We start from the raw sequence: 57069 nt of genomic DNA, 5'->3' as shown, positions 1-57069 counted from the left end.
GTCGTATCGTCTCGCATGGTGGTGGCACCTCTTCTGTCGTCTGAAATCAGTGATTGGTCTTACTAATTTCAGCAGGTGGGTGCCGCCTCCTTCAATCGCTCATACACCAGAAATGAGCGTAGCTCCCGTGAAAAACTGCCCAGCCCACGCCAGCTGGCGCCCCAGGCTGGCCAAGCTGGTCGCAATACCGAAAGCAACTTAATTTTGCCCCACACATTGGGTGCCTGATGCCGTGGCCGACGCCCTCGCTTCGCCGGCGAGCGGTAGCGACCAAGACGAGAATTATCAGCAACGCCCACCTCACTTGCCCCTAATTAAGAGCCTGAACAGGGTTGATGTTGTAACGTGCAAGCGCGCACGAAAATCGAATGTTTATAATAGGTGCTATTAGGCTTGCTAAAGCCTCGGGACAAGGCGATGCCACAGAATCTCGAGATTCGTCTTCTGCGCAGCTATGCTGCGGTTGTGAACTACGGCAGTATGGCCAAAGCGGCCCATGCGCTGCATCTGACGCAGGGCGCCGTGAGTCAGCAGGTCAAACGCCTAGAAGCGTTTCTGGGCCAACGTCTGCTGCACCGACATCATCACGGATTAGAACTGACGCCTGACGGCACCCGATTGTTGCGTTACGCCGAAGAAATGATAGAGCGCAATGATCGTTTTCTCGCCGAAACAGCAGGCTATAAGGAAGCCGACCCCGTACGACTGGGCATTCCTTGCGATCTCATTCGCCGCTACATGCCTTCGATTTTGACGTCGCTGTCGACGACCGATCCGAACATCGAGTTGTCGATACACAGCGGCACTTCTTCCGAGCTCGAAGCACTGTTGATTTCGGGCGATATCGATGTGTCGGTTCTGGAGGCCCCCGGGGATGACGCGAATGAAAATCGATTGATCTCAGAACGCCTAGTCTGGGTCGCCGGTCCCGGCGGTCAGGCCTACAAGAGGCGACCGTTGCCGCTGTCGCTTGTCAGTGAGCGATGTGTATTCCGTACCTCGGTTTTCGAGGCACTCCGAAAGAACAACATTCCATGGGTTCACCGATTCGAGCATGGCGATCTCGAAGCCGCCATGGCTTCAGTCGCCGGGGATGTGGCAATAACTGTCTGCCTGGAATCCGTGGTTCCATCAGACTTTCAAGTGCTTGCGTCCGACTCGGGGCTGCCAACCTTGCCTATGTTCTCCATCACTGTATGCCACGCGCCAGGTGTGTGCTCGATGCCTATCAATCGAACGGCTGACTCCATTCGCAGCGCGATTCGGGCTGTCTAAATCCAACCGCCTCCTAACATGGAGTAGCACACCTGTTTGGAGTCCAGCCATTCGTGACCGTCCACAAACAAGTGAATGTGTTGGTACGAACAAATCAGGTTAGTGGTCCGTCTTGGATTCAGCCGCTCATCATCGAGAGCCGAAGACAGCAAACCTGATAAATGTTCTCTATGTCCGATTACGGCCAATAGCTGACCTTGAAGGTTTCTGCCGCGCTACGGCAATGTAGTGTCAAGCATCATGGAACTGACGAAAAATTTTCTTGCTATATGCTGACTGTCCGCAGACAGGCTACGATATTAGACGCGGACGCGATCGCCGAAGTACAGGTGATAAGTTGGAAGCGCGCGTATGCGGGAATCGTCCCGCAGCCCTATCTCGACGGTATGCGCGTCCAGCATCAGCAATCCGAATGGAAGCGCGTTATAAGCAACCTGGCTGCACATGTCATGATTGCCGTCCATGAAGAATCTGTTTGTGGATTCATCGCGTTTGGGCAAGCGCGTGACGCTGAATTGCGCCCTTACGCCGGCGAAATTTACGCGCTCTATGTGGAGCCCGTCTCATGGCGCTCCAGCGTTGGCAAGTCACTGTTCGAGGACGCTTGCGGACTACTTCGTGAGGAAGATTATACCGAGCTAGCTTTGTGGGTTTTGCGTACTAACGTCAGGGCGACTAGTTTTTATGAGGCGCAGGGGATGGCGCGAGATGGGGCCGAGAAATCGCTCGAATTTTCCGGGACCCCGTTGATCGAGCAGCGTTTTAAGCGAAGTCTGATCTAACTCGATGGGTGGACTGGGTGCTAAAAGTCTGAAACCGGGTTGGTGAAAGATGCAAAAGCTTGGTGCATTTGCAGTTGTTCAGGATCGTGCCTCGCGCGTCCTTTTATGCCACCGGACAGATATGGACGCATGGAATCTGCCGGGTGGCGGAGTCGAGTTTGGTGAAGCACCGTGGGAAGCCGTTGTCCGGGAGGTGGAAGAAGAAGCTGGGTTGCAAGTAAGAGTCGAAGAGCTGGTGGGGCTTTATTCTGTACCTGATCAACAAGTGCTTGTGTCCCTTTTTCGTTGCGTGAGAATTGCCGGCAGTCTTCGCCTTGGCGCAGAAGCTGATGCAATCGACTGGTTTCCGCACGATGCGTTACCAGCATCTACACTTCCGCGTCATGTTGAACGAATCACCGATGCAGTCTCCACGACGCGAACGGCAATTATGAAGATTCAGGCGGGGTAAGACGCGGAAAACTGCACGTTTCCGTTGATAGAGGCCATTCCACCCAAGAGCACATGTCAGCCTCCTTCCGACACCGACACCGACACCGACACCGACACAGTGCTTCTTGCCCGTGCTGGGACCAAATCAGCTTTAGGGTCGAGTCCGTTATGGGTCGATAGCTGCCTGAGCGTTGACCCGGTTGGGTTTGTTTCGACATCAGGCACGCATATCGCCAAACTCGGATGGATCGAACCGGGCGGCGATCGCGTTGGCTTTCACGTTCTTGAAGTATTTCCGATCGGAGTCGGCTGGGTCGCCGACTGCCGTTAGGCACTGGTCCAGGTACATAAGGAATATAGCGCTGGGTCGCTGACCGCATGTCACGGGACGTGCTCTTCTATCAGTGTTCCCAATAGCGGTGGTCGAGCGCTGCCTGCCAGGTCTCGATGCCGAGCCATTCCATGTGCTGAACGGATCTGTCGCGGGCGTATGCATCGGCGGGTGCGTGGACCACGAGCGTCGGGGTGATATACCGACGACGGCGCTCGAGTTCGTCTTGGGTGGTGTCTAACCCGAGCACGATGACGACCAACACGGATGCGTCGCCGGTGGGGGTAGCCGCCCGGGCTGCGTATTCGAACGTTGATGCATCGCGAGCGATGCCTGGGCGCACGAGCTCAACGATTCGGGGCTGGACCGTATCGCGTCGCCATTGCGCATCTGTCGCTTCCAGCTTGTTCCTTCCGCGCGCGCGCAGGAAAGGCCAGGGCAGGGCCCGGTGTCTGGCGGCCGTGGGGTGCGTGAGCTCATCACAGATCAGCTGGGCTCGTTGCCGCGTTGCAGCCGTGGGCTGTGTCCGGTCTGCCGGCTCTGGCGCCGATCCGCGGGGTGCCGGTTGTTTCTCGCATGATTGCCACCGGCGGGGTGCCCGGTAAAGAATGGTGTCACGCAGGCTCTGACGGCTTTCGAAAGGCGAAATGCCGCTCAGATCGATTTCGAGTCTCTTCTCAGTCGTTGCTGCATGTTCTCGGGGTTTGCGTCGATTGGACAGGCCGCGCAGAAGCACCTGATGCGCCCGGCCGTTGAGCGTGATCGTGATCGCAGGTGCTGGCCGTTGGGCACGGGGCTGGCTCGAGGGCGTCAGTCCGAGTCGCTTGTCATTGCCCGTGGGTATCGCGAACGTGTGTGTGCCCGCGGCCGCCGCATCTAACAGAATCTCGCGTGCGGCATGCCAGAGTGCCACGCCAGGTTCGCAACCCGTATTCGCGCGATGGGCGAAGTGTGCGACGCGGATGTCGCCCTTACGGGCGACCAGCTGTCGCTGGCATTCGACGCAGAAGCAACCGCACGCCAGGCCGCGTGCCACCTCCTCTATATGTCGCATCAGGCCGTCGCTATCGACCGCCCAGCCGGTCAGATTGGCTCGATGACGGGGTATGGTAAGTCCGCCTTGGCTCAGTTTCCCCTCGGCGCGGTTGATGGCTGCGCAAGGAACGCCGGGTGGGATTTCACTCTACTCGGCAATTCCATCGTTTCGCCGGGTCGCATATATCCAGCGAGGAATGCACGCCTGACATTGTGAGTTTCGTAGGACGTTTTGGCGTAAGCGAGGATGTCCGCGCACACGAGCCGTCGCGCACTCCGCTCCCCCGGTCCTGTGGAAGTCGCAGACGCACCTGTGTTTTTCCGGACCGTTCGAACGGCTCTCGCCGGACGGTTGGGATCTGCGATCGACGCAGATTGCATTGTGTAGCCTGACCGCGCACGGAAGGTGGGTAGGGCGCGTTCGGATCTGCGGTTCTCGCAGATCCCGCTATGTTATCCGACGCGGGTGGCGGCGCGTTCGTTACGCCGCGGGGCCTGCGAAATTCGCAGATGGATTTGTGTTTTCCGCGTCCGGGCCCCGACGCTCGTATTTCGGTAAGTTCAGGTAATCAAAGTAAAAGTGACGTCCAATATGTCGCAGTCCGGCGAGATCGCCGACCGATCACACAGATTCGTGGTCTGCGCGAACGTCTTGCGGTTAGCAGCGGCGGCTAATCGGCAAGTATGTGCGCGATCCAGCGCGAGGCGCTGTCGCAGCCGGCCGCGGTGTTCGGCGATCGTTGCAATGTCGGCCTCGCGTGACCACGAGGTGTAGCCGAGCAGGGTGACGAAGCTCAGATAGGCTGCACGTGACTCGACGATTGCCGGATCGAGCCCGTCGAGGGTGATGATGCGATCGGCAAGCGCCTGCTCGAGCAGCAGTATGTCGGGCGCATCCTTGCGTTGCTGGTCCGTGACCGAACCTAGCGCCATCTCGAGAATCGCGTACTGGGCGATATAGCCTGCGGCAAGCCCGGCGGCAAAGGTCGCGGCAATGCGGCGGGGTCGCGTCGGTCGAAACAGGCGCAGCAGCATGAGGCCCGCCCCGCAACCGGCCAGCAGGCGCCCGATCCGTTCCAGATCCGCGGCGTGATGATCGGAAACGGCGTCGATCAGTGCCGCATTGAAGGCCAGCTCGCAGAGCAGGTAGAGCAGGGTGGCGCCGGTGAGCAGCGTGGTCAGCGCGCCGGGGGCGAGCGCGTACGCCGCGGCGTTTCTCTGGGTCATGGCGTCACCCTGACGCGTGTGGGCGCGACGTGCGGATCAAAACCAGGGTCGGGGCGGCGCCGATCACGGCTGGCCGCTTGCGCTGGACATATCAAGACCGGTTAGAACGCCGAACGCCATCATCAGCCACGCCCGACGCTCGGCATCGGACAGGACACGACCGTTGATGCGTATCAGCTGGGCACTGGCCTGGATGTCCGAGGCGACTTGCTCGTTCTGGATACGGAAATAGCCTTGATCCACCAGATCGTCGAGCATTTTGAGCGTCACTTGGCCGTTCTCGCCGGACGCCGACGCCCACTGGCGCAGGAGGCTGATGTCGATGGCCGTGTTGCCCTCCAGGCGCATTCGGTCCATCAGCGCGGCCACGTTAATGGCCGTGCCCTGTGACGTTGACGAGCTGGGTGCCAGTGCGAGACTCAGCTCAGCCTGCATCTGTCCTCTGGCCGAATCGACACGCGGAATCGCGACCGTGAGCTTCGGATTCCCGGCAAGCGCCTGGCCTATGATCTGCTGCAGTCGCTGGCGCGCCGTCTCGTCAAGCGTGTTGTCCTGATGCTTTGCGATGAAATCAGTCAGTGCATTCAAGGCGCTGGTCTCGAAGCCTTCGAGACGGTAGGCGATGGCGGCACTATTGATCCTGACGACCTCTTCCTGGCCGCCGGGGTCCAGAGTGAGGTCGCTGACGCCCAGCGTGGTGTTCATGCCGTACGTCTGACCATCGGCAGACGGGCTGCTTTCATGGGCGAGGCTGGCTGAAAGGTTGAGGCTGACGTCCTGCGTCGGATCGTCCAGGCTCACGCTCGCCACGCTCACATCGAATTTCTGGTTCCAGAGCGGGGCGTCTGCGCTATCGCGCTCCCCATGGCCGTCGATCGTGATCCCGGCGATCTTGCCGATGCCCTGGCCCTCCGTCAGATTCAGGCCGGGCATGTCGATGTGGAGCTCGCGCTGGTTGCCATGCTGGCTGATCATTCCGGTCAGACCGCGCCAGACCAGTTGGGTCTCCGGGTTGAGCTGTGCGCGACCGGCGGGCGAAAAGAGCTCGATGTCGATGCCACCGGTGAACGGAATGGTCGAGTCGAGCGTCAACGCCGCGACGTCGTCACCATCGAACATGGACATCCAGGCCATGCGCTGCCCGTCGGGCTCCTGGGCGTCGGTGATGCGACCCTCGATGGAGGCCCAATTCAGATTCGGCCAGGGTCCATGCGTGATGTCATAAGTCATGCGAACCCGATGCCCCTCATATGCGCCGGTGACGTCGGCCACGGCGCTGAACCAGCCACGGTCGTAACGCTCGAGTCTGATGTCGAAATCCATCCCCTCGTCGGCGCGTGCGATCTCCGCCTTGAAACTGCTTTCGATGTTCTGGCCCACGACGTAGGGCGTGACCAGCAGGGCGGCAGCGATGACGGTCAGGCCAACGATGGTGATGACTCGAAGTTTCATAGCAGGATTCCTTCACGCGCCGAACGAGGCGGCTGGAGTGGCGAATGATCGCCGTGCGTGTTCCTATATAGAGAGACAGGCACGACCAATGCCGGGGCGTGCGTTCGATCGTCCATGCCGGCGCAGTCGACGCACGGCCGTGTTCTCACAGGTCTAGGCGCGTCGGCACAACGACGCAGAAACGACGGGCTCATGGGGTGTCTTCCTCGGTCTGAAAGGGCTGATAGCGCTCGTCGAGCGCCCTCTGCCAATGATCGATTCGCAGCCAATGCATGTGGGTGACGCGACCGGGGTGTCCCTGGTTGCTCATGGGTGCATGAATCACGAGCGTCGGGGTCTTGTAGCGGGTCTGCCGGTTGTTTTCCGCCTTGAGAGTGTCCTCGCCGAGTTCGATAACCACCAATGCCCGTGCCGTGCCCGTTTTGGTGCCCACACGGGCCGCGTATTCGTATGCGGTCGCGCTGATGGCCGTCCCAGGACGTTGAATATCGTGTATACGCGGCTCAATCGTCGCCCTTCGCCATTGCTCATCGCTGGCTTCGAGCTTGTTGAGTGCGCGTGCGCGCAGGGCCTGCCAGGGCAGTGATTCGGCTCCCGCGTGACCTGGCTGGGTGAGTTGGTCGCAGATGCGTTCAGCGTGGGCGGCGAGTTCGCGCTGGTCGTGGGGCTGCTGCTCGGTTGACTGGGCGCGGCTTGAGGCACACTGGCGTGCCGCCGTCCAGGTGCGCGGCGCACGACGCAGGATGGCGTCCTTGAGTGCGCCGCGTGTGATCTGCGGCGACAGGGTGCGCAGATTGATTACCAGCGCACCGGCACAGTCAGTCGCGTGCCTGTGTGCATCACGGCGATGGCCCAGACCGGTAAATACGACATCATGCACGCGCGCATCGAGTGTGATCGGTATCCGCGTCGTCAGCGTTTGCTGCGCGGATGTCGGATCCACAGCCGCGTTCTTAGGCGCCGGTTCCAGGCGCGCTTGGTCGGCCTTGGGCAGCACCATGGTCTCGGCGTGCGTTGCGGCAGTCTCCAGCAGCACTTCGCGTGCGGCATGCCAGAGCGCCAGGTCGGCAGGACAGTTCGCGCCGGCCTGATGGGCGAAGTGTTCGACACGAACCTCGCCTTTGCGTGCGATCAGCGGCCTTTTGCAGTCGGTACAGCGACAACCACAGGCCAGCCCGCGTGAGACTTCCTCTACGTGACGCATGACGCCCGCGGCATCAAGTGCCCAGCCCGTGAGATTGCTTGAATGTCCCCCATGCCTGAATCATGCCGTGACAGTAGCCGTGATGCGACCCCTGGATCCAGAATGTGGCCGCGTCGCGGGATCTCGCGCCTTGGCCATCCACCGTGACGTCAGAGATATCGAAAATGGCGGTGCTGTCCGTCAGGCGCAGTTCGCGACATTCGAACGCGTTATGAGGCGGGTGACTGCAATGAAAGCGAGTCCAATCGATAATGCGCAATTCAGGCTCATCTCGGCTCCCGACGGCTGTCGATGACGTTAGTCTGATTACCCGATGCAGGCGCGGCGTAGGCTTTAATCTTGAGCGACGAGGACGTCCAATGCTTTATTACGCGCGTTGTGTCGCTGACCGCATGACACGCGCCATGCTCTTCCATCGGTGCTCCCGATAGCGACGGTCGAGCGCTTCAAGCCAGGTCTCGATGCCGAGCCATCCCATGTGCTGAACGGACCTGTCCCGACCGTATGCAGGCGGGTGCGTGGATCACGAGCGTCGAGGTGATATATCGACGACGGCGTTTGACTTCGTCTTGCGTGGTGTCTAACCCGAGTACGACGACCACAAACAGGGACGACCGGCCGGTTGGGGTGGCTGCTCGGGCTGCGTGTTCGAACGTCGATGCATCACGGGCGACGCGCGAGCGCCGGAGCGCTTGTCGCGCCGGCTAAAGCTGCGGAATCCGCAGATGGCTTTGTGTTTTCCGCGTCCGGTGAGCCGGCGCTCGTATTCCGGTAAGTTCAGGTAATCAAAGTAAAAGTAATGTCCGATAAATGGTTGTTATTTCGATTGACGCCATAAGGCGATGTGTTGCCGGACAGGCGACCGATATCAGATAACTCAGTTCGGCAAGGAGACGCCCGGTGTTTCAATTCGGCGCCTGATGGCCGGCTCAGCACGAGGCGTTGGATTATCGGTAGACGCAACGCGGTCGATGAGCTGTGCTTGTACGTTCAGAGGTAGAGCGCATCAGGGAACGCGTTTGCAAGACCTTGTAGCTGGCCCAGATTGGCATCTCCGAGTAAATCGGGCGTTCAAGAATCGAATGCTTGGGCGCTGATACCCAATCCGCCCGATCATTCGAAGGCGGTTCGGCTCGACCGCTCATCGGATGCGTCAACATCGATCTCGATCGCCAGCTGGTGCTGTCTTAATCGACGACCGACGGCGGGAAGGATAGGTCGGCAGGTGCGACCGTAGGACGCTTTATGTAAACGAAAATGTCCTTGTGCGCGAGTGGTAGCGTATTTGGCCCTGGTTCTTCAGAAGTGGTGCACAAATTTGTGTTTTCCGGGCCGCGTTAATACCTCGGTCGCACAGTCGCCATTTGCGATTGACGCAAATCGCACTGTGTTGCGTGACAACTCATGACGGGCCATCGCGATGATTACGAATCTGCTGTGTTCGCAGATTCGATTGTATTATCCAACCCGTGTGCAGGGCTGGTTTTTTTGGGGCGTTATATCTGCGGGACCCGCACATCCCGTTGTGTTCCTCACGCCCCGCGACGCGGCGCTGAGGAAGGTGGGTCCAGGTCTTTCACTGCCACATTTTTCGTTGGCACTTTAGCGTCCGAGCAGGCGGTAGAGCTTGCAAGCTATCGCGGTGACGTGTGACCGCGACGTGGGGCGCTGCTCCTTAATGCGGCGTTGCAAGACCTAGCCCTCGCCGCTTCTCGATAGCGCGCCGTCGGATGCAGCCGCGACACGCCCGGCAAATATCTCGCCGATATCTATGCGCTCGCCCGCGCGCGGCTTCAACGCGCCGGGGTCACGTCGATCCACGGCGGAGGTTTGTGCACCATCGACGACGCCAAACGCTTCTATTCCTATCGCCGCGACGGCGCGCGCACTGGGCGGATGGCGAGCCTGATCTGGTCGGCCTGATCACCTCTCGGGCGTCGAGCGGCGCCTCTGGCACCATAGCGCCCATGGATATGAAAGCAATGGCATCCGAAGCTGGGACGCGCATACCGGCACCGGCGCTCGTGGTTTTTGGCTTGCTAGGGCTGCAGGGCGGCGCAGCCTTGTCGACCGTGTTGTTTCCGCTCGTCGGCGCCTCAGGGGTGGTCACGCTGCGCCTGGCCGGCGCGGCGCTCGTATTGCTCGTTTGGACGCGGTCGTTCGTCTGGCCCGAGGCCCAGGTGGGCTGGTTGATTGCTGCGTGTGGTGCGCTGCTATGTGTCCATCATCTGGCCTACTACACCGCCGTATCACGGCTGCCGCTCGGCATGGCCACGACGCTTGAGTTTATCGGGCCGTTGATGCTTGCACTGTCCGCGTCGCGCGGTGCACGCGATATAGCGGCGGCGGGGCTGGCTGCCCTCGGCGTACTCGCGTTGACCGGCAACGCCTGGGCGGCGGAACCGATCGGCATTACGTGCGGACTGGTCGCCGGAGCCTGCTGGGCCAGCTATATCGTGCTGTCCAAGAAACTGGCTCATGGCGAGCGGGCCGCGTTCCGGCTCGGGTTGGTTATGGTTGTCGGCGCGCTTTTGAGTTTGCCGCTAGGTATCGGCGCGGGCGGTACCGCGTTGCTGCAACCGACGGTTCTAGCAGTCGGTCTGGGCGTAGCGGTGATGTCAAGCGTGATGCCCTACGGACTCCAGTTGATCGCGATCCGGCGTCTGTCTCCCGGCGTCTTCGGCGTGCTCGTCAGCCTGGAGCCGGCCATCGGGGCGTTGGTCGGGCTCGTCGCGCTCGGCCAAGCGCTCGATGTGACGCAATGGGCCGGCGTGATCGCCGTGGCAGCCGCTTCTATTCTGGCGACACGGCGTTAGGCTCGGCTGTAGATACCTGCCATGCCGCCCGGGTTTCATGGTGGTGAGCAAATCACCTAAATAGTGTCTGCCCCGCTTTGGGGCGGATGGTGTCGTTGATCTGGTGCATGTCTTAGGCGGCTGAGCGGCGCCGGTTGTTCTGAGTAATCCACGGATTCCATCGATTACACAGATTCGTGGTCTGCGTGAACGTATTGCGGTTAGCAGAGGCGGCTCGTCTGCAAGTCTCGGCCTCTGAGCGGGGTCTGACCGGTTATTCGCTCTCGATTGGCCCGCACGAAATGCCTTGGCCTGTGACCTGTGTCCGGGCGCGAGTGTTACCGATCCCTCCGGCCTGTCCAGCCGGGTTATCAATCGGGCACAAACACAGCTGGCTCGGTCAGCCGTTTTCAACGGACTCGAAAATCAAGGCCGGCGTATGTCTGTCCTGGATTTTCAAGCGCTTGGCGGCCGACGGCCGCGGCGCGTGCGTTGTCGCACACGCGCCCTATGAACCCGATCATTTATCTATTGATGTGCCGTATTAATGACGACCTGTCTTGAGCGTCCAGGTCACCGGTTCAAGTCGATCGCTGGGCCGAAGCCGCGGCACCATCGCGATCTGCGCGAGCAGGGCGACCACCATCACAAGCCAGGCGATATCAAGCGAGGAGAACATTCCCCGAATCGCACCTGCCAGCAACGGCATGGCGCTGGCAATGATATAGCCGCCGCCTTGAACAAAGCCCATCAGGCTGCTGGCGGCGGCCGCCGTGTCCAGATGGTCCAGCGAAACGATCAGCGACAGCGGAAACAGCGACCCGATTGCGACGCCGATCACCAGGATCGCCGGGATAGCCAGTTGGTTCGGGGCGATTATCAGCATGAGCAATCCAACACAGATCAGCCCAAGGATCACGGCGAGCAACCGGCGGCGATCCGGGAAGCGCGTGATGATCGATGAAAGGATCAGGCCGGATGCCACCTGGCATATCGTCAACCCGCCCAGTAATAGCCCACTGCTGGCAGCGCTCCAGCCATGCTGTACATAGAACGGCGGTAGCCAAGCCAGTACCAGCGTATAGGCTGCGGTCCCGATGCCGAAGAACAGCATCAGGAACCAGGCACGGCCGCACCGCCAGGGAAGGGTGTAAGCCCGTGCACCGGGTTCGGGCGAATGCCGCCGCGTCGCGCCAGACCAGATGGCTATGGCAAGGATGGCCGGCACGGCCCACAATGCAAGCGAAAAAGGCCAATCGGTCGTCTGTGCGATTGGCGCGACGCTCGCCGATGCAAGTGCCGCACCGCCCATGATGCCGGTGGTAAACAGCGCCATACCGCGGCCCGCGTCGCCGGTCGGACTCTGCTTGATATAGGTCGGAGTCAGCGCCTGAATGATCGCGATGCCGGTGCCGCCAAGCGCCGCCGTGATCAGCAATCCGTCGGTGGAATGCCAAGGCCAGCGCAGTCCGTTGCCGACGGCGATGAATAGGCAGGCCAGCAGAATCGCGTGTCGCACGCCCAAGCGCGACTGAACCACGCCCCCGAGCAAGCCCACAGCACCCATGGCGAACACTGGAATGGTGGTCAACAACCCGGCCTGGACATCGGTCAGACCGATACGGCCTTGCATCATTTCCAGCAACGGACCAACAGCCGCCATGATCGGTCGAAGATTCAGGCCTAGTAAGATGATTGCGGCGTAAAAAACAATCGCGTTCGTACGGGAGGCAGGGCTTGTATTCATTGGGAGCTCCGCGAAATCGGCGAATAAATCTTAATATAAAGTATCTTAATGTCAAGACAAATAGACGGTGATTCGCTCGAACAGCGCGCGGATATCGCAGCAGAACAGTGGGCGCACGAGCGACCGGATATCGACGCCTTTCCGATGCAGGTACTCGGTCGCTTATCCGAAGCGGCACAGTTGGTGGAGCGGCAGCATCTGCTACCACTATTCAAGCGCTATGGGCTCAACGGGGGTGAATTCGACGTACTGGCGACGTTGCGGCGCGCCGGTGCGCCATTCGCGCTAACGCCGACCGCGTTGTATCAAGCGATGATGATCTCGTCGGGCGGCGTGACCAATCGGATCGACCGGCTCGAACGCGCAGGGCATATCGAGCGTGCCAAAAACCCGGCGGATCGACGCGGTGTGCTGGTTCAACTCACCGCAACCGGCAAAGAAACGATCGATACGATGCTTGGCGAGCACGTCGCAAACCAGACGCGTGTTCTAGCCGGGCTCACCGAAAAAGAACAGGCGAAGTTGGATCGCCTGCTCGATAAGCTGATCCGGCATCTGCCAACGCCGATCGAGTGATCGATTGCATCTGAGCGGCATCTAACCGGTTCTATGGCGGCTCGCCGGCCTTCGTCTCGTGCAAGAGCCATGACCGGAACGCGCTGACGTTCGGCTGGTTAGCTGATCGCTCGGAATAAACCAAGTAGTAGCCGTATTCAGCGGCGAGTACTTTTTCGAATGGCTGGATAAGCGCGCCGCGCGAGTTGTGTGGCTGCACGAGCGAATCATGCAGAACGGCGACGCCCAGTCTGTGGGTCCAGGTCTTTCACTGCCACATTTTTCGTTGGAACTTTAGCGTCCGGGCAGGCGGTAGAGCTTGCAAGCTATCGCGGTGACGTGTGACCGCGACGTGGGGCGCTGCTCCTTGATGCGGCGTTGCAAGACCGGGCCCTCGCCGCTCCGCCACCGTACTCGCCGCGCCGTTTGTAGAACGTCGCTTACCTCATGCCGTGCTCATTACAGAGCTCAAGCACGGGCTTTCGGCTTCGGCTTGTTTGAGAATCGCAAGAATCTGGCAGTCGGAGTAGCGGGATTTCTTTGGGGAACTTCCTCGGTTCATGGTCCGAGGAAATTCCAATTCTGAACCTGCATTAATTCTCGGGAAGGTGACTACAGAACGGCCTAGCGTAGAACTACCGTCGGCGAAGTGCCGGGGGAGTGATTCTGCGATGGCCACTAACTGACGCCCGATTCAACGAACAGGGGTATCAGTCGCGGTTCCCTAACACCATTTCTCACTCATGTAACGAATAAGTGGATGATCGCAGAATGCCGTGCAAGATCTTCATAGCGCGCGAGCTTCGAGCGCTCAACTGGAGGGACATTAGCCAACAACAATCTCGGGCTCACACCTAACATCGAAATTGACTGAATTTGCGATAAAGCAGAACGAATGTGCTTTGTCGTGCAGCGATTTTGCTAAATCTTTATCGTCGCTCGTACCAATATTTACGACTGGCTTAAGCAAAACTTTTTCAAAGTGACCGCTGCCATTTTGGGTCTCGATCATTCGACCTTCAGCGTGATCCGAATAATTCGAAACGGTGATCCCGGAGTCTGCGCAGAGATGGAGGTACCAGAGCATGTGACATGCCGAAAGTGAACTTAACAGGAGTTCCTCTGGGTTATAGCGCGACGAGTCGCCGCGAAACGCTGGATCTGATGACCCCTTTATTGTGGGTTTGCTTCCGCAGGTAATTTCATGATCGCGAGAGAAGGCGCGGTAGTGCTTTGTACCTTCACCTGAATTCCCGGTCCAGATAACGGTCGCGGAATAATTATGTTCGCCTTTTCTAGACATCAAATGCCTCTCTAGATTATGTGATTTGTCCAACGATCGCGGTTGCTATCGTCGCTGATCCAGTTTCGAATAAAAGTTTTTATTTGAACTGATGGTCGACGGATCGAAGCCGGCGCCAGACTTGATACGTTGAAGTTGCCGAGATATTCCACGTCTGCCCAATTCACGAGCTAAGGGGATAGATCCGACGGAGGCGGCAGTCGTGCGGCTTACCTCTCCCTAGTTATCTTCTGGGCGGAGTCAAACGCGAAACTATGCCTACGCTGCGCTAGACCGTTAAATAATTTTATTATGCCGCGAAATGGGTCGATCATAACTCGGAGACGATAGTTTATTTGACCTATGCTGGTTGAAAGCCTCAATCATGGCTAGATTTGGTCGATAAGTGGCTGCGGCGTTAGCGTTTCATTTGCCGTTTATCTTCTGGCTAATATGGTGCCACTGACAATAATAGCTGCTAGCCCTACGATCGCTAGCGTACTCGGCAGGTTCCCGAAAATAATGAATCCCAGAAGAGAAGCGGAAATTAGCTCTAGATAAGCGATAGGTGCTACCACCGCAGTCGGCGCTAAGACGAGCGCTCGAATGACGAAGTATTGACAGAACGCAGTCAATAAACCCATTTCCAACAGAAGGCCAGAGCTCGTCAGGGTCAATTCTGGCCATGTGCGAAGAGCGAAAGGGAACAGACAGATACTTCCAGTCAAGAGTGTAATCAATGTCGTATCGAGTGATCCGAGCCTTTTGCTTGCTTCTCGTGTTAATAACAGATATACGCCGAAAGCTAACCCGCTTAATGCAGCAAACAGCTCGCCCTGACTGAACCCTATCTCAGGTTGCAGCACCAGCAGGGCGCCAAGAAAGCCCAAAGCTGTTGCAAAGGACTGAATGCGTGTGATGGTTTCGTCAAGTAATATGCGTGCTAGCACCGTGGCAATCACAGGACCTATAAAGTATCCACCGAAGGCTGTCGATAGCGGAACGCTTCTGAGTGCCAAAAAAACACACGTCATGGCGATGACTAGGGCAAGGCCTCGCGGGACTACTGCTGCAATATCTCGAGTGTCCCGAGTGAAGAGAATATGCCCTCGTCGGAGCTTGCAAAACACGCCGAAAGCGGGCGCCGCTATTGCGAAGCGTGCCCAAGCTAAGAAAAATGGAGAAATATCCGTGCTCAGATATTTTGCACTCGCATCGACGATAGGGACGGTTAAAGAGGCCACCGCCATTAGCACTACGCCGTTAATTCGGTTCGAATGACTTGATGGTTGCTTCATGCGGGTGGTGTGGTCATGGTTCATAGGGATCGTCGCTGCGCTAGCCGTCTCGTTGGATTCCGGATGTGTCTCGTGGCCCTCTCGAATGACTTGGCGAGACAAGACGTTTTCGAGCCTGTGATCTGCATCGTTCTTGTTGTATCCAAGCTACTGGCTGAGCAAGCCAATCATCGACAAACTTGCCAAAACCAACGCGTCCGCCAAGAGCACATAGCCCATCACGGTGCGAGTGGATACTCGTTTATTCTCGTCGAGCTGCGTATCTTCGTCGCCACTCGCCATTGCGATATTGAGGGCCATCACAACTTTTGGCGGAGCCGCCATGATCACGGCGGAGGCGCCGACGTTTTGCAGGCCAACCATAATCCCGGTTGGGTAATCGATAGCCAGCGCGACTTGAGCTTGGCTGGCAGCAAACATGGCGCTCGCGCCTGTATTCGAGCCGGTCAAGAATCCGCCCAAGCCACCAATCCAAGGCGCTATCGCCGGGTAGATCCAGCCGAACCGCGCGGCTGTCTGGGCCATTGTTTGACTCATGGCGCTGGATGAAAGAACGACCCCGAGAGCCAGAAACAATATTGTCGTTATGGCCACCGGCTGCCACTGTTTAAGGACGTATGCACTTGGCCAATACCGATGCGGTGGTTCACCGTTGAGTAGCCATGGACTTGCTACGGATGTCAGCAGCAGCCAAGTGGCGGGACTTGCAACCAGCGGGGTCCACTCTCCAAGTATTTTTGAAACCGGAAGGAGATGCGTGGCCAGCAATCCGCCGATCAGTAGCGCATATGGCCTGAGGGCAGCTGTCGGCCACGAAGGTGACAATCCCGGGTGCGTGTTGTCCCGACGAGCAATCGTCAACAACACGCCAATGGCGAATGCACTACCCAAAACGCCTGCCAGTGGCGTACCTATCGTCACGTTGACGACAGTAATGCCGAACCACAGTGCTCCTGCGCTGAAGAAGAGATCGAGCCAAGCTGTTCTCAAGCACTGCGTGCCGAGTCCAATCAGCACGGAAAACATGCCGAGTATGAAGATTACCGGACCTGAAAGTAGGGCGCTGATCACGCCTAAGGCCTGAAAATCAATTCCGGTCAAGCGGGCTGCGACCAGTGTGCCCGGGCCTAGCGAACCCCAGGGCACGCTGACCAGGCCTAACAGCCCGCAAATGGCCGCGCGCTGCGGCGATAGCCCTAGCAGGCGTAATAGCGGAATGCCTACGATCGCACCCACACCAAAGCCGGTCACGGATTCTGCAAACGGCACGATACCCAGCACCACTAACAAAAGCGCGCGCTTTGGGTGCTTCATCCGATCAATCAAGGCGTGACCGAGCGCGCACTGGACGCCGTATTTTTGCAACACGGCGTTGAGCCACAGCCCGCCGAGCATGATGAGCGCGACTTCTAACATCACGTCTTTCATCGCCCATTCTGCGGCTAGCAGGTCACCAAGCTCCGCTTCGAAAGATACGCGCGCTATGATGACAGCAACTATAAGTGCCAAGGTCCCGGCGTAGGCTGGTTTCATCGACAAACCCACGGCACAAAGCGCGAAGATGATCGGCAATGCCGCCCAAACCGCTGTCACGAATATCCACCGCTGCTAATCGGCACATGCTGTAGCACAATTTTCTCTGATAAGAGATTTCTTTCTTCATACAGGCTATAGCTAATCGGAGAAAAATTCTACTAATGGAGAATATTTTCGCTATCGCGGTTCGGCGATTACGACAAACCCGTCGTCTCACTTTGGCGCAACTTGCTGAAATAAGCGGGGTATCGCGTGCCGCCCTCTCCAAAATCGAAAGGGCCGAACGATCGCCGAGCCTGTCCAACGCGTTGCAAATCGCCGAGGCACTGCGTGTACCGCTCGCTGAGCTTATTGGCCAACCGCTAGAACCGGTTGCTGTCATGCGCGCTGGCCAAACTGTTTCCATGCGTCAGAATGAGACGGGCGTGCTACGCGAGGCGGTGCTACACCCGTATCGCGGGACGGAAGTCGTGCGGTATACGCTTGCTAAGGGGGAAGTGGCCGGGCCGTTTCCAGCGCACGAAACCGGCACGAGAGAGGCCTTTATTGTCTTATCGGGACAAATCGAGATCCAATCCGGTAGGCATCGTGTCGCCTTGGTCGCGGACGACGCAGCGGCTCTGCCGGCCGATTGCGCTCATACCATCGTCAACACGGGCGATGTTGAGGCGCGGTACTTATTGTTGATTGGTCGGCCATAGCGCAATTCAGACCGGTCGGTCAGCCCGCTGCCGGACCGCTTCGTCCTTGAATTCCGGGGTATATTCGCTAACTGCTCATTGCACTTTCTCCTATGCTCAAATCATAGGCCAGAAGTGTCTAATGAGCCCGGACAAGTCCAATCATAGGCTAGAAGTGTCTAATGAACCCGGACAAGTCCGAACGTACGAGCCCGATCACCGCAGCGGTGCCGAGCGGATCATGGGCGAGCACTATTACGACGCAGATCGGCCTAACTCTTTGGCTAAACCTTCGAGTGCTTTTGCGCAGCTGAGTGCCGGGCTCAATTTACGCCGCGAGATTATCGTCTCGAAATGTTGGCTCATGTAGGTCAACGCATCCACCGCTTACAGCGGCGTTTTACTCCAGCGCTTTAATAAGATGTAAGCCAGGAATGGACGCCATCTTGCTGAGTTCTTGGTCAAATAAATCGACGAAGCCACTCGCAAGGGATGACACGTATTTCCCGTGCCGGAAACCCCAACCAAAAGAAATGGAGGGAATATCCACTACCGGAATCGCGCGAACTTTACCGCCTTGGACAAAGTTGTAGGCTTGCACCGCCGGCACGATTGCATGTCCTAATCCCAGCTCCACAAAAACGCTGGCGGTGTCGAAATCATCGAACACGAGCTCGGCTTTCAACTGAACGTTCTGTTCTGCTGCCGCGCGGTCAATTAGATGCCGATGGGCGGTGCCTTCGGAGAGTCCTAGATAGCGAATCGTGGACAGCTCTTTCATCTGTACTTGCGTCTTTTTTGCGAAATCGTCGCTTTCGTTCACGAGCAAGTAAAAATCTTGCGTTGCGAGCGTGCGAGTGGCCATACCCGGCGCAGAGTCCTGCGTGGTGATAAGTGCGAGATCGGCCTTTCCCGTTTTAAGGAGTTCAAAACAGCGATTTGTCGTGCCCGCCGGTACGAAGTGGATGTCGACATCCGGATGGCGGCGCCTGAATCGCACCACTGTGTCTTTCAAAAAATGCCGCACCGTTGTGCTGCCGGTCGTCACGACTAACTTTTTGGCTTCGGAATGAGCCAGCTCTCCGATTCGTTCCCGCGCCAGTTCGATTGAATTGAGGCTGTCGAGTGCCAATTCACGCAAGATACGGCCGGCCTTCGTAGGCCGGATGCCTTGAGTACTGCGCTCTATGAGGGCGACCCTGAACTCTTTTTCCAAGCGCGTGATGTGTTGGCTTACGGAGGATTGGGTACGGCCTAACTCGCGCGCCAGCGCACTTAGATTAGCCGCGCCACAGGCGGCAACAAATATCCGAAGGTCTTCGAGCGTCATGGCTCTTAGAAATAGCTTAGCAATTTAAGTTTTATCTTAGCATTGACTTAAGTTTTCTCTTAATGGAGTGTTGCGGCTACCGGCTTCACACGATATTCGAGGATAGCTTGATGAAATCAATCACCCCGTCTCGCTTGCTGCTAATGAAAGAAAAAGGAGAGCGAATTGCTTCGCTGACTGCATACGATTACACCATGGCCCAGATGTGCGAGGCGGCCGGTATTCCCTTGATTCTGGTAGGCGACACACTCGGCATGGTTGTACGAGGCGAGGAATCCACTTTGGCCGTCACATTGGACGACGTGATTTATCACAGCCGCATGGTGAAGCGCGGTGCGCCCCAAGCGCTTGTTATTGCGGACCTACCGTTCATGACTTACCAGGTAAGCCATGAAGATGCCATGCGCAACGCGGGCCGTTTAATGCAGGACACGGGCATCGGCGGGATCAAGATCGAAGGCGGCGTTGAAATAGCGGGCACGGTCAAGCGTCTCGTGCAGATCGGTATTCCCGTCTGCGGCCATCTTGGTTATACCCCGCAATCCACTCATACGCTCGGTGGGCCGAGAGTTCAGGGGCGTTCTTTCGAGGCCGCGGTCAAGCTCATTGAGGATGCCAAAGCACTGGAGGATGCGGGTGCATTCGCCATCGTTTTAGAGCTCGTGCCCAACGAAATAGCTGACGCGGTCACTCAGCAGCTGCGTATTCCGACAATAGGCATCGGCGCGGGGCCCGACTGTGACGGTGAGGTTCAGGTATTTCACGATTTGTTCGGTTTATTTAGCGACTTCCAGCCGCGCCACAGTCGGCGCTATTTAAGTGTAGCCTCAGACGTCGTTAGTGCTGCAGAGCAGTTCAAAGCCGATGTCGCTTCCAAGATTTTTCCGGGCAAGGCGCAATCTGCGACGCTCGATGATCCAGAATTACGTTCACGCCTTGCCGAATATCTTGATCAGCGAAAGGAGCCGCCGGTGGTCGCGGGTTAACATCGTAAGTTTTCTCGTCCGGCGTCCACTAAGATTTTCTTCGAGAAGCTACATGAGTAACGACATACGTTTTCTTGGGGAACGCAATTATTTGAATAGACGACACTTTGCGGCGGACGCTAGGCGATCGCTGGCGTCTGTATTACGTCATCGTGGCGATCGTGCTCGGCATTGCGGCTTTTAGTGCGTTTCAAGCCGTTTTGACGTATGAGCCCGATCAACGCAGCGGTGCCGAGCGGATCGTGGGCTATTATTACTACGACGCAGACTCGGAATCCCAGTCTGCCTCTAACCCCTAGTTCACTTCTTAAGGAGAGCCGACTGGGCCTCCATTATCTTGTGATGTTGCCGGTTACACGGTAAAGTCAGGCAGACTAACCAAAGCTATAAGCGCAGCCTTTATAGGCCAGTGAACGCGAAAGCCGTTACGGAATTCCCCGTGGCGGCTTTTTTTTGTCCGAAATAAACGATGCTGAACGCGTTCAGCGTGTTCCGGCACGAGGGTATCCAGCATCATTGCACCAGTCTCATTTTTGCCTGCTTTTGAGACTCAAGAGCTTTGAAGATAGGCCCGGATTCTTCTCAAGTTTGGATTTAAGTAAATACCAGTAGAGCTTGTGTTTCGCCGTTCTCAAAACGAGCGGAAAGGCGATCTCTAGCGAACTAAAATACCAAGCAACTAGGAGACTTATATGCTCGAATTTATGACCCATCTTGCGGCTCTGGAGCCGTCCTCATTGTCTTGGATCGCGATAATCCTGGCACTCTGGATAATTCTAAAACGAGGCACGAACTGATCGAGGTTCGGTCTCGGCCGGGCAGGGTCGTAGGTGGCCATGGCGCTATTTCGCATCGGGTTATATCAAGTCACTTTGATGTCGCCGAACATCCCCGTATTGATCAGGCTATTCCAGATTTTCTTGATCGCCTGCCCTGATTCCCGTGAGACGAAAAGCGACGACAGCCGCCCGCTCGGTTCGCCCAGAAAATCGAGCCGCATGCTCTCCCAGGTTTCGCCGCGTTCTGCCCATCGCCAGTTCGGTAGTTCTTTCTCAAGCAACAGCGGCATGATCACACGAAGCGGCACCGTGTCGATCAAGGCTGCAACTCCGGACGGTGTTGCGATCTAACTAATGTGAAATCGCTATAGCTTGCAGCCATGTTGAAACCAAAAAATGTTGCGCAGCGCGATCGCGCGTTTATGTTGCCGTGTGTTGCTTGCCAGAACGCAACAGATTACTCCTCCCCGACCGATAACTCGGCCAAGCCGATATAGTCGGTGTTGCGTTTTGAAGTCAATTTTTTATTAAGCTCTAATCCAAGGCTAGTGCTACCGCATTTACTGTCATGCGATTCCCTGCAATTCGGGCCGCTGTCAATAACGCCAAGTCTTCAGCGAATAGAAACGAGAGTGACCAAATACTCACGCCCCAAGCCGGAATCCAATTGCTACAGAGCTGAAAGATGAGCGCAGCCAAAAATAGCAGCGTCACACCGGCAGCAGCGTCACGATAAAGCAGAAAGGCACGATGGCCCTGCCTAACAACCGGATCATCTTTTATTGGCTTATATATCTCTCGATACCATATCGGGTTGCGCTCGCTATCCGGCATTTGTTCAGAAAACAGTCGCGGCCAGCGTTCAGTTGCTAAGGAAAGGTCGATTCTCGCATCCCTAGCACAGAGTCGATTACAGCGGTGTCCAGGTAGCGCGTAGCGGTGCCCCGCGAAAACTATCGCGTGCTTTAGCCGTGCTGGAACAATGTTGGCTAGAAGGCCAGCTAGAACGGTCCCTAGCGCCACGATCCCTATCTCAGATAGCTCGCCTGCGTTATTGAGCAGCCAACCGAGCCCGACTTCTATCAAAGCTACTGAAGCGAAGGTCGCCAATAATATAGTGCTTAACGCCGCAGCATTCTCACGCTTCAAGTCTGTGGCCATGCCAAGTCCTAGTTATTGATGCTCGAGTAAGCGCGCACCCGTAGCGGATTTTTTCAAAATGTATTTCGCGCCTCATCGATCTCTTCACGGTTCAGGAGTACGACTTGCTGGCGCTGGGGCGAGACTTTCGGCGCTTCAAAGTCTAGACCGAGCTGCCGCTCTAGGTAGTAGCTCAATGCCAACCTCGTACGTATCGCCATTTCTCCGCTGGTCATGCCGTAGTCGAGTTCAATAGCTCTTCTCGCGGAAGGCTGCAGCTCGGGATGAGGGCCGATCCGCATCACAATGAATCGCTGCCATTGAAGGTCTTGTGGGATATCGCCCTCGACCGCTGCCAGGTCGCCGATGTCGAGCATCCGTGCAAACACGAAGTCCTGGAACTGTTGTCTAAGCTGGCACCACGCACGGGTATGCCATCGGAACCCATCGAATGCGAGAGCGTGGGGGTTGATCCACCGCCAAATTGGCTCAGGTCGCGACATCGATTGATAACGAATCTCCATTGCTTGCCGGCCTTGGATTGCATCCAAGACGCGTCGAAGCTTCTGTGGTTCGACTTGGCGGGTAGGTGGCCGAACCGAATCGAAAGCCGGCACGGCTCCTAGCCAGCTTTCGTCGTTCCCATGTAATCCCTCGCCCAATAAGCGTAGACGCGCCAAGTATTCGTGTGCGTTCGCCCGCGAGATTACGGGGCTGAAGTCTGGATTAGCCAGATAGCATTTACGAGTTCCGCTGTAGTGCATGTTGTCGGGCGCAAGTTCTTGATAGCGCTTTAAATCTGCGGAGGCCTGCGGCGCAGAAATACCAAACAAACTCATCACATCCGAACGATTAATGCGGCCTTCCCAATAAAGACGGAACTCTATGAACTCAAGGCGTCGCTCAACGCTCCATCGCATATTCGAGCCGGAGGAATGCTTAGCTTCCATACGCGGTACCTATAGTTAGTTGACCTATTAGTTTCTTTATGTATAGAGTAATTGGTAATTGGGGCTCTGGCAATTGGCTCCGCGGCACGAGAGGTATTAACGATGGCTGCGAAAATCACTTTCTTCCCCGTCGGCGATGGCGATATGACGCTGATTACGCTGGACAGCGGGCGGACCATCTTGATCGACATCAATATTCGCGAAGCTGCTGATGATCCTGACGATGAGACCTGTGATGTCGCTGGCGACTTACGAGAACGCTTGAAGCGTGATGGTCAAGACCACCCCTATGTCGATGCTTTTTTGCTCAGTCATCCTGATCAAGACCACTGTCGAGGACTGCAGAAGCACTTTCATTTGGGCGCGCCTGAGGAGTATCGACAGGGAAAGATACTGATTCGCGAAGTCTGGTCCTCGCCGCTCATTTTCCGTCGCGCTTCGTCTTCTAATCTGCTATGCGATGACGCAAGAGCGTTTAATCGTGAAGCGAAGCGACGAGTCGAACGCTATCGAGAAGCCGGCGCCACCGTGGGTGATGGCGATCGCATTCTGATTCTCGGGCATGATGAGCACGGCAAGACCAATGATCTTACGGATATTCTTGTCGAGATTGATCAAGTGATCTCGCAGGTGAACGGGCAGCGAGACGCCGGGCTATCCGCACGTCTGCTCGGACCGTTGCCGGGACCTGATCTGCAGGAGGAGGAAGCGGCGCTAACGAAGAACGATTCCAGCGTCGTCCTCCGCTTTCACCTGCGAGCGAGCGGAGGCGAATGCCGGTTCTTAACTGGTGGCGATGCCCGGGTTGGTATTTGGGAGCGCATGTGGAAGCGACATGCGAATCATACCGAGTGGCTCGAGTATGATCTTCTGCAAGCACCGCACCACTGCTCTTGGCGCTCGCTATCACGCGATAGCTGGAGAGACTGGGGCGAACGGGCGAAGGTAAGCCGTGATGCACGTGAGGCATTAGGTCAGGCTTTGTCCGGGGCTCACATTATCGCCAGCAGCAAACCAGTGACTGATGACGATAATGACCCGCCTTGTACTCGCGCTAAGCGGGAGTACAAAGACATTCTTGATCCGGTTTCCGGCGTGTTTAAATGCACCGGTGAAACGCCGAAGCCGAGCAAGCCTGCGCCTATAGAGTTCGAGGTCGATCGCGATGGACTTTGCTTATCAACGGTAAAAGCCGCGGCACCGGCGATTATTGCCAGCGATGCCGGACGAGGAGATCCGTTGCCGCATGGCTGAAGCTCAGGTTATTGAAGAGGAGCTCCCGACCCTTATTCAAGCCGCGTTAGCGAGGATACGGCAACACCCTCATGTTATTCGTGCGAACGTGCACGCTGATTCGACTAAAGAATTCCCGCAGGTTGATTGTTTAATACAAGTCAACTTACCAACGCAATGGCGAGCCCAGGGCCAAAGTCCAAGCGGCGTGAAGCTGGAAGAGCCTATCCGCCTGATGTTTTCAGCGACGTATCCTCAATATGCGCCGCTGGTCACGCTACGACCTGAATTTAATCGCAATTTAGCGCACATCCAACCTGGAGCCGAGCAAGAGGCTCCCGAGCCCTGTTATTTTGAGGGCGATCCTCGCGAGCTCATTGCCCACCGAGGTATCGACGGCCTGCTGAATCAGGTCGTCGATTGGCTGCACCGAGCGGCCAAAGACACGCTTATTGATCCTAACCACGGTTGGGAGCCGGTTCGACGTGATCGTCTGGAAGACATAGTGGTTTTGGACAGGGCGGCCTTGCGGAACCGCATAAAGTCCCGTGGTGGTTATAGCTTTTTAGAAACTGGCTATATGCGGTGTGTGCCGGAGAAAGGCAATCGTCCTCATAAAGGCTTCCTGCTAATGGCCCGCGTGACTGACAACGCCTTGCCGTTGGATCAGCGGACGGCGGACTGGATCGTCGAATCGCCTGTACAAGCTCAATCTGCTATCACCCACGGACGGACCCTCACCGTCCTCGTTTTTGCGGCGAAAGCATCAACTGGCGCGCCGATTATTTGTGATCGCTACGAGCCCGAAACTGTTGCCGATCTTCAGACTTTAGCAGGGCGAGCTGCGGACTATGGCTGCCGCACAGAGCTAATGGAGGCTCTCTCATTGGTGTCACGACGGCTTTCAAAGCGAGCTCAAGACTTGGGCAAGGTGCCGTTATTCATCATTCTCGTGGCCAGACGCCCTATCACGGTGCTTGGGTCGAATTCCGACATCGAACTTATCCCGTACTTTCTCCAGGTCGATAAGGAGTTCACATCAGAGCCCTCAATCGAGGTTCCTGTTTACCCAGTGGCATTACACGATGCGATCTCTAAAAACCTGCTTGCCGAATTATCGGGCGTTGCGCTGCCAGCGGACATATATCCGTTGGTCCAAGTTGGTGCTGGCAGCGTCGGCTCTAAGATCGCTACGCATCTTGGCCGTGCTGGCCTTGCGCCCCAGGTGGTTATCGACAAAAAATGCCTGTCGCCTCACAACAGTGCTCGCCACGCGTTGACACTTCCAGTCGACGATTACGGCCTTACTTGGCTGTCACCGAAGGCCGATATCATGTGCGCGGTTCTAGCTGGCCTCGATCAGCCAGCTACGGCAATACGGCAAGACGCTGTCGGCTGGCGATATGACCGACAGGCGTTACGTCGCTCCGTGCCGCGAAATACCTCTGTAATTCTGAATTCAACCGCATCGCTGGCGGTTCGTGAAGCGTTGGCAGCGATTCCCGAGGAACAATTGCGTGCCCGGATAATCGAGAGCGCACTTTACGGGCAGGGGCATCTTGGGCTTCTGACGTTGGAAGGGATGGAGCGTAATCCGAACACCGCCGATTTAACTCTTGAGGCGTACGCCCTCGCGCGCGCGGACGACGGCTTACGGCAGCTTCTCCTTCAGCATGAATCACAGATGAGTCGTCAAGCGGTAGGGCAGGGGTGCGGCACGACGACAATCGTCATGTCCGACGCCCGTATCTCGCTCTTCGCGGCGGCCATGTCGCAGAAACTTATTGAGTGGCGAACTGATCGGTTGCCAGAGCAGGGTAAACTTTACTTAGGCCAAGCCAGCCAGGATGGCATGAGCTTGGCGTGGGCCAGCGAATCGATTAAGCCTTTCAAGGTCATCGTGCCGGAAAATAACGACCAGTGGCAGATCCGAATATCTCCACGGGCACACGAGAAGATACAGGAAGACGTTGGAAGTCATGCGAGCGTGGAAACTGGCGGCGTATTGATTGGCGCACTGTCCAGTCTGCGCCGTACGATCACCGTCATCGACGTGCTGGATGCGCCCGAAGACTCCCAACGGCGGCGAGAGCGATTCATTTTAGGCCGGAGCGGCTTAGTAAGCGCTTTGGAAGAGTATGCCGAGTCGAGTGGTTATACTCTCTATTGCGTGGGGACTTGGCATAGCCATCTAAGCAACAGCGGCGCTTCTGCCATCGATCATGAAACCGTCGAGACCCTGTGCGATCGTATCCAGTCGCCAGCACTCGGGCTAATATGTCTGCCCGACGGCTATACAGCCATCGTGAAAGAAGGCTAACGCTACTAAGTAAGCGGTTAAACGAAGACGTTATTCTCGCCTGAGTACGCGCTAGCTATGGTGACTCTCACCGCCATCACCCCGAGAGTCATCGCCATGTCGCATTCGCCGCGCCAGAAACACACGCCCGAACAATGGCAGCAGCTGATTGATGCCCAAGCCGCGAGCGGCCAGAGCCAGGTCGCCTTCTGCGCCGAGCGCGGTCTGTCCAAAAGCTCATTTCAACACTGGAAGCGGCGTCTGCGGACGAGTCAGGCGCCTGTATCGACACCGTCCGCCCTGTTTGCCCCGCTGGCCGATGAGCCGGGGAATACCGACAGCGGCTGGACGATCGAACTGGATCTGGGCGACGGCGTATGCCTGCGCCTGCGTCGTCCATGAGAACGCCGGCCACGCTGTGGCTGTGTACCCAGCCGACCGACATGCGTCGCTCGTATGACGGGCTGGCGGCGATGGTGCGTCGGGAACTCGGCAGCGATCCGCTGAGCGGCCAGGGCTTTGTCTTCGTCAATCGTCGGCGTACGCAGCTCAAATGCCTGTACTTCGAGGCGGGCGGTTATTGTGTCTGGAGTAAGCGTCTGGAAGCCGGCCGCTTCGGCATCAACCGCACGGCGTCATCGCCGGCCGTAGCGCTATCGCACACCGCCTTTGAGGGGCTGATCGAAGGCCTGGATCTGGTGATCAAAAAACACCGCAAACGTTGGCATCCGGGCGTTTCAAGGGCACTGAATCGGGTATAATAATGACTTGAAACCGATGAGGAATCAGGCGTTTGACCGCGACCGTTCCGGCACAGCAATACGACGATGCGCTCGCGGATATGGCCGCGCTGCGTGAACGTCTGACCGCGGTCGAATCACAGCTTGAAGCCACCCAGCACCAGCTTGACTGGTTCAAGCGTCAGCTGTTCGGCGCCAAGTCGGAAAAGCGCGTCGAAATCGATCCGGCGGTCCAGGCCAGCCTGTTTACGGGCCTGATCGAGGATACGCCGGCGCCGCCGGCAACCGAAGCCGTCGAGATCACACGCCGCAAGAAAACACGCAATGGCGCGGTTAACGACACCGGCCTACGCTTTGACGATTCCGTGCCCGTGCGCGTGATCGACGTTGCACCCCCCGAAGGCCTCGAAGACGGCGAAGTCATCGCCACCCACAGCACCTTCCGCCTGGCCCAGCGGCGTGCCAGTTACGAAGTACTGGAATACCGGGCCCCGGTGATCAAGCCGCGGAATAGCGCCACGCCGCAGACCACGCCCGTACCCGGCGCGATCTTCACCGGCAGTCTGGCCGACGCCAGCTTCCTGGCCGGGATGCTGGTCGATAAGTTCGCGTTCCATATCCCGCTGTATCGCCAGCATCAGCGTCTGGCCGCCGGCGGCATCCAGCTGGCGCGCGCGACGCTCACCCAGCTGGTCGGTCGCACCGCGGCCTTGCTGTCGCCGATCCATGCCGCGCAGCTGGAGCACGTGCTCGAAAGCCGGGTTCTGGCCATGGACGAAACACCCATCAAGGCCGGGCGCGCCGGCGCCGGCCAACTCAAGGCCGCCTACTTCTGGCCGCTGTATGGCGACGCTGACGAGATCAGCTTCACGTTTGCCGCGACGCGCGCACGAAGTCATATCGAAGCCACGCTGGCCGATCATTTTACCGGCACGCTGATCACCGACGGCTACGGCGCGTATGCGCGCTATGCCGACAACCGCCCGGGCGTGACCCACGCCCAGTGCTGGGCGCATACCCGACGATACTTCGAACGCGCGCTGGACAGTGATCCGCAGGCCCAGCAGGCGCTGGCGCTGATCGGCGAGATCTATCGGGTCGAAGCCGAGATCCGAGACAAACGCCTCGAAGGCCTGGCTAAGCAAACGGCGCGCTCGCAGCACAGCGAACCCGCGGTGCGCGCCTTCTGGCGCTGGTGCGATGTGCAGTGCCAGCGTCTGGATCTGGAGCCGAAACATCCGCTGGCCAAGGCCGTCGCCTATGCGCTCGAGCGCCGGGGCGCGCTCGGGGTCTTTTTGACCGATCCGGATGTGCCGATCGACACGAATCATCTGGAGCGCGGACTGCGTCCGATCCCGATGGGGCGGCGCAACTGGCTGTTCTGCTGGTCCGAGGTCGGCGCCGAACACGTCGGCATCATCCAGAGCCTGATCAGCACCTGCCGGCTGCACGGCGTCGATCCCTACACTTATCTGGTCGACGTGCTCCAGCGCGTGGGCGTGCATCCGGCCAGTCGGGTGGCCGAACTGACCCCGCGGCTATGGAAAGACCACTTCGCCGACAATCCCATGCAATCTGATATCGATCGCGTTGGCAATAACGTCGGGGAATGACCGGTTACGCTACTAAGGCGTTAAACAGCTTTCGAACGCCAGGAAGATGGCGGTGTAATGTCAAGATGGCAGAGTCGAGACGTCCGGCTGTCTGGGTCATCGTGATAATTGGTCCTTTTATTGAAGCGGCGGCTACCGCCTTATCGATTTTGGATAGCGCCGTAAGACGGCCTCAATGCGTCCGCGTGCACGGGCCGCTGTCAAGCCGGCTATCATCTGATTTTCGAAAGAAGGTCAGTAGGTGGAAGATGCACTCGAAATGGCTGGAGCAGACCGAAGCGTAAATTTCTGTTTAGGATCGCAATTGGTCAGAAGCATTCAGTGGTCAAGCAACTCTAGGGCGGTGCTGAAAAACTCTCGCAATAAGCTGTTAGCGGTAGGAAGTAGCGTCGTCGAGATTCGTAAGTTGCTGAGTTTACGTTTTCGAAATCTCCGCCTAACCATGCACTTAGAAAACTTCACGACTTTTTCAGCAGCTCCCTAGTCGCCTCATAACACTAGAGCCTCATTCCTATTGCGAGACGATTGAACGCATTCATAAGCGCTGTTCCAAACGTGAGATCGGATATCTCGACATCGCTGAAATGCTTTTTAAGCGGGGCGTAAATTTCTTCCGGTGCTGCAGTTTCCGCTACATGGGTTAAGCATTCAGCCCATTCGAGTGCGGCTTTTTCGCGATCAGTAAAGTGATTACTGACGCGCCAGCCCGCGACACTATCGATTTTCTGGTTTTCGATGCCGCGTTCTCGCAGCAGTTCCGAGTGCATTTGCGTGCAGTACGCGCAGCCATTGATCTGCGAGACTCGCAGGTTGACCAATTCAATCATGCTGGAACCAAGCGGACTTTTTTCCAATGCTTTCTTGCTTTCTAGAAACCCTTGGTATGCGCCTGGTGAAAGCTTGTTGTATGGCAGACGTAGGGTGGACATGAGATCTCCTTGACCGATTTCGCTGGTGAATTCAGTGCCTTCGAAAACCAATCGTCAGCGATTGGCTCGTCGAGCGTAGTCGTTGTGCCGATCCAGTAATCCGGCGTTCTGCAGTTGGCGCCGGGTTGCTCGCAATGCCGACGCGACCGCGGACTCGCCGGATGTCAGGCCTTCTAGATAATGAAAGACAACGTCGTATATGCCGATCGTCGCGAGCACATGCTTCACGTATGGAGATAGAAAGTCCGGCTGCACGGCATGCTCACTGCAATGGAATCCGCCGGAGCTGACCAGAATGGTGGTCGGACGATCGGTCAGCAGTCCGACTTTTCCGGTTTTGGTGCTCGTGAATGAGCGGTGAATACGAACCACGTAGTCGATCCACAGTTTGAACGCCGCCGGTACGCTAAAATTGTGCATTGGCATAGCGAGCAGCAGCGTGTCGCTTGACTCTAGTTCACTGATCAGCTTCTCTGATAAGGCGAACCGATCGTCGGTATGGGCCGCCCCGCTTGTCAGTGCGGTGGCGTAATTGTCATCGAGCGGGGGCAGTGGATCGCTCGTCAGATCGCGCTCGATCACCGTTGCGGGAAGGGCGCCGCGCTGGGTGTAGTCCAGTATGTCGAGCCCGAGCTGGTAGGCGTGGGCGTGCCGTGCGTAGGGGCTCGAATGTATGAATAGCGCGCAAGTCATGGCGTGCACCCTTCCGTAAGGTTTTCATAGAACCCCACGCTTCGTGTGAGCATTCCTTGCCGGAAATAGAAGCGTTGTGCCAAGGACATGCTCAACCCGGTATCCAATACCAACTGCCGGCATTTTTGTTCGATTGCTCTGCTGCGAGCGAAGCCAAGTAGCTGCGTGCCTATTCCGCTACCACGGTGTTCGCTATGCACGACGAGATCATCGACGAATAGGAATCGCCCATTCATCAGGTTTTCGCAGACTCGATAGCCCAGAAGAGCGCAAACATCTTCCGCGCGCCAAGCGGCATACAGCTGATAACCATCGCTTATCTGTCGTCGAACCTGCGTTGTGAAGGCTGTAGCGTCCGTGAGATGCGGCCGCAGTTCACGCATCACTTCGAAACAGCGATGGCAGTCTTTCTCGTCCAATACTGGCACAATCTCAAAAATCATAGGATGTGGCCCCGGCTCTCGAATGACACATACTGATGTCGAAATGACCTAGGCAACAGAGCCAAATTCGATTCATTCGACTGGGACATGAGCTTGCGCGAACACTTGGACACAGATCGGCGTTTAGATACGCCGCTCCATCGACAGCTCTATCACCGCTTTCGAGAGGCAATTGCCGCTGGTCGGTTCCGGCCTGGCGACCGCGTGCCTTCGATTCGCGCGCTGGCGAGCGAGCTCAACTTGGCGCGTGGCACAGTGGAGCTGGCTTATCAGGAACTCGCCACCGAGGGCTATCTTCTATCTCGCGGTGCCGCAGGCACTGTTGTGTCGCCGCACTTGGTTCCTGAGCGAATACCACTCGCTGTCGCTCAAACGGCGGAGGACTTGCCGCAAAAGCCGGAAGAAGTAGGGCGGTTACAACCGATGCCGTTCCAGCTCGGTTCGCCTGCACTAGACGCAGTGCCCATTCGACTATGGCGGCGCCTGATCACTCGTCGTCTCAAGATGTCCGATACGGGCCTGCTTAGCTACCCTGATCCGCGTGGTGATCTTGGTTTGCGCCAAGCACTGGCCGGCTATCTCGGCGTTTCTCGCGGCATTGCCTGCGATGCTGACCAGATCATCGTTACTGCCGGCTACTGCGACTCGCTGAGTCTTATCTGTCGCACATTGCTGCGCCAAGGTGATGAGAGCTGGTTTGAGGAGCCGGGCTACTTCCAGGCGCGGTATATGCTTGAGGCTGCGGGTGTGGTCTTAACGCCGATCGATGTCGATGACGGCGGGATTAATGTCGACCTGGGCCGAAGTAAGGCCGAGCGTGCGCAGATGGCGGTTGTAACGCCGACGCATCAAAGCCCCACTGGTGTGTCTTTGACGCTGCCACGTCGCCAGGCTCTGCTCGAGTGGGCTAACGACAATGAGTCTTGGATTGTCGAGGACGACTATGACAGCGAGTATCGCTACCGAGGCCGGCCGATTCCCGCATTGAAAAGTCTCGATCGGACCGGTCGGGTGCTCTACGCCGGTACTTTCAGCAAAGTTCTATTTCCCGGATTACGACTAGCCTATCTCGTCGTGCCGCCATCGGAAGTCGTGCGCTTTGGCGAGACGCTGAGCCGTTACGGTCACGGTTGCCCACAACTTCCACAGGCAGCGTTGGCGGACTTCATACGGGATGGGCATTTTGCACGTCATCTCAAACGGATGCGTGCTTTGTACGCGCAACGTCGAGGCTATCTGCAGCGGGCGCTGCAAACAGCGCTGAGCGATCGCTTGTCTGTCGAGCTACAGGCTGGCGGTATGCACCTTCTGGCTCGGTGCGTCGGCGAAGAGCGCGACGTCGAATTGGCTGAGCGAGCGAAAGGGGCCGGTCTGAAAGTTGAGGCTCTTTCGACGTGGTTCGCCGACGATACCGACCGGGCCGGCCTGCTGCTGGGTTTCACCAATATCGCCTCTGAGGAGGATGCAATTCGTCTTGTCAGTGAGCTCAAGCGAGCATTCGACGATTAATGCGGAAATCGATTTAGAATCTTCGCTTCTTACCGCCTCAGTAGAATAATGACGGAATTTTTTCGAGGCCGCTGTTCTAGGCCGTCATACTATGCTGGATTATTCACGTCCATTCGCGGACCAAAACGCCTTTAAGTGTGCCAATGACGCGTCACACGTCATCCAATACAGAATTCAAGCAGTGGTGGAGGTCGCTAAAGCATCGTAAAGCTAGGATTATCGTCGCCGTAGCTTCGCGGTGTCGCTAGAAAAGCAGTAACGGCCCGGCCCAGGCAAGCGAATGCGAATCGACTGGTTACTTGATCATTGCGCAAACTACGCGCGTTCTTGGCGTATGTCGTAACGCTGAGATGAAGCTGAGGCGAGCTTACGGTCGGATCACAATCTTTCCGACGGTCCGGCCAGTTTCGATCTGCTCATGGGCAGAAGCGGTCTCGCTCAAATCGAATACTTTCGACACATGCGGTGTAATTACGCCGTCGCCAAGCAGGTTGGCAAGCTCGGACATGTCGTTGCCGCTTGGAAAGACATTCATGAAGTAGTTGACTTGGAGTTTTTTAGTATCGGCAGCGTTTTTGGCGTCTTCCTCTAATCCCGATGGCAGGTTGACAATCGTCCCCCCGCGCCGCATGACTTTGACGGTTCTTTCGAAGTGCTTACCGCCCTGAGTTTCAAGACAAAAATCGATATCGCTCAGCGTCTCCTCGAAATTCACGGACTTGTAGTCTAGGTGTTGATCGGCCCCCAGGGATTCGACAAACGCTTTATTGCGGCCCGACGAGGTGGCGATGACATTTGCGCCAAGGTGCTTGGCTATCTGCACGGCAAAATGGCCGACGCCGCCACTTGCCGCGTGAATCAGAACCGTATCGCCGCTTCGGAGATGGCCAAAGTGCGTAAAGGCTTGCCAAGCGGTCAGAGCAGCGAGCGTCGATGCCGCCGCGGCTTCATAACTTATGCCGGTGGGTACAAGGGTAATATCACTTGCCGGAGCCGCCACGTATTCGGCATAACCATTGGGCGGATTCGGGAAACAAATCATGCCGAAGACGGCGTCACCCTCGGTAAATCGATCTCTTACATTCGAGCCCACTTCGACGACATCGCCGGCGATATCCCAGCCGAGCACGAGTGGCAGGTGGGCGCGTAACTTGCTCGCCAAGGCGCCACCCTGGCGAGTTTTGACGTCTACCGGATTAACGCTGACAGCGCGTGTCTTGATCAGCACTTCCTCGCTGTCGCAGCTCGGCTTGCGATGCTCTACGACGCGAAGATTGCTTGCAGGTCCGAACTCATCAAACGCGACCACTTTCATTGCCAATCTCCGATTAAAAATAGAAGCACAACAGCGCGCATCGAATGTAGGTCTGATGTTGTGCCGCTTCGTCACGGTACAGCGATCGCAGATCGGGAACAGGGTGAAATGCTTTTCCGTGACATGTCGTCACGAGCCGGCGCGCTCTGCTTTGATAGATGCAGCTTACATCTATAAAACGTGAAAGACATCCTGCTAACGCTGGTTTTCAACGAGGCTTGGTATGTGTTCGCGCGGCCCGCCGTATCGTCTGGGGTGACAGGCCATACCAGCGTATGAACGCACGACGCATGCGCTCTGAGTCGCCGAACCCGATATCGATCGCGACCTGCTCGATCGGGCGGTCGTGCTTTTCGATACGCTGGCGTGCTGCTTCGGCGCGGAGCCGCTCGACTGCTTTTGCCGGCGTTTCTCCGGTTTCGCGACGGAATACACGCGCGAACTGTCGGGGGCTCAAGTTCGCGACGGCGGCGAGATCGGGGGCTTTCAGCGGCAGCTGGAGGTGTGTGCGGATATGGTCCAGGACACGTTGGATGCGCTCGGACTCGGGCGTTAATTCGGCCATTCCGGAGAATTGAGATTGGCCGCCGGGTCGCCGGTAATAGACCACGAGCTCGCGCGCGATATCGCGAGCGAGATCATCGCCGTGATCTTCGGCAACCATCGCAAGCGCCATGTCGATTCCCGATGTGATGCCCGCCGATGTCCAGATCTGACCGTCTCGAATGAAGATCGGATCGGGTTCGACGCTGATTCGTGGGTAACGTCTTCTCAGTTCCGCCACCCGGGCCCAGTGGGTCGTGGCCCGTCGGCCATCGAGCAGGCCGGAGGCGGCCAGAATGAACGCGCCCGTACAGACACTTGCCACGCGGTGACTTTTTTCGCAGATCCGCCGGATCAATTGCTGGTCGGGCCGCGTGACCACATCGGTATTGCCGCCTCCCACGACGATGAACGTATCGAAGAAGGTATCGAAGCGTAGACGATCGGATTCCACTGCGAGGCCCGCGCTATTTTCGATCTGGCCGCCGACCGCAGATACGACCCGCTGCTGATAGACAGCGTCCGCCGACAGCGCGCCAGCGGTCTGAAACACCGACATCGCGCCGGCGAGATCGAGTATCTGATACCGGGGGTATATAAAGAAGCCGACTTGATGCGGCATGGCTGAAAAAGAGGGAAATACGTCGTTTCAGCCTAGCACCGACAGCGCTAACGTGCTTCAAAAGCTCGGCGTAGGTAAGCGCTCATGATTCAACCCGTCCAGACCGTCTTTCCGATATACCCCGGCCTCACTCCGCTGGATTTTGCCGGTCCGCATCAGTTCCTGAGCCGATGTCCCGGGTGCGAGGTGATTGTGGCCTCGAAAGAGGCCCGATCGATTCAGCTGGACGGTTTCACGCTCTCGGGCCTGACAGATCTGAGTGATATCGAGGCCTGCGACATCCTATGTGTGCCGGGCGGTTTCGGGTGCCTGGACGCGGCTGAAGACGCCGAGTTCATGGCTTCGATCCGGCGATTGGCGGCCCGTGCGAAATACGTCACGTCAGTCTGTACCGGATCGCTGATTCTGGGCGCTGCCGGATTGCTCGTTGGTAGGCGAGCGGCCTGTCACTGGGCGTGGAGAGATATGCTGACTTGCTTTGACGCCACGCCGGTCGCAGAACGCGTGGTTTGCGACGACCATCTCGTGACCGGTGGTGGCGTAACGGCCGGTATCGATTTCGCTCTCACACTGATCGCAGTTATTTTCGGCGACGAAGTCGCACAACGGATCCAATTGCAGTTGGAATACAGCCCCTGTCCGCCATTCAACGCCGGCTTGCCTACAACTGCGCCTGGGGAAATCCGCGACTCTGTTCAAGCCGATCTGGACCGCCGCCTTTTGTCGCTGAGGCGCCAAGCCGAAAAGCTCGGTGCATTGCGCAACAATCCGTGATGACTTGGTTACGCGTCGATGGATTTCGCGTTTCTAGCCAAGAACCCAAGTGAGAAAATTATGGACCACACCGCCTTGATCCTAATCGACGTTCAAAATGCGTTCGACGATGCTATTTGGGGCACACGCAACAATTCTTCAACCGAACAGAACATGGCCAACTTACTTCAGCTATGGCGATCTAGGAACTTACCAATAATTCACATCAGACACCGATCCGCCAACCCAGACTCACCTCTCAATCCGGACTCGCCAGGATATGCCTTCAAGACCGAAACCGCACCCTCAAACGATGAAGTCGTTTTCACAAAATCTGTCCACAACGCGTTTCTAGGCACGGGCCTAGAAGCATACCTTCGCGATAATGACTTATTAAAGCTCGTAATCACCGGATTTACGACTGATCATTGTGTTTCGACCACGACACGCATGGCAAGTGATCTTGGCTTCACGGTTCGGCTGGTTGCCGACAGTACCGCGACATTTGATCGAAAGGACATAAGGGGCGAGTCAATTACTGCTGAACAAATCCATCGAATTAATTTAGCTAGCTTAAACGGGGAGTTTTGCAAAGTCGTCAGTACAGATGAGGTTATGTCTAGTTTCGCGTATTCTTGAACGCCGCACGCCAGGGCGGTCAGTCTTTCAGCGATGTCGCGGTTGGTGCCCTAGCTACAGATACGATCGATGTAGAGCGCCGAGTGCAACGCCGTTGGCAGACGTGCTGTTCCTGATAACGGGTTCTCACCCTCGAAGCACGCCGTCCGGCCGCATTGAGCTGTACTCGTATGAGATTGCTGGCTTCGGGTATGACGACTGTTCACAATATCCATCATGGATAGAGCCTACGGAATGGCTTGGCAGTCGTCGTGAGGCACCGTTTCCGCTCTACCTGCTGTCACCGCAGCCGGCGAACCGCCTCCATAGCCAACTCGATAGCGTCGGCGACAGTCAGGCCGATAAGATCGACGGATGCGAAATCGCCACGTTCGCCGTAGAAGACGCCAGGAGTCGCGGACTTTGCGAGGGTGATATCGCTCGGCTGTTCAACGAGCGCGGCGCTTGTCTGGTCGGCGTATCCGTCAGCGACACGTTGATGCCTGGCGTAGTAATTCTGCCAACCGGCGCCTGGTTTACGCCGGGCACGGACAGTGCCGGGCGAAATCTCGAACGAGCCGGCAATCCTAGGGGTTCTGCCCCGTTTCCGCGGACGGTTGCGAACGGGTTAAGGAATACTCCCGGTCTCATGTTTTCGACACCGACACCTGGGGCGAACGTCTCGCCGTACGGCGCTTATCGTTTGTCCGACACGCCCGCCGGGCTCAAATCTCGCGGCTTGTCCTCGAGTCAGACGGGTGACAATTACCGAGAGGTGTCTTGCGCTTGGCGGGCGATTTCGAACCACTCCTGGCCCAGTCGCCCAATCATGGCAATGGTATCGCTGTAGCCATCACTATCCGTGAAACCTGCCCATTCATGGTGCCCTGCGACGATCGCACCCGCAATCTGCTCACCCGTGGAGGCACAGTCCTTATCAGAACCGCGACTGGCACTCATCGCGTTGGCGACGCTGAGTATCCTGTAGATGCGACTATCCATCAGGCCATTTCCGTGTCATCGGATTATCGAGCATACGTGCTCATCTCCCGTCTATCGATTTCGCAGACTCAGGACTTCCGCGCCTCATCGCTCGCATTCGGCGCGGACTCGGCGTCCCGATGCCCTGCGCGCAGCTCGAGGCCGCGCTTGATCACATATACGACCAGCGCGACGACGAAGAACACGAGCAGCAGCCAGGCGATGCTCGACAGTGTCCCGATGAGCGTGCGATAGACCTCGAGTATCCAGCGATCGCCTGTGAGCGCAAGCGCCTGCGTCTCGCGTAGCTGGGGTGTGATATAGCGCTCGATCTGGTCGATTCGCACGCCGCCCGAAACCCCGACGACACAGATCGCGAAATAAAGATAGCGGCGCCACGAGCTGGCCATCTTGCCGGGTGTGATCAGATCCATGATGCCGGTGATCGAGCCGTTGAACAGGCGTGCAACGACCGCGCTCGTGGCCAGCGCAAGGCCAAAGGTCACGATAAGTAGTGCAATGAACATGAGGCAAATCCAAACATGTGAAATCGGTCAACGCTTGAAACGGGACACATCGCGCGAATCGGTAACGTTTCGGTTGAATATGTAGTCACAAAAGGACTACAGTATTGGTAAGGTTACTAACGGACTCTTGTGATGAGCACTGCCAACACTTATGTGCGCGCCCGTATTGACGAGGATACAAAGGCACGCGCTTCTGAAGCGCTTGAGGCCATGGGACTGACTGTTTCTGATGCGATTCGTTTGTTGCTGCTGAGGGTCGCTGACGAGCATCGTCTGCCTTTTGATGTAAAGGTGCCCACTGCCACAACACGCGAGGCCATTGCCGAGCTTGAGGCCGGCAAGGGGAGGCGCTTTGAAACGGTCGATGATCTGATGGCCGACCTGCATGCGGACGATTGAGCGATCGTCCGCCTTCAAACGCGATTACAAGCGAGAAGCCAAGGGAAAGCATCGGAACACGCTGGATAAGATGCTCGAGGCTGTGTTGACGGCGTTGGCCACGGACCGGCCTTTGGCTGCTCGATATCGCGATCACAGCCTAAGTGGCAACTGGGCAGGCTATCGTGAATGTCATATCAAACCCGATTTGCTATTGATTTACTGGAGCGCCGATGATCACACGCTTCGGTTGGCACGACTCGGATCACATAGCACGCTTTTTGGCTGATACCTGAGAGAAAATAACAGCTCTATCAGAGGTCCGACCGGCCAGACGCGGGCGATAAAATCGGGCCAAACACAGTTGCGGATTTCAGCGAACGTATCGGACTCATGCTCACGTATGTTTCCTTGATGCTCGCCGCGCGGCCGCGGCGCGTTCCTTTTCCAGCCGGTCAATTATGCGCTGACGCTCCGTGGCCAGCGTCTGCGCGGTCGCACGTTCGGCCACGCACATCTCCAGCTGTGCCGTGACCTCGTCGCGGCGGGTCAACGCCGTTTCCAACGTAAGCGGTTAAACGAAGACGTTATTCTCGCCTGAGTACGCGCTAGCTATGGTGACTCTCACCGCCATCACCCCGAGAGTCATCGCCATGTCGCATTCGCCGCGCCAGAAACACACGCCCGAACAATGGCAGCAGCTGATTGATGCCCAAGCCGCGAGCGGCCAGAGCCAGGTCGCCTTCTGCGCCGAGCGCGGTCTGTCCAAAAGCTCATTTCAACACTGGAAGCGGCGTCTGCGGACGAGTCAGGCGCCTGTATCGACACCGTCCGCCCTGTTTGCCCCGCTGGCCGATGAGCCGGGGAATACCGACAGCGGCTGGACGATCGAACTGGATCTGGGCGACGGCGTATGCCTGCGCCTGCGTCGTCCATGAGAACGCCGGCCACGCTGTGGCTGTGTACCCAGCCGACCGACATGCGTCGCTCGTATGACGGGCTGGCGGCGATGGTGCGTCGGGAACTCGGCAGCGATCCGCTGAGCGGCCAGGGCTTTGTCTTCGTCAATCGTCGGCGTACGCAGCTCAAATGCCTGTACTTCGAGGCGGGCGGTTATTGTGTCTGGAGTAAGCGTCTGGAAGCCGGCCGCTTCGGCATCAACCGCACGGCGTCATCGCCGGCCGTAGCGCTATCGCACACCGCCTTTGAGGGGCTGATCGAAGGCCTGGATCTGGTGATCAAAAAACACCGCAAACGTTGGCATCCGGGCGTTTCAAGGGCACTGAATCGGGTATAATAATGACTTGAAACCGATGAGGAATCAGGCGTTTGACCGCGACCGTTCCGGCACAGCAATACGACGATGCGCTCGCGGATATGGCCGCGCTGCGTGAACGTCTGACCGCGGTCGAATCACAGCTTGAAGCCACCCAGCACCAGCTTGACTGGTTCAAGCGTCAGCTGTTCGGCGCCAAGTCGGAAAAGCGCGTCGAAATCGATCCGGCGGTCCAGGCCAGCCTGTTTACGGGCCTGATCGAGGATACGCCGGCGCCGCCGGCAACCGAAGCCGTCGAGATCACACGCCGCAAGAAAACACGCAATGGCGCGGTTAACGACACCGGCCTACGCTTTGACGATTCCGTGCCCGTGCGCGTGATCGACGTTGCACCCCCCGAAGGCCTCGAAGACGGCGAAGTCATCGCCACCCACAGCACCTTCCGCCTGGCCCAGCGGCGTGCCAGTTACGAAGTACTGGAATACCGGGCCCCGGTGATCAAGCCGCGGAATAGCGCCACGCCGCAGACCACGCCCGTACCCGGCGCGATCTTCACCGGCAGTCTGGCCGACGCCAGCTTCCTGGCCGGGATGCTGGTCGATAAGTTCGCGTTCCATATCCCGCTGTATCGCCAGCATCAGCGTCTGGCCGCCGGCGGCATCCAGCTGGCGCGCGCGACGCTCACCCAGCTGGTCGGTCGCACCGCGGCCTTGCTGTCGCCGATCCATGCCGCGCAGCTGGAGCACGTGCTCGAAAGCCGGGTTCTGGCCATGGACGAAACACCCATCAAGGCCGGGCGCGCCGGCGCCGGCCAACTCAAGGCCGCCTACTTCTGGCCGCTGTATGGCGACGCTGACGAGATCAGCTTCACGTTTGCCGCGACGCGCGCACGAAGTCATATCGAAGCCACGCTGGCCGATCATTTTACCGGCACGCTGATCACCGACGGCTACGGCGCGTATGCGCGCTATGCCGACAACCGCCCGGGCGTGACCCACGCCCAGTGCTGGGCGCATACCCGACGATACTTCGAACGCGCGCTGGACAGTGATCCGCAGGCCCAGCAGGCGCTGGCGCTGATCGGCGAGATCTATCGGGTCGAAGCCGAGATCCGAGACAAACGCCTCGAAGGCCTGGCTAAGCAAACGGCGCGCTCGCAGCACAGCGAACCCGCGGTGCGCGCCTTCTGGCGCTGGTGCGATGTGCAGTGCCAGCGTCTGGATCTGGAGCCGAAACATCCGCTGGCCAAGGCCGTCGCCTATGCGCTCGAGCGCCGGGGCGCGCTCGGGGTCTTTTTGACCGATCCGGATGTGCCGATCGACACGAATCATCTGGAGCGCGGACTGCGTCCGATCCCGATGGGGCGGCGCAACTGGCTGTTCTGCTGGTCCGAGGTCGGCGCCGAACACGTCGGCATCATCCAGAGCCTGATCAGCACCTGCCGGCTGCACGGCGTCGATCCCTACACTTATCTGGTCGACGTGCTCCAGCGCGTGGGCGTGCATCCGGCCAGTCGGGTGGCCGAACTGACCCCGCGGCTATGGAAAGACCACTTCGCCGACAATCCCATGCAATCTGATATCGATCGCGTTGGCAATAACGTCGGGGAATGACCGGTTACTTTCCAACTCCTGCGAGATCGCCGCGAGCTTTTCGATCTGATGGTCACGTTCACCTTCGACGACCTTGATCGACTCTGCCAGGCCCTTTGATTCCATCTCCGCCGCATGGATGCGTTCATGGGCGCGCTCTTGTGCCGCGACATGTTGCTGCGCTTCGTCGCGGGCCTGCGCACGTATCTGCTCTGTTTCGCGACCTGCGACGGCCTCATTCTCATTGCGCTGGCGGGTCACGTAGTGGCGAACTCGGGGCTGCCCACCAGACTCGGCGCGAGTTGTACTTGAAATTGCCGACGTGCGTATTGTCTGCGAAGCCGCTTCCCTTACGCGTGCCTGACATTTTGTCTTGTACGTGCCGGCTCAATGCGCACACGAGTCGATGAACGTAATCGGGTGACGCGCCGTGACCGCACAACATGAACTACCAAGTTATAAACGTAGCTCATAACTGAATTCGCCATAGCGGTCTTATCGGGGCCGCACCGTCTTACTACGATGGCAAACGTTCAGCGAGACTGTCGTCGCCTTCTCTGCCTCGCGCGGGACATATCCGGCGTTCGGCCTCGCTCTCTAAACGCTTTTAGTTCTGTAGATGGTGCAGGCACGGTTGTGTTCTCCGCGTAGGGATAAAGCGTGCGCTAGAAGACCGTGGTCTGCGATCAGGGCAAATCGAATCATGTTGTGTGACGTTGCACGACCGGCTGGGGTGACGGGTGAGCATCTGCGGTTCCTGCAGATACCATCGTGTTTTCTTGCCCGAGGGCCGACGTGGTTTTTGCGCCGTTGTGTCTGCGAGATTCACAGATGGTGTCGTGTCGTTCTGGTGCGTTGGTAGAGGATGCGACTTTCTACAAGTGCCAGTAATTAAAGGAAAGGCGACGTCCGAACGGTTGTTATCGGACCGCAATCCGTTTGTCGCCATTGAGTACGAGTGTCGTATCGACCATGGCAGCGTCTCCGAGGTGTGAAAAAACGAGCGGTGTATTGGATCCGATGACGCGGTCGTGATGAACGCGATCGACCACACGCTGCCGCCGAGTTGGACACAGCTCGAACAAGCCCGGCCCCGCGTGCGCATCGTACGCCGCCGTTACCCGAAGGCCCCATCTTCCTCACGGTTGAGCGCGTTGATAACCGGAATGATTTGAGGCGCGCTCAGAGATTCTATGCGTTGCGCCCGAATATCCAGGCCACGTACAAGAAGACGCCGGCGCCGCTGAGCAGAGAGATGATGGGCACGTATTCAACCACGTATTCAGCCATGATCCGTCCCCTGATTGTTGATCAGTGCTTCAAGAAGAAACGACAGCATGAAGATGCCATAGAGCGGTCCAATCTGCACGATGGCGCCAAGCAACCATGAGTAGGGGGGCTGGCAGATGGGCCTTCGGTGACAAGCCATGCGATGAGAGAAAACGAGATGACGCACAGCATCAAGATCAACGCACGCAGCGTCGCGATCAACTCTTTGGTGCGCTCCACCGGCGGTAGTGGCGCGAAGGCCATTGCGCTCTTGCACTTTGATTCAGGTGGTTCGGGCATGACGGCTATGGCTGGCGTCTCACAGCTGATCGGAGCGTGACGATGAGTGTATGGCAGAACCTGCTCGCGGCCGGACGCGAGTTGACCGTTGTAACCGAACGCGTCGATCGCTTGCGCGCCGAAGTGGACGAGTTGCATCCGTCGGTAACGACCCACACCGAACGCCTCATCCGTATAGAAACGTTGATCGACCTGGCGCGAACGCCAGCGCCAGCTTCCGAAGTAAGGCCAGCTTATCTTTCCCTTTGACGCCGTTCACGTGGGCTTCACGCTAACGGCCGTGGCATGAATCGACAGCGCAGGGTAGCCGCCCACACTCAACCCGGCGCCTGCACCGTGAGGATGACCACGTTGACCGGTACACCGGGAAATGCGTCGCGATAGACGCGTAGACCAGGTGCGAAGCATTCATCGAGTGTGTAATCGCGCACAATCTCTTGGCACGCATGCGCATCGTACGCCGCCATTACCCGAAGGCCCCATCTTCCTCGCGGTTGAGCGCGTTGATGACCGGAACATGATCGCCGGCACGCAGCCGGTCCAGGGCCGACTCGCCATCAAACGCGTCGCGCGGGCTGTTCAGCCACAGCCATGCCGGCCAGCCGTTACCGTGAATCGCGACCACCTTGTCCAGGCCGGGCAACCAGGTCGGGCCGCGTGGCCCACCGTCGGCGGCGAACTGTGTCCTGGGAAAGACCACGCCGCCAACTTCTTGCGACAGGCCGATGATCCGACCGGCCTTGTACCGGTTGTAGATCGTCGTATGCGAGGCCGTCAGGTAATCGGCCATCTCTCGGGCGGACAGCATCTGCTCACCTTGAGTCGCCGCCGGGTCAGGTGGCTGCGTTCGTGCATCCAGTTTCCCCTGCGCCTGCTCGCGTGTGAGAAAGCCCGGCCCGATATTGTCGTGTGGCCCATCCGTTGGCTCGGACGTTACGCGGGATACAGCTGTCTTTATGATCTTAAAGGCGCGATCTAGCGGCGTCTGACCCGGCCGCTGGGTCGAATACGTCAGGTCGGTGAGGGCCCCGGACGCTGCCGACCGGGGCATGTCGGCCTGCATCTTGCGCCCCAGATCGAAGAACGCGATGACCGGCGCGTTCGTCGACGCCAGGTAATCCACTTCCTGTCCCATCGGCGGGTTCATGCGCTTTTCAAGACGCATGATTTCAGCGATCAATTCGCTGTGTTGCTGAACCGCGCCCACCGCCATGGGGTCTCGTGGAGTCCGGGCAGCCTGTGTCACAGCGTCAGCCTTATGACTGAGATTCTCCGCGACGAGGATCATGACCAACCGGCCGATCAATATCTGCCGGTCTTCATCGAGTCGGGCGAACTGGGAGTCAAGCCATGAAGTCAATTCATGGCCGCGGTCACTTACACTTTGAGATGCCATGACCCCTACCTCCTTGGTACGTCTGACATCGGTATAGTTCACCGTGCAATAAACACTGTCAAAATTGTAAATATTGTTCAGCGGTGTCGCACACGCCGGACTGGTTGATAGACGGCCGACGCACGCGCCATGAGGTCAGAAGTCGCGCGAGACGTGATGAGTTAGCCGAACACGCGAGCATGCGTGACGTGTTGCGGTAAGGCCGAGAGTCGGTGCTCGCGCTCAGCCGCGATTCCCCGATGCCACCTCGACCTGTTAGCGCTCGACCTCGGGTCGTACCGACACGGGGCGTCAGCCGCTGACGCGTTTGACTTCAGGCAGCTCGTCCCGTGAGGCGCGTTTCGCCGATTCAAAGTGCAGGGGCCATGGTCCCGCCGCCCGATGGATCGGCCGAGCGAAGAGTCGGGGGCCTCGATCACGGCATTCGACGACCTTTCGCCGATCAGGTCATCCACCCTGGGATCAGGACCATCAGTAGCGCATCCAGCAGGATGATTTCACGACCCAGAGCGGCTGCATCAAGCAACCCACGAGCTTGCGGGTATAGGGACCAATGACTGCGGCCAGGTCCGGTCAGCCCTGCAAGTTTGGTTTCGTGGCGCAATTGTGTCGTCCGATCGTGATCAATCATGCCGAATCTGTTCATGCGTTAGGCGACGCCCGGAATGATAGCGAGGCACGAACAACGTGTTCTTACACAGCGCAATATATTCGATCGCAAGATTTTGAAGCCGATCCGAGATGCGCTCAGAGGTTCGATGCGTTGCGCCCGAATATCCACGCAACGTACACGAATACGCAGGCGCCACTCAGCAGAGAGATGACAGGCACGTATTCAGCCATGGTCTGTCCTCTCAGTGTCGACCTATATAATGACGATATTGGCAGTGCGGTAGGGCGATGAGCGCGAACGTCGAGATCAGCCAAAGTGAACGCACGCTCGCCCTGTTGGGCGGCAAGCGGTTCATACCGTTGTCTGCCCAAGAGCTGGCTGATCCCGCCAAGGTAAGGCAGGTGATCCGGACAGGCCTGCCTGTGGCCTGCGCCCGGTACGCTCGCAAGCATTGCGGCGTACCGAATCGCCTGTTCGATCAAGTCGTGCCGCGCACGACGCTGATATCGGCGGGCAAGAGCAAATCCAAGCGGCTATCCAAGCCGGTTTCCGAAGCCGTGCTGCGCGCAGCGAAGATCATCGCGCTTGCGGAAGAGGCGTTCGGCAACCGGGATCATGCGTTGCACTGGCTCACTAACCCGAATCCGGTATTCGAAGACGAAGCCCCGATCACGCTGGCCGATACCGAAAGCGGTACCGAATGGGTCGAGCAGGTGCTGGGGCGGGCGATGCACGGAGTCGATGCTTGATGCGGCTGTATCGCGTCGAATAGGAACGCCATGCCGAGGCTCGAAGCGCCAAGAGCGCGGACAGCGACGGCGGACGCCTTCGGAAAAATCCCGTGACCTATACCGCGGATCATTCCGCGCACGCGGGTTTTCGAGAAGACGCTTTCATGGCGGCGACGGGGCCACGGCGTCATTCAAGCTCGGTGATCGCGTCGTTGAGCGTTGAAATCGCAAGACAAACCGCACGATGGCGGGGTTTGGTGACCGAATCGAGACTCTATCGGTCGTTCGATGCGTGGCGCCCGAAAATCCAGGCGACGTAAAGAACGACGCCGGCGCCGCCAAGCAGAGCGATAGCAGGCACGTATTCAGCCATCATCCATTCTCCGATTGTTGATCAGTGCTTCAAGAAAGAATGATACTTCAATCAAGTCATATATGGGGTCAGCCGTACGCGACAGCACGGCCATGGCAGAAGCTTTCGGATGTGATGCTTGTGCCGACCAAACGGCGGCCGATATACACGATTATCGCGTATACCGATAATTATCGGGGTACCCGATAATTGTGTATATTGAGAGATGGCTGTAGCACGCTTCGATTGCTCAGTGATCACGGCGTGTTGAAAGCGAGTTCCTCGGGCCAGACGATCAATACGTCGGCATAGCGCGACAATGACTGCGCTCGTATGACGCTTCGATGCGATTGCAGCGTATTGAAGGCCTGCACGGCTTCCGGTGTGTCCTCGGTGAACATCCGCGGTGATCGCCTATCGGCTTTCCAGTCCTGCACGATCACGAACGTATCCAGCCCTCGCGCGTCCAGGTAATGCGTTGTGGATTGCCCGGGTTCGTCGAAATTCCAGTCCACATGACGCGGGGCGTGGTTATTGCCCAACAGGGCAATGGTCAGTACCCGTGGGTCCGCCAGGTCCGCGATCCCTTCGGCCATGAAGGCGTCGCGTCCGCCGGGCTGTGGCGCGTTTTGGCCCTCTGCCACGTCAACCCCGGCAAGCCTTAAGCACGCGCGCCGGCTCAGTTCGGCGGTGTCGGCAAGCAGTGCCCTAAGGCTCGGGCTATCGTGAATCGTGGATAACTGCGCAGGCGTGCTCTGTTCTTTGTTTGACAGCGCCTGCCAAGCAGCCGTCTGATCGGCGCCGATTTCCAGTGCGAAGTGAACGCAGCGATCCGAGCTGATCGCGCGTTTGATCAGGCCCAGGGTGAACGCATGAGAGCCCGCCTTGCGATGGTTTTCGCCGATCACGAGGACATCGGTTTCCAGTGCCTGCTTGGGCACGGCTGCGACCATCGCCGACACATTGGGTAATCCTGCACATACGGGCGCCGCACTGAGCGCCAGCAACAGCGACGCAGTGTAGTGGCGCAGGCGTGGAAACTGGAGTGTGCGGAACGGCATAGGCATCGCTGCGTTCTGAAAACATCGCTTAGGTCAGCGAAAAGTCTGGAAGGTGTATTTGAAGAGTTTGGAGAGGCGGTGACCGAGGTGCAGTCACTAGTCGCGCCAAACGATCTTTAGAAGGAACGATCGATACATAGTGCTGGTGTTGCGCGTGGCCTACGATCGAATCCTTACACCGTAACGGCAAAACGCTTCTGGTCGGGACCGATCATTACATCAATGCGGAATTTCTGAGCGCGCGGACCGACCTGATCTTTACATGGAATCGTTGCTTGCGGGTGGCGAACGGTACGCGCCTCGGAGCTCATCGCCGCTCGGCCAGGTCGTTGAGCTGCCGACCCTCCCCCGGGTTTTAGTGGCGCTGCGATCCAGAGTCCAAATGGCCGCAGAAGCAGCCAGCTGAACTTGGACTCTGACTTGAAACGCTACCAAAACCAGAGGGATAGTCGCTACAGAAGCTAGTGAGTCGGCCCGCCGCATCGAATTCGCTACGAGCAGTACGTGCACCGTCGGATCGTCGTTACGCATAGGGAGGCGAGCGCGAGACAAGATTGATCACATCAGATATTGTATATGCATATGTAAATATGCATATATAATATCGATGGTTCTACGTCACGAGATTGCCCCTGCGACACTTCGCGCGAGAATGCGTCAACGTGAGCTTCGTCAGGCGGATATTGCGAGAGCGGTCGGCTGCGATCAGGGACAGGTGTCGCGTCTGCTGGCGCGTGACCTGCCGAGTCGTTCTCGTGTTTACAAGCGAATGTGTGAATTCGTTTGCGGTGCGCATGAGGATGAGGCTGCCGCCGGCCGGCAGATACTCAATACAGCGCTAGATGAATGCTGGGATGGAACTGAGACCGGTGCGCGCCGGATCGCCGGCGTGTTGGATGCCCTCGCGGTTTTTCGGCATACCGGGAGTCGTAGTCGATGACCAGTTTGATCGTGCCGCGGTTACTGCCGGAGGAACTATTCACGGGCGCCTTGGGCCGTATGGCCCGCTTAAATGGACTGCCTGTTCCTGAGCGGCCTTCTGTGCAACCGCTATTCAGGCGATTGTTTCCAACGGTCGATCCATCGATTACTGCGGTGGCTGATGGGTTTGGGACGTCCGTTACTCGGCTATTGGTCGATCATACCTGCGCCAATTTCCTAAGGCGCGCCTCCAATGACAAAGATCTGTCCACGTTGACACTAGGCGCTGACGTGGTCGCTTCTAAGCTAGGTGTTTATCGATTTTGTACTACCTGCCTCGAGCAGGACCTTTCCGAGTTTGGATTCGCGTACTGGAGAGCCCCTCATCAAGCACCGGGTGTACAAGTTTGCGTCGAACATGAGTGTCAGCTTTCGGTAACCCGGGCGTCGCCATTAACGGGTCCGCCGGTTATCGATCACGGCGCGCACCATAGCGTTTCTCGCGCGTGTATTACGATGCGGTACGCCGCATTACTGAGAACCTTGGCCTGCAGGCTCCCCGCTAAAGTGGATGGCAAGACCGCGCTGGCGCGGCTCCGACACCGCGCGGTCGAGATCGCTAGGCGCCATAAGGGCAAGCAATTCGCTGTCGTGCCGTTTGCTCGGTACGTCCAAGAACGGAGTGATGCTCAAGAGATCGAGGCTTTGTTAGCAGCGATCGACGGGCGGAAATGCGACGTCGGCGAAGCATTGGAACGCGCGCTACTAGGCGTAGATTGCGGGCTTCCACGACTATGTCTGTTGTCGACCGTCTTGTTTGATCATGTTGATAAAGCGGCGCAGTGTTTTCGCCAAGATAGCCCTGCGAGCAGTGCTCGCACTGATAATAGCGTGCCTTCCAATGCGCTCATGCGTGCGTATTACGAGTGTCATGGCAATTACAGTCATACCGCACTCGTTCTGGCAAAAAGTCGGGTCGTCGTAGCTGGACAGCTCCAGCGTCGCGGCGCACCGAATCTGGCAGGTCTGGCGACCGCTAGCCTTATGACCGCCGTGCTCGATTTCTACGATGGACAGTCTCTGTACGACGCATGCCGGCGCCATCAGATCTCTTACGACTGCGTTGAGTCTCTGATCCGCCAAAGCAGCAAATTCCCACTAGTTCAGTGCGCGCAGAGAATCGTGTCGGACGCGCGCCCGACGCTACCAGACGATCATTTTGATACCGCTTAGACTCGGTTCACAAAGCCCGCGGTAGAGATCGAGAAGGGCGTGAGCGCGCTTGTGGAAGTGCGACGTACCTCATCGATGAGGGGCCGCAACCGTCTGCGGCAATGGCGTCAAACCCGGCAACTAAGCGCTGATATTCGAACGAATGGGAGAACGGCCTTGGCTCTAAAGCCGTCACAGCCGGCGCTTTAATCATCGATCAGCTTAGATTGTGGTTTGTGACCTTGATGCGCTAGCGCACGCTCGATTGATTTCACGGTAAGGGGTAAGCGATGCAGACTGTGTCGTTTAGCGCCCAGGCCATCGACATGCTGTAGCAAGGCTCGAAAGGTTACCCGGGTTGTCGATTGACGTATTGATTCGAGGGCGTATTCATCTATGCGGTGAGCGAAATCGCGGTCACGCGCATCCCAATCCAGTCTTCGGTTGTTGCCCGCTGATGGTAGACGTGTTCTGTCGTTCTCACTCAGGAGCCAGGCACGGTCGTTGCGGTAAAGCCACGCATAAGTAGCCGGCTCGGCAAGGCGGGCCGCCCGGGGACTCAATCCACGGCCTTTTGCAAGCAATCGACGCCATATATGACGATGCGTGCGGATGGCGCGTTGGCGGCGCGTTTGGAGGCATCGCTCAATTCGGTCCGTGTCACAGCGCAAGATCCGTCCGACGGTCGCTATGGATACGCCTTCCTGATCCGCAATCTCACGATTCGATTGTCCCGCTTCAAGCGCGACGATGATGCGTCGCTCTAGATCTGGCGACAGTTTCTTCGGGCGACGGCGTATCGTGATCTCGCCGGCAGCCAACCATTGGATCGCGGTTTGTGTGTCGACACTGAATCTTTGCGCCGCGGCACGGGCGCTAGCGCCGGTTGAGGCCACATAGGCCACCAAGGCGTTGGCACGTGCTCGTACGGTTTCCGATTGCTGGACTTCATCGGCTTTCGTGCGGAGAGCGGCGCGGCCGGTGTTCGATAGCGTTTCAGTCGTCGGTTCATTGGCTGTATACGCTTTATAAAACGCCTTCCAGGATCCGAACAGCCACATCGCCATGACCAAATGGCGAAGTGGGTGAGCTTTCGAACTGGGTCTTCGAATCAGTCGAGTGAACTGCGACACCGCCTCGTCTGCGGTAGCGGGCAGTGCGCTCAAGTCCGGCAGATGACGCAGAGGGGCGACAAACCGAGACAGCTCGCCTCCAAAGGGTTTGATACGCAGACGTCCCCCACTGCGGGTTAGTCCCTGCTCGACGAGAGCAGCCTTGTACGTATTGGCCAAGCGGTTCGCTATGAGAGGCGTCTTATAGGGCAGCGCCGCGAGAGATTGCGCCATCATAGCCATTCCCAGGCCGTGTTCGATCACCGTCGGATCATCAAGCCGGGCGTCTTTGGCCGTACCGCGCCAAGCATCTGGTGCTATTGCGGTGGGTAGCAGCCACTGGAAACGAGAGATCGCATCGCGTTTTACGTGTGCAGCGAGCAAAGCGCATCGATGCGAGCTGCAATACCAAACGCCAGGCCACTGGTGGTTTCGATGCCAGTAGCCAACACCATGATGAGCGACATCTTCAGCCATGCAGGTGGGGCAAGCGCGTAGGGGATGGCTTGCCCCAAAGCCGCTAGTCAGCAGCCCGAGTTTATATTTTAACGAACCCATACAGGGGCCGCGCATTGTCGCGATCGTGGTGCTTGCTGTTCTTGCGTCGAGCATGGGCAGGTAGTACGCGGCCAGGGTTCGACGCCGTATGATGTGTCGTGCCGGGCCGAAATTGCCGCGTGTTCGTCGGCACAGTTCGTCGATCCTGCAGGGTAGATCGTGCTGTGAGCCTGCCTGTCGATGGCCGAATAACAGCTCGCACGTATCCCCTGCGCGCGCGTGGCCAGCCAAACGATGAATACGGCTCACGAGACTGTATAACGTCTCGTCTGGTAGCCAGCTGACTGGACCGCCGAAATCGAACGGGATTTGCACCATTGTCCTGTTATAGCGCGTCGGGGCTTCGACGGATACTGGTTGCTGGCCGGTGAATCGCGCGATTTGTGACGGCCGCCACAGCGCACACGCTGCGCGCGCGAGAATAGAACTAGATATATCAGCTTTTACAAAAACTTATAAATCAGTTCGAAAATATACGAAATTTTGTTGCCTTGTAGGGTCGTATGGGTTATTAAAGTTGAATGAACCTAGAGCAGGCGCGGCAGTGGTTTGTGCGCAATGGCGTCGCTATTGGCGAGTGGGCCGACGCGAGGGGCTTCACGCGCCAGACCGTCTATGCGGTGTTATCCGGGCGGAGCGCAGCACGCCGTGGGGAGTCGTATCGCGTCGCCGTGGCGCTGGGCCTGAAAGAGGCGCCGGTTTCGAATGGCTCGCCACATGATGACCCGGTTATACGAGCCGGTCCGGGAGGTGTGAATCCGGAGCACTAGAAATATCGAGGCGTAAAACGCAGAAGCCCGCAACCGTTGACGCGATTGCAGGCTTCCAGAATCGGTTCCAGTGGAGCGGAACGTTGCTGATATTCCGGCAGCGAAGCACTGATGTCAAGTGCTTCGAAGCGGCTTATTGCGCTCACTTTGCGCCTCGGGTAGCAGCCCGGCAACGGGTGTCGTCCATTAGGAGCGCAGTATGTTGCGAAAGAGCCCTGCCATTCGTCGCGTCGAACGGTACTACAGTCGACAACCACCGAATCGCCCAGCCTGGGGCGAGCGCTATCAGCCGGCCATCCTTGCCGTCCGAGAAGAAGCGCCGCGCGGGTCGCGCCCGACTATTATCCACGCCGCGCACAAGCTAAACCGGGCCCTTCATCTTTTATCGCTGGCTGAGCGGGGAGTGGTCCTACTGGCGCTCTATAATCCGGAGGTTTTCGATATCCACGAGCAGAGAGTTCTGGACCCAGGGCCCTCGCCTCATCCGCTACACGGTCATCCGTCAAAGGGCGTCGTAGCCGACCTTCCCCCTTTGCCCGGCACGTGGCCGGTCGCGGAGCAACTCGGTTACCAGGCGATGCACCCGCGGCTGTCGTTTGTGGATGAGGGCGGCGTGCGACGCCGGATGCCACATCCGTTGGTGGGTGATTTTCTATTGTTTATTGATCCCGCGGTGCCTGGGGCGAGCGCATATTGCGTGAACTGGAATATCAAGTCGGCGCGTGTGGAATTCACACGTCGGCTAAACGACTACACGGAGCGACGCCCTACGCGGGCAAACAGGGCCGCGGTCGCCCGCCACGCCATTGAGCGGACGTATTACGCCCGCGCCGGAATTCCGACGTATGAGATCGCCGGCAGCGAATTGCCGCCGGAGCTCGTGAACAATCTCTGCGATATTTTTTCGGCGCAAAGCCGGCCACCCCTCCCTGCGACAGTACGTGCACAGATTGTCGGTCGCTGCCAGAGCATAGTGGGATCGGATGTCGCGCCGCACACACTGTTAGAACAATTGAGCTGGCAATACGGCATCGATTTCGAACAGTTTCGCGACACGCTATTAGCAGCGATCTGGGCCCGAGAGATTCGGGTTGATCTATTCAGCCGCATTCTGTTTGACCGGCCGCTCCGTCCAGAGCGAATTGACGCACTCGCTCGTTATGGCGATTGGTTCTGTCGGTCCACCGTATGAATATCGGTAAACAGCTGATCGCTCCCGGCGGGTACGGGCCGTTGACGGATGATCGCACGTACTATTTTCTCGCCAGCCAAGCTCGACGCAGTCGCGTACTACTCGTTTGGTTCGTACCGACGAAGCCCGGTCGGGCGGCGAACGGTCTCGTCGCGCGCCCATATATGCTCGCGATGGACCGCGATGAGTTTGAGCGTGGCCTGCTCTCGAGAGCGATTCACGACGCGGCGGTTCAGAGTGCGTTGCCCCCTTGGCTAAACGACATTGCTGATCGACAAGTCGACCGCGCAAGCAGATCCGCTGCGAATACCCAATGCGTTGAGCGTCGGCTTCGACTACTCGCCCCCGCCGTTGATCGATGGGAGGAGATTCTTGAGACCGATGACCCGATAGCAACGCTGAACCGCTATGCAGGAGCGGCTGGTGCGAATCGAATGCGCTTTCGCACTTGGTTCGTGTCCTACGTGCTATTTGGTTTTAATGACGTGGCGCTCTCACCGACCTACCATCGGATCGGGCATTGGGAGCGCAAGGCGCACGGTGCCGGCGATCGGCCATTTGGTCGACCATCGCAGCGGCGGGCGACTCGGAACGCGCCCCGGCTTTCGGAGCAGGATCAGGCGCTCATCGTCGAGACGTATCGCCGCTATCGGCGCCTAGGTGTGACCTCTCAGTAGATTGTTCATCCGAGCCGCAAGCCTTGAAGCTGATGGGTGCTGAAATCCGTCAGACCTAAGGAGCGACCCGGATGAACACGCACAAGAATGCGCGACTCACGACGCACAGTCGACAGGTGCTGGTGCGGCGCGTGATCGAACAAGGACTCAGACCCGTTGATGTCGCCCAGGCCATGGCCGTGAGTCCACGCACCGTCTACAAATGGTTGGATCGCTATCGACGCGAAGGCTGGGCCGGGTTGGCCAACCGGAGCTGTCGACCGCGACGGTGTCCGCACCGGCTGAGCCAAGCGCAGCGCACCCGTATTATCCGGTTGCGCCGACAACGGCTTATTTATCGCGCGATCGTACGTCAGACTGGCGTGCCCCGCGCGACGGTTGCGCGCGTGCTTCAACGCGCCGGCTTGAATCGATTATCGGCGCTTGAACCCTCACAGCCTGCGCAGCGCTACGAACACGCCGCGCCGGGCGATCTATTGCACCTGGATATCAAGAAAGTGAATCGTTTTACGCGCCCCGGCCATCGCGTCACGGGCGATCGACGCGGCAAGTCCCGCGGTGCCGGCTGGGACTATGTCCATATGGCCATCGATGACCACAGCCGGGTCGCGCACGCCACGATCTGGCCGGACGAAACCGCGGCCAGCGCGGTCCGAGCGCTAATGGCGGCCTTGCGTTACTACCGCCGTCTGGGCGTGCGCTTCAAAGCCGTGCTGACCGACAACGGGGCCTGTTATCGGTCCCGCCGTTTTGCCAAGGCCTGCCGCCGACTCGGACTCAAGCACAGGCGCACGCAGCCCTACCGGCCGCGTACCAACGGAAAGGCCGAACGCTGGATTCAGACCGCGCTACACGAATGGGCGTATGCCCATGTCTATCAGAACGCCGACGAGCGCGCGGCCTATCTGCCGTACTGGCTGCATGACTACAACTGGCACCGACCCCATGCCAGCCTGAAGCACAAACCACCGATCAGCCGCCTGGGCTTATCCATGAACAATGTGGTGGGTTTACACACCTAGGTGCGCCCCTGTCAAAAATACATGTCACGGCACTGCGGCGAGATTGGGGTTGCAAGGTTGCAAAGCGGTCTGATGGCGGTTTTGAAATTTATCAGCCTGATGGAAAGCCCTTTCCGACATTTCGGCAGTATGAGTACCAGTTGTCAAAAACAATTGGGCGCTCGCAAATACAGGTCGATCGCCGTGGCCCCGAGTGGGTTCGCAACAACCGGGCGATGTCGCGTGGCCGTTATGCACAGCATGCGGCCAATCTGCTCGAGCGCGTGGAGTCTGACGGCTACTGGTCGAATAGTCACCCGTCAGATCTGGCTGGCAATCCGCTGCCTAGGGTTGTGACAGTAAAACTGATCGATACCGTATCCGGGGCGCAGTTCGGTATCGGATTCAGCCTGGGGGGAGAGGCGGCGGCCGCATACGCGGCAGCCTGTTTTTGTGCAGCCATCGGTCTACGACGATACCTGGAGCTATTTGGTCTGGATGTTGGTGTGTTCGAGGTGCCGTCTCCCGGGTTGATGACAACGCTCATCACGGATCGAGGACCAGGCTCGGGCGCAGCTCTTGCCGAACAGGTGCCGTTCCGCGAACTATCGCCGGCCTATTCTGGGCAGAGTAAATCCATCGTCGAGTCATCCCATCCACGCGGCGACCAGAATGCCGAGGCCCCGTCCCATCCAGTGAGCCGATTGTCGCCGGTGGGTCTCGCTCGTCAGGAGCTTTGGCGAGCAGTTCAACATAACCATAGAAGCGACGCGTCAGCCCGTCTGACTCCTGAAATGGCCGCGGCCAACGTGCGCGCCAATCCCATGGCCATTTGGACATACCTGGAAGAACGTGGCCGCAAAGCGGGCCGCTCCATGACCTTCGAACACGCTGTTCGTACGTTTCTGCAACCGGTTATCTTCGGTATCGACCGCAACGGGATAAAACTGAACCATCTGCGTTTCATCCTGGCCGAAGGCGACGACGATGTGCTGAGCTCCCAAGCGGGCGCTGGCAGTATCGAGGGGTATTGCCTACCGATGTGCCTGCGCCACGCCTGGATCAATCTCGAGGGTCGCCTATATCAGGTGGAGGCGCAGTTGCCGTTTTGCGACGATTCCGATCAATTGCGCTTATCGCTAACCGAGCTGCAAGCCCATGGTCGGCGGATCAGTGCAGCCAAGGCGGCTCAGGCGGAGAACAAGCGCGCGGCGCGCCTACATGGGGACATTGAGTTTGAAAAACAGCTAGGCGCAGAGTTCGACCGCACTCAAAGGCGGCCGGGGCGAGCCAAGGTGCGGCGTAGCGTCAAGCACGAGCCTCTACGATGAGCACTGTAAACCCGTGGATCGCACGCCTAGCAAACTGTACGAACCTCGATCACATTCGAGCACGGGCGGCATTGACACCGGAAACTCTTCGGAACTTGGATGAGCTTGCGACTTTTGACGCAATCGCTCGACTCAACGAGGCGTTCGACAATCACTACCATGTTTCGGAGAACGCTGCTCGCCACATCGCGTCAATTTTGCGCTGCGCATCCGCGGGAATCAGCGCCCGCTACGCGAGCCGGAAAGACTTCATCACAACGCTATATGCCGGGTCACTACCGCCGTCGCCAATCGAGCCAATTTGTATCACCGGGCTCGCTGGCGTCGGCAAAAGCGAGTTGCTGCGCGCGCTCGTTCGCGTGTTGCCGACTGACGAACTGCTGCCTGTGGATGAACATCATGCGGATTTCCCCATGCAAGCCGCATGGCGCCTCCAGTTATCCGCAACTGCATCCGTCAAACCGATGTTGGAACAGGTCGCACTCCAGGCGGGCGCACCTCGGAGCGTGGGTAAGAATGCGGCCGCGATGCAACAGATGTTGCAACACGTTGCGTATCGGAACGGTTTGGCGTTAATCGCCGCGGATGAATTCCAGTTCGTTAGCCAGGGTTCAAACGCGAATACGCTCGTAACGCGTATGTTGTTGAGTTTGCGAGCGCTAGGCGTACCCCTTCTCTTTGCGGCGAATTACAGTCTCATTCATCGGTTGAAACAACGCAATCAAGAAGATAGGCATCGTTTACTGAGTCGCGTCCTTCACCTGGACAGAGATGACTCGAACTCGCCTGATTGGCGAGCGCTCATAGCCGGCTATGTGCGCATTGCGCCAGAAGTTTTCCAAATCGACGCATGCGGAGACGCCGCCGCATTGTGGCGCCTAACCGGTGGCCTGCCAAGATTGCTTCGCAAACTGCTAGTCATGGCGTACGAAAGCAGTCGCTATGAAGGCATAGACGTCGTAAACGTTGAAGCCTGCAAGGGGTTAGCACCCGCTAGCACGGACACTTCAGAGAAGGTGCAGAATGCGCCGAAGGAGTGTTTATGTCTAAGCGAAGAAGATACAGCCCGGAGTTCAAGCGCGAGGCGGTCGAGTTGACCCGCCAACCCGGGGTCACGCTGGCGCAGGTGGCCCGCGAATTGGGGCTTGGGGCCGGGATGCTCGGTCGATGGCGCAAAGAGCTTGAGCAGTCAGGTGCTGTGGCCTTTGGTGGTACCGGCACGCCGCGCGACGAAGAGATTGCCAGGCTCAAGCGCGAGAATGCCCGTCTCAAAAAGGAACGGGATTTTTTACGCGACGCGGCCACATTCTTCGCCAAGGAATCGTCCTGAAATATCAGGCGATCGAGTGTGGCCGCAACCAGTATCCCGTACGCCTGATGTGCCGCTGCTTAAGGGTCTCACCCAGCGGGTTCTACGACTGGCGAGCTCGCCAGCCCAGTGCGCGCGCGAGAGACAACAGGCGGCTTCTCAAGCGCATCCGCTCTATTCATGCGGATCAGCATGGTGTGATCGGCGCACGTCGCATGCATGAAGAATTGGGCTTTGAAGGCGAAACCGCCAGTCGCAGAGTTACTGTCAAATCTGGTGTATGAGGAAAGAAGCTAGGCGGCTTTCCTGCTGAGTTGTCGCTCGTCTATTCCGTCGATGAATTGGATGCCATCAATGACATCGGCGAGTTGCTTGAAGCCGCGT

At 57.9% G+C, this 57069-nt stretch carries 55 protein-coding genes and 2 pseudogenes; 31 read left to right on the top strand and 26 right to left on the bottom strand.

Going from position 1 to position 57069, the window contains the following annotated elements; genetic code table 11:
• Positions 1 to 417: 417 nt before the first annotated feature.
• From J7355_RS16400 to J7355_RS16390, 3 genes are all read left to right on the top strand, one after another.
• The gene (locus J7355_RS16400; RefSeq protein WP_209064638.1) at positions 418 to 1275 is read left to right on the top strand and encodes a LysR family transcriptional regulator; all 858 of its coding nucleotides are present in this window, start codon (positions 418 to 420) and stop codon (positions 1273 to 1275) included.
• A 197-nt stretch (positions 1276 to 1472) separates the two neighbouring features.
• Entirely contained in the window at positions 1473 to 2057 is a 585-nt protein-coding gene (locus tag J7355_RS16395; RefSeq protein WP_209064636.1) for a GNAT family N-acetyltransferase, read from the top strand.
• A 49-nt stretch (positions 2058 to 2106) separates the two neighbouring features.
• Positions 2107 to 2508, top strand: a complete 402-nt coding sequence (locus J7355_RS16390; RefSeq protein WP_209064634.1) for an NUDIX domain-containing protein — start codon at positions 2107 to 2109, stop codon at positions 2506 to 2508.
• Positions 2509 to 2890: 382 nt separating this feature from the next.
• Here the strand turns inward: J7355_RS16390 and J7355_RS16385 are convergent, their stop codons facing one another.
• The 4 genes from J7355_RS16385 to J7355_RS16370 form a co-directional block, all read right to left on the bottom strand.
• Positions 2891 to 3874, bottom strand: a complete 984-nt coding sequence (locus J7355_RS16385; RefSeq protein WP_209064632.1) for a hypothetical protein — start codon at positions 3872 to 3874, stop codon at positions 2891 to 2893.
• A gap of 542 nt (positions 3875 to 4416) precedes the next feature.
• Positions 4417 to 5082 carry a hypothetical protein gene (locus J7355_RS16380; RefSeq protein WP_209064630.1) on the bottom strand — a complete coding sequence of 222 codons (666 nt, stop codon included), beginning with the start codon at positions 5080 to 5082 and terminating at the stop codon, positions 4417 to 4419.
• Positions 5083 to 5145: 63 nt separating this feature from the next.
• The gene (locus J7355_RS16375) at positions 5146 to 6534 is read right to left on the bottom strand and encodes a DUF945 family protein (protein ID WP_209064628.1); all 1389 of its coding nucleotides are present in this window, start codon (positions 6532 to 6534) and stop codon (positions 5146 to 5148) included.
• Between the two features lie 190 nt (positions 6535 to 6724).
• Positions 6725 to 7738, bottom strand: a complete 1014-nt coding sequence (locus tag J7355_RS16370; protein WP_209064626.1) for a hypothetical protein — start codon at positions 7736 to 7738, stop codon at positions 6725 to 6727.
• Positions 7739 to 9484: 1746 nt separating this feature from the next.
• On the opposite strand from J7355_RS16370, the pseudogene J7355_RS16365 reads away from it, so the two are divergent.
• Positions 9485 to 9661: pseudogene (locus J7355_RS16365) on the top strand (laccase domain-containing protein); the annotation flags it as partial.
• 59 nt (positions 9662 to 9720) lie between these two features.
• Positions 9721 to 10554 (top strand): EamA family transporter, encoded by an 834-nt coding sequence (locus tag J7355_RS16360; protein ID WP_209064624.1) that lies wholly within the window; start codon positions 9721 to 9723, stop codon positions 10552 to 10554.
• Positions 10555 to 11077: 523 nt separating this feature from the next.
• Here J7355_RS16360 and J7355_RS16355 read toward each other — a convergent pair.
• Positions 11078 to 12280: an MFS transporter gene (locus J7355_RS16355; RefSeq protein ID WP_209064622.1), complete on the bottom strand. Its 1203-nt coding sequence runs from the start codon at positions 12278 to 12280 to the stop codon at positions 11078 to 11080.
• A 144-nt stretch (positions 12281 to 12424) separates the two neighbouring features.
• Here J7355_RS16355 and J7355_RS16350 point away from each other — a divergent pair, with 144 nt between their 5' ends.
• Positions 12425 to 12856 (top strand): MarR family transcriptional regulator, encoded by a 432-nt coding sequence (locus J7355_RS16350; RefSeq protein WP_247740055.1) that lies wholly within the window; start codon positions 12425 to 12427, stop codon positions 12854 to 12856.
• Positions 12857 to 13661: 805 nt separating this feature from the next.
• Here the strand turns inward: J7355_RS16350 and J7355_RS16340 are convergent.
• The 3 genes from J7355_RS16340 to J7355_RS18085 all read right to left on the bottom strand — a co-directional run bounded on the left by J7355_RS16340 (position 13662) and on the right by J7355_RS18085 (position 17008).
• Positions 13662 to 14171 carry an OsmC family protein gene (locus tag J7355_RS16340; protein ID WP_247740054.1) on the bottom strand — a complete coding sequence of 170 codons (510 nt, stop codon included), beginning with the start codon at positions 14169 to 14171 and terminating at the stop codon, positions 13662 to 13664.
• 383 nt (positions 14172 to 14554) lie between these two features.
• Positions 14555 to 15439 (bottom strand): DMT family transporter, encoded by an 885-nt coding sequence (locus tag J7355_RS16335; RefSeq protein ID WP_209064615.1) that lies wholly within the window; start codon positions 15437 to 15439, stop codon positions 14555 to 14557.
• A 123-nt stretch (positions 15440 to 15562) separates the two neighbouring features.
• Positions 15563 to 17008 (bottom strand): L-lactate permease, encoded by a 1446-nt coding sequence (locus J7355_RS18085; protein ID WP_209064613.1) that lies wholly within the window; start codon positions 17006 to 17008, stop codon positions 15563 to 15565.
• 104 nt (positions 17009 to 17112) lie between these two features.
• On the opposite strand from J7355_RS18085, the gene J7355_RS16325 reads away from it, so the two are divergent.
• Positions 17113 to 17652, top strand: coding sequence for a helix-turn-helix domain-containing protein (locus J7355_RS16325; protein ID WP_209064612.1), 540 nt, complete (start codon positions 17113 to 17115; stop codon positions 17650 to 17652).
• A gap of 379 nt (positions 17653 to 18031) precedes the next feature.
• Here the strand turns inward: J7355_RS16325 and J7355_RS16320 are convergent, their stop codons facing one another.
• Complete coding sequence (locus J7355_RS16320) at positions 18032 to 18961, bottom strand: LysR family transcriptional regulator (RefSeq protein ID WP_209064610.1); 930 nt, start codon at positions 18959 to 18961, stop codon at positions 18032 to 18034.
• Between the two features lie 110 nt (positions 18962 to 19071).
• Between J7355_RS16320 and panB the strand changes: the two genes are divergently transcribed.
• On the top strand, positions 19072 to 19947 hold the full coding sequence (gene panB / locus J7355_RS16315; protein ID WP_209064608.1) for a 3-methyl-2-oxobutanoate hydroxymethyltransferase: 876 nt from the start codon (positions 19072 to 19074) through the stop codon (positions 19945 to 19947).
• 107 nt (positions 19948 to 20054) lie between these two features.
• A complete protein-coding gene (locus tag J7355_RS16310) occupies positions 20055 to 20246 on the top strand; it encodes a hypothetical protein (protein WP_209064606.1) in 192 nt (63 codons plus the stop codon).
• Between the two features lie 563 nt (positions 20247 to 20809).
• On the opposite strand, the gene J7355_RS16305 is transcribed toward J7355_RS16310, so the two are convergent.
• The 3 genes from J7355_RS16305 to J7355_RS16295 form a co-directional block, all read right to left on the bottom strand.
• A complete protein-coding gene (locus tag J7355_RS16305; RefSeq protein WP_209064605.1) occupies positions 20810 to 21046 on the bottom strand; it encodes a hypothetical protein in 237 nt (78 codons plus the stop codon).
• 214 nt (positions 21047 to 21260) lie between these two features.
• Positions 21261 to 21887 carry a hypothetical protein gene (locus tag J7355_RS16300; RefSeq protein WP_209064603.1) on the bottom strand — a complete coding sequence of 209 codons (627 nt, stop codon included), beginning with the start codon at positions 21885 to 21887 and terminating at the stop codon, positions 21261 to 21263.
• A 53-nt stretch (positions 21888 to 21940) separates the two neighbouring features.
• Positions 21941 to 22816 carry a WYL domain-containing protein gene (locus tag J7355_RS16295; protein WP_209064601.1) on the bottom strand — a complete coding sequence of 292 codons (876 nt, stop codon included), beginning with the start codon at positions 22814 to 22816 and terminating at the stop codon, positions 21941 to 21943.
• A gap of 102 nt (positions 22817 to 22918) precedes the next feature.
• Between J7355_RS16295 and J7355_RS16290 the strand changes: the two genes are divergently transcribed.
• The 5 genes from J7355_RS16290 to J7355_RS16270 are packed head-to-tail and all read left to right on the top strand — an operon-like array spanning position 22919 to position 28701.
• Positions 22919 to 24070 carry a metallohydrolase gene (locus J7355_RS16290; protein ID WP_209064599.1) on the top strand — a complete coding sequence of 384 codons (1152 nt, stop codon included), beginning with the start codon at positions 22919 to 22921 and terminating at the stop codon, positions 24068 to 24070.
• Complete coding sequence (locus J7355_RS16285) at positions 24063 to 26369, top strand: hypothetical protein (protein ID WP_209064597.1); 2307 nt, start codon at positions 24063 to 24065, stop codon at positions 26367 to 26369. Before J7355_RS16290 ends, J7355_RS16285 begins: the two co-directional genes overlap by 8 nt.
• 57 nt (positions 26370 to 26426) lie before the next feature.
• Positions 26427 to 26750, top strand: coding sequence for an IS66 family insertion sequence element accessory protein TnpB (locus J7355_RS16280; RefSeq protein ID WP_209064570.1), 324 nt, complete (start codon positions 26427 to 26429; stop codon positions 26748 to 26750).
• Positions 26747 to 27109, top strand: coding sequence for an IS66 family insertion sequence element accessory protein TnpB (gene tnpB / locus J7355_RS16275; RefSeq protein ID WP_209064568.1), 363 nt, complete (start codon positions 26747 to 26749; stop codon positions 27107 to 27109). Before J7355_RS16280 ends, tnpB (J7355_RS16275) begins: the two co-directional genes overlap by 4 nt.
• A 32-nt stretch (positions 27110 to 27141) precedes the next feature.
• Complete coding sequence (locus J7355_RS16270) at positions 27142 to 28701, top strand: IS66 family transposase (RefSeq protein WP_209064566.1); 1560 nt, start codon at positions 27142 to 27144, stop codon at positions 28699 to 28701.
• Between the two features lie 497 nt (positions 28702 to 29198).
• On the opposite strand, the gene J7355_RS16265 is transcribed toward J7355_RS16270, so the two are convergent.
• The 3 genes from J7355_RS16265 to J7355_RS16255 are packed head-to-tail and all read right to left on the bottom strand — an operon-like array spanning position 29199 to position 30766.
• Positions 29199 to 29630 carry a carboxymuconolactone decarboxylase family protein gene (locus J7355_RS16265; RefSeq protein WP_209064595.1) on the bottom strand — a complete coding sequence of 144 codons (432 nt, stop codon included), beginning with the start codon at positions 29628 to 29630 and terminating at the stop codon, positions 29199 to 29201.
• Positions 29631 to 29684: 54 nt separating this feature from the next.
• Positions 29685 to 30323, bottom strand: coding sequence for an NAD(P)H-dependent oxidoreductase (locus tag J7355_RS16260; RefSeq protein ID WP_209064593.1), 639 nt, complete (start codon positions 30321 to 30323; stop codon positions 29685 to 29687).
• Positions 30320 to 30766, bottom strand: coding sequence for a GNAT family N-acetyltransferase (locus J7355_RS16255; protein ID WP_209064591.1), 447 nt, complete (start codon positions 30764 to 30766; stop codon positions 30320 to 30322). The genes J7355_RS16260 and J7355_RS16255 overlap by 4 nt, the downstream gene beginning before the upstream one ends.
• Positions 30767 to 30853: 87 nt before the next feature.
• Between J7355_RS16255 and J7355_RS16250 the strand changes: the two genes are divergently transcribed.
• Positions 30854 to 32275 carry a PLP-dependent aminotransferase family protein gene (locus J7355_RS16250; protein WP_209064589.1) on the top strand — a complete coding sequence of 474 codons (1422 nt, stop codon included), beginning with the start codon at positions 30854 to 30856 and terminating at the stop codon, positions 32273 to 32275.
• 367 nt (positions 32276 to 32642) lie between these two features.
• Here J7355_RS16250 and J7355_RS16245 read toward each other — a convergent pair whose 3' ends face one another.
• Together J7355_RS16245 and J7355_RS16240 are read right to left on the bottom strand one after the other, a co-directional pair.
• Positions 32643 to 33590, bottom strand: a complete 948-nt coding sequence (locus J7355_RS16245; RefSeq protein WP_209064587.1) for an NADP-dependent oxidoreductase — start codon at positions 33588 to 33590, stop codon at positions 32643 to 32645.
• Between the two features lie 208 nt (positions 33591 to 33798).
• A complete protein-coding gene (locus tag J7355_RS16240) occupies positions 33799 to 34755 on the bottom strand; it encodes a GlxA family transcriptional regulator (protein WP_209064586.1) in 957 nt (318 codons plus the stop codon).
• An 84-nt stretch (positions 34756 to 34839) separates the two neighbouring features.
• Between J7355_RS16240 and J7355_RS16235 the strand changes: the two genes are divergently transcribed.
• Both J7355_RS16235 and J7355_RS16230 read left to right on the top strand, forming a co-directional pair.
• Complete coding sequence (locus J7355_RS16235; protein WP_209064584.1) at positions 34840 to 35529, top strand: DJ-1/PfpI family protein; 690 nt, start codon at positions 34840 to 34842, stop codon at positions 35527 to 35529.
• Between the two features lie 60 nt (positions 35530 to 35589).
• On the top strand, positions 35590 to 36147 hold the full coding sequence (locus tag J7355_RS16230; protein WP_209064582.1) for a cysteine hydrolase family protein: 558 nt from the start codon (positions 35590 to 35592) through the stop codon (positions 36145 to 36147).
• Positions 36148 to 36891: 744 nt separating this feature from the next.
• On the opposite strand, the gene J7355_RS16220 is transcribed toward J7355_RS16230, so the two are convergent.
• Positions 36892 to 37128 (bottom strand): hypothetical protein, encoded by a 237-nt coding sequence (locus tag J7355_RS16220; protein WP_209064644.1) that lies wholly within the window; start codon positions 37126 to 37128, stop codon positions 36892 to 36894.
• Positions 37129 to 37196: 68 nt separating this feature from the next.
• On the bottom strand, positions 37197 to 37634 hold the full coding sequence (locus J7355_RS16215; RefSeq protein WP_209064578.1) for a hypothetical protein: 438 nt from the start codon (positions 37632 to 37634) through the stop codon (positions 37197 to 37199).
• Between the two features lie 129 nt (positions 37635 to 37763).
• On the opposite strand from J7355_RS16215, the gene J7355_RS16210 reads away from it, so the two are divergent.
• Together J7355_RS16210 and J7355_RS16205 are read left to right on the top strand one after the other, a co-directional pair.
• The gene (locus J7355_RS16210) at positions 37764 to 38033 is read left to right on the top strand and encodes a type II toxin-antitoxin system RelB/DinJ family antitoxin (RefSeq protein ID WP_209064576.1); all 270 of its coding nucleotides are present in this window, start codon (positions 37764 to 37766) and stop codon (positions 38031 to 38033) included.
• Positions 38020 to 38301 (top strand): type II toxin-antitoxin system YafQ family toxin, encoded by a 282-nt coding sequence (locus J7355_RS16205; RefSeq protein ID WP_209064574.1) that lies wholly within the window; start codon positions 38020 to 38022, stop codon positions 38299 to 38301. The genes J7355_RS16210 and J7355_RS16205 overlap by 14 nt, the downstream gene beginning before the upstream one ends.
• A gap of 108 nt (positions 38302 to 38409) precedes the next feature.
• Here the strand turns inward: J7355_RS16205 and J7355_RS16200 are convergent, their stop codons facing one another.
• Positions 38410 to 38565: a hypothetical protein gene (locus J7355_RS16200; RefSeq protein ID WP_209064572.1), complete on the bottom strand. Its 156-nt coding sequence runs from the start codon at positions 38563 to 38565 to the stop codon at positions 38410 to 38412.
• Between the two features lie 61 nt (positions 38566 to 38626).
• Here J7355_RS16200 and J7355_RS16195 point away from each other — a divergent pair, with 61 nt between their 5' ends.
• From J7355_RS16195 to J7355_RS16185, 3 genes are read left to right on the top strand one after another with little or no spacing between them, the layout of a single operon-like run.
• Positions 38627 to 38950, top strand: a complete 324-nt coding sequence (locus tag J7355_RS16195) for an IS66 family insertion sequence element accessory protein TnpB (RefSeq protein WP_209064570.1) — start codon at positions 38627 to 38629, stop codon at positions 38948 to 38950.
• A complete protein-coding gene (gene tnpB, locus J7355_RS16190; RefSeq protein ID WP_209064568.1) occupies positions 38947 to 39309 on the top strand; it encodes an IS66 family insertion sequence element accessory protein TnpB in 363 nt (120 codons plus the stop codon). The genes J7355_RS16195 and tnpB (J7355_RS16190) overlap by 4 nt, the downstream gene beginning before the upstream one ends.
• A gap of 32 nt (positions 39310 to 39341) precedes the next feature.
• Positions 39342 to 40901 carry an IS66 family transposase gene (locus J7355_RS16185; protein WP_209064566.1) on the top strand — a complete coding sequence of 520 codons (1560 nt, stop codon included), beginning with the start codon at positions 39342 to 39344 and terminating at the stop codon, positions 40899 to 40901.
• On the opposite strand, the gene J7355_RS16180 is transcribed toward J7355_RS16185, so the two are convergent.
• Positions 40827 to 41141, bottom strand: coding sequence for a hypothetical protein (locus J7355_RS16180; RefSeq protein ID WP_209064564.1), 315 nt, complete (start codon positions 41139 to 41141; stop codon positions 40827 to 40829). The two genes, J7355_RS16185 and J7355_RS16180, sit on opposite strands and share 75 nt — an antisense overlap.
• A gap of 1186 nt (positions 41142 to 42327) precedes the next feature.
• Here J7355_RS16180 and J7355_RS16175 point away from each other — a divergent pair.
• Positions 42328 to 42489 (top strand): hypothetical protein, encoded by a 162-nt coding sequence (locus tag J7355_RS16175; protein ID WP_209064562.1) that lies wholly within the window; start codon positions 42328 to 42330, stop codon positions 42487 to 42489.
• A 2-nt stretch (positions 42490 to 42491) separates the two neighbouring features.
• The gene (locus J7355_RS16170) at positions 42492 to 42698 is read left to right on the top strand and encodes a hypothetical protein (RefSeq protein ID WP_209064560.1); all 207 of its coding nucleotides are present in this window, start codon (positions 42492 to 42494) and stop codon (positions 42696 to 42698) included.
• Between the two features lie 217 nt (positions 42699 to 42915).
• On the opposite strand, the gene J7355_RS16165 is transcribed toward J7355_RS16170, so the two are convergent.
• A complete protein-coding gene (locus tag J7355_RS16165) occupies positions 42916 to 43845 on the bottom strand; it encodes a hypothetical protein (RefSeq protein WP_209064558.1) in 930 nt (309 codons plus the stop codon).
• Between the two features lie 442 nt (positions 43846 to 44287).
• The gene (locus J7355_RS16160; RefSeq protein WP_209064556.1) at positions 44288 to 44476 is read right to left on the bottom strand and encodes a hypothetical protein; all 189 of its coding nucleotides are present in this window, start codon (positions 44474 to 44476) and stop codon (positions 44288 to 44290) included.
• Positions 44477 to 44745: 269 nt separating this feature from the next.
• Between J7355_RS16160 and J7355_RS16155 the strand changes: the two genes are divergently transcribed.
• Positions 44746 to 45207, top strand: a complete 462-nt coding sequence (locus J7355_RS16155) for an antitoxin Xre/MbcA/ParS toxin-binding domain-containing protein (RefSeq protein ID WP_209064554.1) — start codon at positions 44746 to 44748, stop codon at positions 45205 to 45207.
• 591 nt (positions 45208 to 45798) lie between these two features.
• Here J7355_RS16155 and J7355_RS16150 read toward each other — a convergent pair.
• Entirely contained in the window at positions 45799 to 46602 is an 804-nt protein-coding gene (locus J7355_RS16150; protein WP_209064552.1) for a hypothetical protein, read from the bottom strand.
• A 1488-nt stretch (positions 46603 to 48090) separates the two neighbouring features.
• Between J7355_RS16150 and J7355_RS17810 the strand changes: the two genes are divergently transcribed.
• Complete coding sequence (locus tag J7355_RS17810; protein WP_247740051.1) at positions 48091 to 48756, top strand: hypothetical protein; 666 nt, start codon at positions 48091 to 48093, stop codon at positions 48754 to 48756.
• A gap of 185 nt (positions 48757 to 48941) precedes the next feature.
• Here the strand turns inward: J7355_RS17810 and J7355_RS16140 are convergent, their stop codons facing one another.
• Complete coding sequence (locus J7355_RS16140) at positions 48942 to 50231, bottom strand: TnsD family Tn7-like transposition protein (protein WP_247740050.1); 1290 nt, start codon at positions 50229 to 50231, stop codon at positions 48942 to 48944.
• Positions 50213 to 50362 carry a hypothetical protein gene (locus J7355_RS17805; protein ID WP_247740049.1) on the bottom strand — a complete coding sequence of 50 codons (150 nt, stop codon included), beginning with the start codon at positions 50360 to 50362 and terminating at the stop codon, positions 50213 to 50215. Before J7355_RS17805 ends, J7355_RS16140 begins: the two co-directional genes overlap by 19 nt.
• A 1012-nt stretch (positions 50363 to 51374) precedes the next feature.
• Between J7355_RS17805 and J7355_RS16130 the strand changes: the two genes are divergently transcribed.
• The 5 genes and pseudogenes from J7355_RS16130 to J7355_RS17800 form a co-directional block, all read left to right on the top strand.
• Positions 51375 to 52367: a hypothetical protein gene (locus J7355_RS16130; RefSeq protein ID WP_209064545.1), complete on the top strand. Its 993-nt coding sequence runs from the start codon at positions 51375 to 51377 to the stop codon at positions 52365 to 52367.
• Between the two features lie 748 nt (positions 52368 to 53115).
• Entirely contained in the window at positions 53116 to 54066 is a 951-nt protein-coding gene (locus J7355_RS16125; protein WP_209064543.1) for an IS481 family transposase, read from the top strand.
• A gap of 140 nt (positions 54067 to 54206) precedes the next feature.
• The gene (locus J7355_RS16120; protein WP_209064541.1) at positions 54207 to 55376 is read left to right on the top strand and encodes a hypothetical protein; all 1170 of its coding nucleotides are present in this window, start codon (positions 54207 to 54209) and stop codon (positions 55374 to 55376) included.
• Complete coding sequence (locus tag J7355_RS16115; RefSeq protein WP_209064539.1) at positions 55373 to 56473, top strand: ATP-binding protein; 1101 nt, start codon at positions 55373 to 55375, stop codon at positions 56471 to 56473. Before J7355_RS16120 ends, J7355_RS16115 begins: the two co-directional genes overlap by 4 nt.
• Positions 56419 to 56939, top strand: a pseudogene (locus J7355_RS17800) (transposase); the annotation flags it as partial. The gene J7355_RS16115 and the pseudogene J7355_RS17800, both read left to right, overlap by 55 nt.
• Between the last annotated feature and the right edge of the window lie 130 nt (positions 56940 to 57069).

Origin of the sequence: Endozoicomonas sp. G2_2 (genome assembly GCF_017744135.1) — a bacterium.
GTDB lineage: Bacteria > Pseudomonadota > Gammaproteobacteria > Nevskiales > Salinisphaeraceae > Salinisphaera.
Note: the sequence above shows the minus strand (reverse complement) of the source record. Positions and strands in the feature narration are given on the sequence as shown.

Coding starts and splice junctions, on each gene's coding strand:
- J7355_RS16400 (WP_209064638.1), top strand. CDS start 418: ATGCCACAGAATCTCGAGATTCGTCTTCTGCGCAGCTATGCTGCGGTT.
- J7355_RS16390 (WP_209064634.1), top strand. CDS start 2,107: ATGCAAAAGCTTGGTGCATTTGCAGTTGTTCAGGATCGTGCCTCGCGC.
- J7355_RS16385 (WP_209064632.1), bottom strand. CDS start 3,874: ATGCGACATATAGAGGAGGTGGCACGCGGCCTGGCGTGCGGTTGCTTC.
- J7355_RS16380 (WP_209064630.1), bottom strand. CDS start 5,082: ATGACCCAGAGAAACGCCGCGGCGTACGCGCTCGCCCCCGGCGCGCTG.
- J7355_RS16375 (WP_209064628.1), bottom strand. CDS start 6,534: ATGAAACTTCGAGTCATCACCATCGTTGGCCTGACCGTCATCGCTGCC.
- J7355_RS16370 (WP_209064626.1), bottom strand. CDS start 7,738: ATGCGTCACGTAGAGGAAGTCTCACGCGGGCTGGCCTGTGGTTGTCGC.
- J7355_RS16360 (WP_209064624.1), top strand. CDS start 9,721: ATGGCATCCGAAGCTGGGACGCGCATACCGGCACCGGCGCTCGTGGTT.
- J7355_RS16355 (WP_209064622.1), bottom strand. CDS start 12,280: ATGAATACAAGCCCTGCCTCCCGTACGAACGCGATTGTTTTTTACGCC.
- J7355_RS16350 (WP_247740055.1), top strand. CDS start 12,425: ATGCAGGTACTCGGTCGCTTATCCGAAGCGGCACAGTTGGTGGAGCGG.
- J7355_RS16335 (WP_209064615.1), bottom strand. CDS start 15,439: ATGAACCATGACCACACCACCCGCATGAAGCAACCATCAAGTCATTCG.
- J7355_RS16325 (WP_209064612.1), top strand. CDS start 17,113: ATGGAGAATATTTTCGCTATCGCGGTTCGGCGATTACGACAAACCCGT.
- J7355_RS16320 (WP_209064610.1), bottom strand. CDS start 18,961: ATGACGCTCGAAGACCTTCGGATATTTGTTGCCGCCTGTGGCGCGGCT.
- panB (WP_209064608.1), top strand. CDS start 19,072: ATGAAATCAATCACCCCGTCTCGCTTGCTGCTAATGAAAGAAAAAGGA.
- J7355_RS16300 (WP_209064603.1), bottom strand. CDS start 21,887: ATGGCCACAGACTTGAAGCGTGAGAATGCTGCGGCGTTAAGCACTATA.
- J7355_RS16295 (WP_209064601.1), bottom strand. CDS start 22,816: ATGGAAGCTAAGCATTCCTCCGGCTCGAATATGCGATGGAGCGTTGAG.
- J7355_RS16290 (WP_209064599.1), top strand. CDS start 22,919: ATGGCTGCGAAAATCACTTTCTTCCCCGTCGGCGATGGCGATATGACG.
- J7355_RS16285 (WP_209064597.1), top strand. CDS start 24,063: ATGGCTGAAGCTCAGGTTATTGAAGAGGAGCTCCCGACCCTTATTCAA.
- J7355_RS16280 (WP_209064570.1), top strand. CDS start 26,427: ATGGTGACTCTCACCGCCATCACCCCGAGAGTCATCGCCATGTCGCAT.
- tnpB (WP_209064568.1), top strand. CDS start 26,747: ATGAGAACGCCGGCCACGCTGTGGCTGTGTACCCAGCCGACCGACATG.
- J7355_RS16265 (WP_209064595.1), bottom strand. CDS start 29,630: ATGTCCACCCTACGTCTGCCATACAACAAGCTTTCACCAGGCGCATAC.
- J7355_RS16260 (WP_209064593.1), bottom strand. CDS start 30,323: ATGACTTGCGCGCTATTCATACATTCGAGCCCCTACGCACGGCACGCC.
- J7355_RS16255 (WP_209064591.1), bottom strand. CDS start 30,766: ATGATTTTTGAGATTGTGCCAGTATTGGACGAGAAAGACTGCCATCGC.
- J7355_RS16250 (WP_209064589.1), top strand. CDS start 30,854: ATGAGCTTGCGCGAACACTTGGACACAGATCGGCGTTTAGATACGCCG.
- J7355_RS16245 (WP_209064587.1), bottom strand. CDS start 33,590: ATGAAAGTGGTCGCGTTTGATGAGTTCGGACCTGCAAGCAATCTTCGC.
- J7355_RS16240 (WP_209064586.1), bottom strand. CDS start 34,755: ATGCCGCATCAAGTCGGCTTCTTTATATACCCCCGGTATCAGATACTC.
- J7355_RS16235 (WP_209064584.1), top strand. CDS start 34,840: ATGATTCAACCCGTCCAGACCGTCTTTCCGATATACCCCGGCCTCACT.
- J7355_RS16230 (WP_209064582.1), top strand. CDS start 35,590: ATGGACCACACCGCCTTGATCCTAATCGACGTTCAAAATGCGTTCGAC.
- J7355_RS16220 (WP_209064644.1), bottom strand. CDS start 37,128: ATGGATAGTCGCATCTACAGGATACTCAGCGTCGCCAACGCGATGAGT.
- J7355_RS16215 (WP_209064578.1), bottom strand. CDS start 37,634: ATGTTCATTGCACTACTTATCGTGACCTTTGGCCTTGCGCTGGCCACG.
- J7355_RS16205 (WP_209064574.1), top strand. CDS start 38,020: ATGCGGACGATTGAGCGATCGTCCGCCTTCAAACGCGATTACAAGCGA.
- J7355_RS16195 (WP_209064570.1), top strand. CDS start 38,627: ATGGTGACTCTCACCGCCATCACCCCGAGAGTCATCGCCATGTCGCAT.
- tnpB (WP_209064568.1), top strand. CDS start 38,947: ATGAGAACGCCGGCCACGCTGTGGCTGTGTACCCAGCCGACCGACATG.
- J7355_RS16175 (WP_209064562.1), top strand. CDS start 42,328: ATGACGCACAGCATCAAGATCAACGCACGCAGCGTCGCGATCAACTCT.
- J7355_RS16170 (WP_209064560.1), top strand. CDS start 42,492: ATGAGTGTATGGCAGAACCTGCTCGCGGCCGGACGCGAGTTGACCGTT.
- J7355_RS16165 (WP_209064558.1), bottom strand. CDS start 43,845: ATGGCATCTCAAAGTGTAAGTGACCGCGGCCATGAATTGACTTCATGG.
- J7355_RS16160 (WP_209064556.1), bottom strand. CDS start 44,476: ATGATTGATCACGATCGGACGACACAATTGCGCCACGAAACCAAACTT.
- J7355_RS16155 (WP_209064554.1), top strand. CDS start 44,746: ATGAGCGCGAACGTCGAGATCAGCCAAAGTGAACGCACGCTCGCCCTG.
- J7355_RS16150 (WP_209064552.1), bottom strand. CDS start 46,602: ATGCCGTTCCGCACACTCCAGTTTCCACGCCTGCGCCACTACACTGCG.
- J7355_RS16130 (WP_209064545.1), top strand. CDS start 51,375: ATGTTGCGAAAGAGCCCTGCCATTCGTCGCGTCGAACGGTACTACAGT.
- J7355_RS16125 (WP_209064543.1), top strand. CDS start 53,116: ATGAACACGCACAAGAATGCGCGACTCACGACGCACAGTCGACAGGTG.
- J7355_RS16115 (WP_209064539.1), top strand. CDS start 55,373: ATGAGCACTGTAAACCCGTGGATCGCACGCCTAGCAAACTGTACGAAC.